Annotated in this window: 50 protein-coding genes, 3 tRNA genes and 2 pseudogenes (1 of these 55 running past the window's edge); 18 read left to right on the top strand and 37 right to left on the bottom strand. The window is 71.0% G+C overall.

What is annotated here, in order from left to right:
• Nucleotides 1-97: 97 nt before the first annotated feature.
• From rpmG to ACGFYY_RS20105, 3 genes are all read right to left on the bottom strand, one after another.
• Entirely contained in the window at nt 98-262 is a 165-nt protein-coding gene (gene rpmG, locus ACGFYY_RS20095) for a 50S ribosomal protein L33 (RefSeq protein ID WP_003956487.1), read from the bottom strand.
• An 88-nt stretch (nt 263-350) separates the two neighbouring features.
• Nucleotides 351-423: transfer RNA gene (locus ACGFYY_RS20100), tRNA-Met, on the bottom strand.
• 48 nt (nt 424-471) lie between these two features.
• Nucleotides 472-544, bottom strand: a tRNA-Thr gene (locus ACGFYY_RS20105).
• A gap of 351 nt (nt 545-895) precedes the next feature.
• Between ACGFYY_RS20105 and ACGFYY_RS20110 the strand changes: the two genes are divergently transcribed.
• Complete coding sequence (locus ACGFYY_RS20110; protein WP_365275820.1) at nt 896-2,164, top strand: amidohydrolase family protein; 1,269 nt, start codon at nt 896-898, stop codon at nt 2,162-2,164.
• A 53-nt stretch (nt 2,165-2,217) separates the two neighbouring features.
• Complete coding sequence (locus ACGFYY_RS20115; RefSeq protein ID WP_365275817.1) at nt 2,218-2,874, top strand: SDR family oxidoreductase; 657 nt, start codon at nt 2,218-2,220, stop codon at nt 2,872-2,874.
• A gap of 59 nt (nt 2,875-2,933) precedes the next feature.
• Here the strand turns inward: ACGFYY_RS20115 and ACGFYY_RS20120 are convergent, their stop codons facing one another.
• Together ACGFYY_RS20120 and ACGFYY_RS20125 are read right to left on the bottom strand one after the other, a co-directional pair.
• Nucleotides 2,934-3,326 carry a DUF3574 domain-containing protein gene (locus ACGFYY_RS20120; protein WP_393710980.1) on the bottom strand — a complete coding sequence of 131 codons (393 nt, stop codon included), beginning with the start codon at nt 3,324-3,326 and terminating at the stop codon, nt 2,934-2,936.
• 143 nt (nt 3,327-3,469) lie between these two features.
• Nucleotides 3,470-3,551, bottom strand: a tRNA-Tyr gene (locus ACGFYY_RS20125).
• Nucleotides 3,552-3,751: 200 nt separating this feature from the next.
• Here ACGFYY_RS20125 and ACGFYY_RS20130 point away from each other — a divergent pair.
• The 3 genes from ACGFYY_RS20130 to ACGFYY_RS20140 all read left to right on the top strand — a co-directional run bounded on the left by ACGFYY_RS20130 (nt 3,752) and on the right by ACGFYY_RS20140 (nt 7,116).
• Entirely contained in the window at nt 3,752-4,240 is a 489-nt protein-coding gene (locus tag ACGFYY_RS20130) for a YajQ family cyclic di-GMP-binding protein (RefSeq protein WP_030009008.1), read from the top strand.
• 194 nt (nt 4,241-4,434) lie between these two features.
• Entirely contained in the window at nt 4,435-5,862 is a 1,428-nt protein-coding gene (locus ACGFYY_RS20135) for a SulP family inorganic anion transporter (protein ID WP_393710982.1), read from the top strand.
• A gap of 18 nt (nt 5,863-5,880) precedes the next feature.
• A complete protein-coding gene (locus tag ACGFYY_RS20140) occupies nt 5,881-7,116 on the top strand; it encodes an APC family permease (protein ID WP_393710984.1) in 1,236 nt (411 codons plus the stop codon).
• Between the two features lie 7 nt (nt 7,117-7,123).
• On the opposite strand, the gene ACGFYY_RS20145 is transcribed toward ACGFYY_RS20140, so the two are convergent.
• From ACGFYY_RS20145 to ACGFYY_RS20205, 13 genes are all read right to left on the bottom strand, one after another.
• Nucleotides 7,124-7,633 (bottom strand): SMI1/KNR4 family protein, encoded by a 510-nt coding sequence (locus tag ACGFYY_RS20145; RefSeq protein ID WP_393710986.1) that lies wholly within the window; start codon nt 7,631-7,633, stop codon nt 7,124-7,126.
• A gap of 165 nt (nt 7,634-7,798) precedes the next feature.
• Nucleotides 7,799-8,191: a YccF domain-containing protein gene (locus tag ACGFYY_RS20150; RefSeq protein WP_365275803.1), complete on the bottom strand. Its 393-nt coding sequence runs from the start codon at nt 8,189-8,191 to the stop codon at nt 7,799-7,801.
• The gene (htpX, locus tag ACGFYY_RS20155; RefSeq protein WP_365275842.1) at nt 8,188-9,051 is read right to left on the bottom strand and encodes a zinc metalloprotease HtpX; all 864 of its coding nucleotides are present in this window, start codon (nt 9,049-9,051) and stop codon (nt 8,188-8,190) included. Before htpX ends, ACGFYY_RS20150 begins: the two co-directional genes overlap by 4 nt.
• A gap of 203 nt (nt 9,052-9,254) precedes the next feature.
• Nucleotides 9,255-10,787: an NADH-quinone oxidoreductase subunit N gene (locus ACGFYY_RS20160; protein WP_393710989.1), complete on the bottom strand. Its 1,533-nt coding sequence runs from the start codon at nt 10,785-10,787 to the stop codon at nt 9,255-9,257.
• The gene (locus tag ACGFYY_RS20165) at nt 10,784-12,337 is read right to left on the bottom strand and encodes a NuoM family protein (protein ID WP_393711189.1); all 1,554 of its coding nucleotides are present in this window, start codon (nt 12,335-12,337) and stop codon (nt 10,784-10,786) included. The genes ACGFYY_RS20160 and ACGFYY_RS20165 overlap by 4 nt, the downstream gene beginning before the upstream one ends.
• A 38-nt stretch (nt 12,338-12,375) precedes the next feature.
• Nucleotides 12,376-14,397, bottom strand: a complete 2,022-nt coding sequence (locus tag ACGFYY_RS20170) for an NADH-quinone oxidoreductase subunit L (RefSeq protein ID WP_393710991.1) — start codon at nt 14,395-14,397, stop codon at nt 12,376-12,378.
• Complete coding sequence (gene nuoK / locus ACGFYY_RS20175) at nt 14,394-14,741, bottom strand: NADH-quinone oxidoreductase subunit NuoK (protein ID WP_030726044.1); 348 nt, start codon at nt 14,739-14,741, stop codon at nt 14,394-14,396. The genes ACGFYY_RS20170 and nuoK (ACGFYY_RS20175) overlap by 4 nt, the downstream gene beginning before the upstream one ends.
• On the bottom strand, nt 14,741-15,355 hold the full coding sequence (locus ACGFYY_RS20180) for an NADH-quinone oxidoreductase subunit J (RefSeq protein WP_393710994.1): 615 nt from the start codon (nt 15,353-15,355) through the stop codon (nt 14,741-14,743). The genes nuoK (ACGFYY_RS20175) and ACGFYY_RS20180 overlap by 1 nt, the downstream gene beginning before the upstream one ends.
• Nucleotides 15,352-15,969 carry a NuoI/complex I 23 kDa subunit family protein gene (locus ACGFYY_RS20185; protein WP_393710996.1) on the bottom strand — a complete coding sequence of 206 codons (618 nt, stop codon included), beginning with the start codon at nt 15,967-15,969 and terminating at the stop codon, nt 15,352-15,354. The genes ACGFYY_RS20180 and ACGFYY_RS20185 overlap by 4 nt, the downstream gene beginning before the upstream one ends.
• Nucleotides 15,969-16,934 carry a complex I subunit 1 family protein gene (locus ACGFYY_RS20190; RefSeq protein WP_365275788.1) on the bottom strand — a complete coding sequence of 322 codons (966 nt, stop codon included), beginning with the start codon at nt 16,932-16,934 and terminating at the stop codon, nt 15,969-15,971. Before ACGFYY_RS20190 ends, ACGFYY_RS20185 begins: the two co-directional genes overlap by 1 nt.
• The gene (locus ACGFYY_RS20195; protein WP_393710998.1) at nt 16,931-18,121 is read right to left on the bottom strand and encodes an NADH-quinone oxidoreductase subunit C; all 1,191 of its coding nucleotides are present in this window, start codon (nt 18,119-18,121) and stop codon (nt 16,931-16,933) included. The genes ACGFYY_RS20190 and ACGFYY_RS20195 overlap by 4 nt, the downstream gene beginning before the upstream one ends.
• Nucleotides 18,118-18,711: an NADH-quinone oxidoreductase subunit B family protein gene (locus ACGFYY_RS20200; RefSeq protein WP_365275780.1), complete on the bottom strand. Its 594-nt coding sequence runs from the start codon at nt 18,709-18,711 to the stop codon at nt 18,118-18,120. Before ACGFYY_RS20200 ends, ACGFYY_RS20195 begins: the two co-directional genes overlap by 4 nt.
• The gene (locus ACGFYY_RS20205; protein ID WP_030012240.1) at nt 18,702-19,109 is read right to left on the bottom strand and encodes an NADH-quinone oxidoreductase subunit A; all 408 of its coding nucleotides are present in this window, start codon (nt 19,107-19,109) and stop codon (nt 18,702-18,704) included. Before ACGFYY_RS20205 ends, ACGFYY_RS20200 begins: the two co-directional genes overlap by 10 nt.
• 147 nt (nt 19,110-19,256) lie before the next feature.
• On the opposite strand from ACGFYY_RS20205, the gene ACGFYY_RS20210 reads away from it, so the two are divergent.
• The 7 genes from ACGFYY_RS20210 to ACGFYY_RS20240 all read left to right on the top strand — a co-directional run bounded on the left by ACGFYY_RS20210 (nt 19,257) and on the right by ACGFYY_RS20240 (nt 28,909).
• Entirely contained in the window at nt 19,257-20,447 is a 1,191-nt protein-coding gene (locus tag ACGFYY_RS20210) for a sensor histidine kinase (RefSeq protein WP_393711001.1), read from the top strand.
• A 368-nt stretch (nt 20,448-20,815) separates the two neighbouring features.
• Nucleotides 20,816-22,117, top strand: a complete 1,302-nt coding sequence (locus ACGFYY_RS20215) for a sensor histidine kinase (protein ID WP_393711003.1) — start codon at nt 20,816-20,818, stop codon at nt 22,115-22,117.
• Between the two features lie 233 nt (nt 22,118-22,350).
• The gene (locus ACGFYY_RS20220; protein ID WP_030653505.1) at nt 22,351-23,010 is read left to right on the top strand and encodes a response regulator transcription factor; all 660 of its coding nucleotides are present in this window, start codon (nt 22,351-22,353) and stop codon (nt 23,008-23,010) included.
• Between the two features lie 150 nt (nt 23,011-23,160).
• Nucleotides 23,161-25,104 carry a 2-oxoacid:acceptor oxidoreductase subunit alpha gene (locus ACGFYY_RS20225; RefSeq protein ID WP_393711005.1) on the top strand — a complete coding sequence of 648 codons (1,944 nt, stop codon included), beginning with the start codon at nt 23,161-23,163 and terminating at the stop codon, nt 25,102-25,104.
• Entirely contained in the window at nt 25,097-26,179 is a 1,083-nt protein-coding gene (locus tag ACGFYY_RS20230; RefSeq protein ID WP_365276597.1) for a 2-oxoacid:ferredoxin oxidoreductase subunit beta, read from the top strand. Before ACGFYY_RS20225 ends, ACGFYY_RS20230 begins: the two co-directional genes overlap by 8 nt.
• A gap of 220 nt (nt 26,180-26,399) precedes the next feature.
• Nucleotides 26,400-27,344: an EamA family transporter RarD gene (rarD, locus tag ACGFYY_RS20235; RefSeq protein WP_365276600.1), complete on the top strand. Its 945-nt coding sequence runs from the start codon at nt 26,400-26,402 to the stop codon at nt 27,342-27,344.
• Between the two features lie 248 nt (nt 27,345-27,592).
• Nucleotides 27,593-28,909, top strand: a complete 1,317-nt coding sequence (locus ACGFYY_RS20240) for a M28 family metallopeptidase (protein WP_365276603.1) — start codon at nt 27,593-27,595, stop codon at nt 28,907-28,909.
• A gap of 66 nt (nt 28,910-28,975) precedes the next feature.
• Here ACGFYY_RS20240 and ACGFYY_RS20245 read toward each other — a convergent pair whose 3' ends face one another.
• The 4 genes from ACGFYY_RS20245 to ACGFYY_RS20260 form a co-directional block, all read right to left on the bottom strand.
• The gene (locus ACGFYY_RS20245) at nt 28,976-29,392 is read right to left on the bottom strand and encodes a hypothetical protein (protein WP_365276605.1); all 417 of its coding nucleotides are present in this window, start codon (nt 29,390-29,392) and stop codon (nt 28,976-28,978) included.
• Complete coding sequence (locus ACGFYY_RS20250) at nt 29,389-29,592, bottom strand: ribbon-helix-helix domain-containing protein (protein WP_234314053.1); 204 nt, start codon at nt 29,590-29,592, stop codon at nt 29,389-29,391. The genes ACGFYY_RS20245 and ACGFYY_RS20250 overlap by 4 nt, the downstream gene beginning before the upstream one ends.
• 106 nt (nt 29,593-29,698) lie before the next feature.
• Nucleotides 29,699-30,907, bottom strand: coding sequence for an outer membrane lipoprotein carrier protein LolA (locus tag ACGFYY_RS20255; RefSeq protein ID WP_393711009.1), 1,209 nt, complete (start codon nt 30,905-30,907; stop codon nt 29,699-29,701).
• Between the two features lie 221 nt (nt 30,908-31,128).
• Complete coding sequence (locus tag ACGFYY_RS20260) at nt 31,129-32,139, bottom strand: polyprenyl synthetase family protein (RefSeq protein WP_202200218.1); 1,011 nt, start codon at nt 32,137-32,139, stop codon at nt 31,129-31,131.
• Between the two features lie 199 nt (nt 32,140-32,338).
• Here ACGFYY_RS20260 and ACGFYY_RS20265 point away from each other — a divergent pair.
• Together ACGFYY_RS20265 and ACGFYY_RS20270 are read left to right on the top strand one after the other, a co-directional pair.
• Nucleotides 32,339-33,767 (top strand): annotated as a pseudogene (locus ACGFYY_RS20265) (peptide MFS transporter).
• Between the two features lie 58 nt (nt 33,768-33,825).
• The gene (locus tag ACGFYY_RS20270) at nt 33,826-35,829 is read left to right on the top strand and encodes a CocE/NonD family hydrolase (protein ID WP_393711012.1); all 2,004 of its coding nucleotides are present in this window, start codon (nt 33,826-33,828) and stop codon (nt 35,827-35,829) included.
• 122 nt (nt 35,830-35,951) lie between these two features.
• Here the strand turns inward: ACGFYY_RS20270 and ACGFYY_RS20275 are convergent, their stop codons facing one another.
• A complete protein-coding gene (locus ACGFYY_RS20275) occupies nt 35,952-36,770 on the bottom strand; it encodes a Cof-type HAD-IIB family hydrolase (RefSeq protein ID WP_393711014.1) in 819 nt (272 codons plus the stop codon).
• Between the two features lie 338 nt (nt 36,771-37,108).
• Between ACGFYY_RS20275 and fahA the strand changes: the two genes are divergently transcribed.
• The 4 genes and pseudogenes from fahA (at nt 37,109) to ACGFYY_RS20295 (ending at nt 40,733) form a co-directional block, all read left to right on the top strand.
• On the top strand, nt 37,109-38,332 hold the full coding sequence (fahA, locus tag ACGFYY_RS20280; RefSeq protein WP_393711016.1) for a fumarylacetoacetase: 1,224 nt from the start codon (nt 37,109-37,111) through the stop codon (nt 38,330-38,332).
• A gap of 151 nt (nt 38,333-38,483) precedes the next feature.
• Nucleotides 38,484-39,266: pseudogene (locus ACGFYY_RS20285) on the top strand (HEAT repeat domain-containing protein); the annotation flags it as partial.
• Between the two features lie 113 nt (nt 39,267-39,379).
• Nucleotides 39,380-39,991, top strand: coding sequence for a hypothetical protein (locus ACGFYY_RS20290; protein ID WP_393711018.1), 612 nt, complete (start codon nt 39,380-39,382; stop codon nt 39,989-39,991).
• A 121-nt stretch (nt 39,992-40,112) separates the two neighbouring features.
• Nucleotides 40,113-40,733 (top strand): Uma2 family endonuclease, encoded by a 621-nt coding sequence (locus ACGFYY_RS20295; protein WP_150262020.1) that lies wholly within the window; start codon nt 40,113-40,115, stop codon nt 40,731-40,733.
• Between the two features lie 65 nt (nt 40,734-40,798).
• Here ACGFYY_RS20295 and nuoN read toward each other — a convergent pair whose 3' ends face one another.
• The 14 genes in view from nuoN to ACGFYY_RS20365 are tightly spaced (at most 15 nt apart) and all read right to left on the bottom strand, a layout consistent with a single transcriptional unit that may run on beyond the window.
• The gene (nuoN, locus tag ACGFYY_RS20300) at nt 40,799-42,454 is read right to left on the bottom strand and encodes an NADH-quinone oxidoreductase subunit NuoN (protein ID WP_393711020.1); all 1,656 of its coding nucleotides are present in this window, start codon (nt 42,452-42,454) and stop codon (nt 40,799-40,801) included.
• The gene (locus ACGFYY_RS20305; RefSeq protein WP_393711022.1) at nt 42,451-44,070 is read right to left on the bottom strand and encodes an NADH-quinone oxidoreductase subunit M; all 1,620 of its coding nucleotides are present in this window, start codon (nt 44,068-44,070) and stop codon (nt 42,451-42,453) included. Before ACGFYY_RS20305 ends, nuoN begins: the two co-directional genes overlap by 4 nt.
• Nucleotide 44,071: 1 nt before the next feature.
• A complete protein-coding gene (gene nuoL / locus ACGFYY_RS20310) occupies nt 44,072-45,967 on the bottom strand; it encodes an NADH-quinone oxidoreductase subunit L (RefSeq protein WP_393711025.1) in 1,896 nt (631 codons plus the stop codon).
• A gap of 9 nt (nt 45,968-45,976) precedes the next feature.
• Nucleotides 45,977-46,276 (bottom strand): NADH-quinone oxidoreductase subunit NuoK, encoded by a 300-nt coding sequence (nuoK, locus tag ACGFYY_RS20315; protein WP_030653455.1) that lies wholly within the window; start codon nt 46,274-46,276, stop codon nt 45,977-45,979.
• Nucleotides 46,273-47,085 (bottom strand): NADH-quinone oxidoreductase subunit J, encoded by an 813-nt coding sequence (locus tag ACGFYY_RS20320; RefSeq protein WP_365276993.1) that lies wholly within the window; start codon nt 47,083-47,085, stop codon nt 46,273-46,275. Before ACGFYY_RS20320 ends, nuoK (ACGFYY_RS20315) begins: the two co-directional genes overlap by 4 nt.
• Before the next feature lie 8 nt (nt 47,086-47,093).
• Nucleotides 47,094-47,690 carry an NADH-quinone oxidoreductase subunit NuoI gene (gene nuoI / locus ACGFYY_RS20325; RefSeq protein WP_365276977.1) on the bottom strand — a complete coding sequence of 199 codons (597 nt, stop codon included), beginning with the start codon at nt 47,688-47,690 and terminating at the stop codon, nt 47,094-47,096.
• Nucleotides 47,691-47,693: 3 nt separating this feature from the next.
• Nucleotides 47,694-49,046, bottom strand: coding sequence for an NADH-quinone oxidoreductase subunit NuoH (gene nuoH / locus ACGFYY_RS20330; protein ID WP_393711028.1), 1,353 nt, complete (start codon nt 49,044-49,046; stop codon nt 47,694-47,696).
• Nucleotides 49,043-51,547: an NADH-quinone oxidoreductase subunit G gene (locus ACGFYY_RS20335; RefSeq protein ID WP_393711030.1), complete on the bottom strand. Its 2,505-nt coding sequence runs from the start codon at nt 51,545-51,547 to the stop codon at nt 49,043-49,045. Before ACGFYY_RS20335 ends, nuoH begins: the two co-directional genes overlap by 4 nt.
• The gene (gene nuoF / locus ACGFYY_RS20340) at nt 51,544-52,929 is read right to left on the bottom strand and encodes an NADH-quinone oxidoreductase subunit NuoF (protein ID WP_393711032.1); all 1,386 of its coding nucleotides are present in this window, start codon (nt 52,927-52,929) and stop codon (nt 51,544-51,546) included. The genes ACGFYY_RS20335 and nuoF overlap by 4 nt, the downstream gene beginning before the upstream one ends.
• On the bottom strand, nt 52,929-53,684 hold the full coding sequence (gene nuoE, locus ACGFYY_RS20345) for an NADH-quinone oxidoreductase subunit NuoE (protein WP_393711035.1): 756 nt from the start codon (nt 53,682-53,684) through the stop codon (nt 52,929-52,931). The genes nuoF and nuoE overlap by 1 nt, the downstream gene beginning before the upstream one ends.
• Nucleotides 53,681-55,009, bottom strand: coding sequence for an NADH-quinone oxidoreductase subunit D (locus ACGFYY_RS20350; protein WP_365276964.1), 1,329 nt, complete (start codon nt 55,007-55,009; stop codon nt 53,681-53,683). The genes nuoE and ACGFYY_RS20350 overlap by 4 nt, the downstream gene beginning before the upstream one ends.
• A complete protein-coding gene (locus ACGFYY_RS20355) occupies nt 55,009-55,737 on the bottom strand; it encodes an NADH-quinone oxidoreductase subunit C (protein ID WP_030758054.1) in 729 nt (242 codons plus the stop codon). Before ACGFYY_RS20355 ends, ACGFYY_RS20350 begins: the two co-directional genes overlap by 1 nt.
• Nucleotides 55,734-56,288, bottom strand: coding sequence for an NADH-quinone oxidoreductase subunit B family protein (locus ACGFYY_RS20360; protein WP_030162005.1), 555 nt, complete (start codon nt 56,286-56,288; stop codon nt 55,734-55,736). Before ACGFYY_RS20360 ends, ACGFYY_RS20355 begins: the two co-directional genes overlap by 4 nt.
• Nucleotides 56,289-56,303: 15 nt before the next feature.
• Nucleotides 56,304-56,569 carry the 3' portion of an NADH-quinone oxidoreductase subunit A gene (locus tag ACGFYY_RS20365; RefSeq protein ID WP_030010013.1) on the bottom strand. The gene runs 94 nt beyond the window's last position, so 266 of the gene's 360 nt are visible here — the last part of the coding sequence; its start codon lies off the right edge, out of view — the gene reads right to left on this strand; the stop codon is at nt 56,304-56,306.

Consider the following 56,569-nt stretch of genomic DNA (forward strand, 5'->3'; position numbering starts at 1 on the left):
GAACAAAGACAGGAACGGGCACGGAAACGACATGAGGCCGCCCCCAATGAAGGGGACGACCTCATGACTGTGCCTGTATTTCGAGACTTCGCTGCGGTCAGCGGGTCTCGCGGTGCGCGGTGTGCGAGTTGCAGCGCGGGCAGTGCTTCTTCATCTCAAGACGGTCCGGGTTGTTACGCCGGTTCTTCTTGGTGATGTAGTTCCGCTCCTTGCACTCCACGCAGGCCAGCGTGATCTTCGGGCGGACGTCGGTGGCAGCCACGTGAGTGCTCCTTGACGGAAATTGGGACGGATGAACGCATACAAGAGTAGCCGACCGGGAGACCGACCCCGCAATCGGCTACTGTGTGTAGCGGCGACCGGACTTGAACCGGTGACACAGCGATTATGAGCCGCTTGCTCTACCGACTGAGCTACGCCGCTTTGATGTGATCAGCTCCCCACCCGAGGGTGGGGAACCTCTCTCACCAGAGCCCCAATGCGGAATCGAACCGCAGACCTTCTCCTTACCATGGAGACGCTCTACCGACTGAGCTATTGGGGCGAGCGATGAAGACATTACACGGTTGCCCGCCGATCGCCCAAATCCTTTGCGGGGACAGGGCTCCGACGGGGTTCGCGAGCCGCTTCCGATCAACCCCCGGATCACCTCCGACCCACTTCTCGGGCAGATTGTGGTCGGGCTCACACCCCAACGGTCGCAGAACGGAGCCTCGGAGCCCGTCGAGGCGCACGTGCGGGCGCTCCGGCGCGTGGCACCACACCGGTACGACTATTGCGCTCTTCCCCGAAGCGGGCTGCGCCGCGCCCTAGGCTCTGAGCACGCTGCGTGATCTTGGGCCGCGGGGCCGCGGGCCACGGCTCCAGGAACCGCCCGAGCCACCGCAGGAGCGCGATGTCCGACAGCCAGCCGCAGCAGCCCTTCCGATCGCCCCACAACGGAAACGGCGACGCGGCCGCAGCCGAGGCCACCACCCTGCTGCTCACCGGGGCGCGCCTCACCGACGGCCGAACCGTCGACGTCCGCCTCGGCGGCGGCCGGATCCAGGCCGTCGGCACCACGGGCAGCCTCCCCTCCCCCGCGCTGTCCCGGGTGGACCTGACCGGCCATCTGCTGCTCCCCGCCCCCGCCGAGCCGCACGCCCACGGGGACACCGCGCTGACCGCCGACGCCGACGGGCCCGTGTCCTACGCCCCCGACGAGGTCCAGCGCCGGGCCACCGAAGCAGCCCTGCTCCAGCTCGGCCACGGCGCCACCGCCGTCCGCTCCCACGTCCGCATCGGCGACGTGCACGGTCTCGGCCCCATGGAAGCCGTGCTCCAGGCCCGCCGCTCCCTGCGCGGGCTCGCCGACCTCACCGCCGTGGCCGTTCCCCGGCTGCTGACCGGGGTGGCCGGCGCGGACGGGCTGGCCATGCTGCGGGACGCGGTCAAGATGGGCGCCTCCGTGATCGGCGGCTGCCCGGACCTGGACCCGGACCCGACGGGCTTCCTCGAAGCCGTCCTGGAACTCGCCGCCGAGCACGGCTGCCCCGTGGACCTGCACACCGACGGTGACGACCCGGGTCGCCTCGCCCGGCTCGCGGCGATGGCCGGCGGGCTGCGCCCCGGGGTGACCATCGGCCCCTGCGGCGGTCTGGCCCGGCTCCCGCTGGACGCGGCCGCCCGCGCCGCCGACCAACTGGCCGCGGCCGGCGTACGGGTCACCTGCCTGCCCCAGGGCGACTGCGCGGCCCTGGAACGCCGCGGCCTGCGCACCGCCCCCGTCCGGCTGTTGCGGGCCGCCGGTGTGCGCGTCGCGGCCGGCAGCGGGGCGCTGCGGGACGCCGGGAACCCCGTCGGCCGCGGGGACCCCCTGGAGGCCGCGTATCTGCTGGCCTCCCAGGGAGGGCTCCGGGCGGCCGAGGCCTACGAGTCCGTCAGCGGCTGCGCCCGTGAGGCCATGGGCCTGCCCGAGGTCCGGGTCGAGGCCGGTTTCCCGGCGGAGCTGCTCGCCGTACGCGGGGACCGGATCGCGGGTGTGCTGTCCCTCGCCTACAGCCGGATCGTGATCCACCGCGGGCGCGTGGTAGCCCGTACGAGTGCCGTACGGGAGTACTGCGACTCCGCGGTCGCGGTGGCCCTGGACCTGCCCCGGCAGGGCCGTACGGAGTCGGGTCCCTGACGTTCGCCGGCCGTTCGCGGGCGTCGGCGCCCGGCTCGTCGTACGGTCGGGTCATGCGCATCGTCATCGCGGGTGGACACGGTCAGATCGCGCTGCGGCTCGAGCGCCTGCTCGCCGCGCGCGGGTACGAGGTCGCGGGCATCGTCCGCGATCCGGCACAGGGCGACGACCTGAGGCAGGCGGGCGCAGAGCCGGTGCTCTGCGATCTGGAATCGGCCTCGGTGGAACATGTGGCGGGGATCCTGCAGGGCGCGGACGTGGCGGTGTTCGCCGCCGGTGCGGGCCCCGGCAGCGGGATCGGGCGGAAGGACACCGTGGACCGGGGCGCGGCGGTGCTGTTCGCCGACGCCGCCGAACGGGCCCGCGTACGGCGCTTCCTGATGGTCTCTTCGATGGGTGCGGACGCGTACCACGGGGGCGACGAGGTCTTCGACGCCTACCTGCGGGCCAAGGGCGAGGCCGACGACCACGTACGGACCCGGCTGGGCCTGGAGTGGACGGTCCTGCGCCCCGGTTCGCTGATCGACGACGCCGGGACGGGCCTGGTCCGTCTGGAGGCGCGGACGGGCCGTGGGGCCGTCCCGCGCGACGACGTGGCGGCGGTGCTGGCCGAGCTGGTCGAGACCCCGGCGACGGCGGGCCTGACCCTGGAACTGATCTCCGGTTCGACGCCGGTACAGGTGGCCGTGAAGGACGTGGCGGGCAACTGAGGCCGAGGCCCCGACGGTCGGTCGATCCGGCGGGGCTGACGGTCCGGCAGTCCGGTGGTTCAGAACCCGGCGCTGATCTTGTCGTCGGACCGGCCGACGGAATCCTGCTGGTACCGGTCCTCGTACGCCTGCCGGATCCGTTCGATGCGCGTGCTGCGCTCGCCGGCCTCCTTCTCCGGGTAGAGCAGGACCACCTCGTACGAGGTCTCGCGAACGATCTTGCCGTCCTGGCCGCGCCACTGGCCGTACCCGTCGTGGAGGGTGAGCCCCTCGGGGAAGGCGGGGGTGATCTCCCGGTCCAGGAACCTCATGAACTCGCGTTCCTCGACCGGGTTGCCGCCGTCGGCCCGCTGGGTGCCGAAATACAGCCGGGTCTCCTGGTAGGGCTGCCCCACGTCCGTGTGGAGGGCCGCGCCCACCAGAGCCGGAATCCCTGCGCCGAGCAGGGCCATGAGAACCCCGCCACCGACCTTCCCGCGCGTGTCAGATGTCCATTTCACCCCCGGTGAACGAACCGGGGCCGCCGACGTTGCGCCAGGAACGAAAGAACCCCCGCTCACTGTGATTCCACAGATGAACGGGGGTTCCACTCGCGTGGCGGCGCCAGGGTTCGAACCTGGGTAGGCTGAGCCGGCAGATTTACAGTCTGCTCCCTTTGGCCACTCGGGCACACCGCCAAGATTTGCTGCCATTTTTTCCGCCTTGCGGCGGCGCTCCCTGGCAACGACGTAAACGATACCCGATGACCGGGGGTGCTTCACCACCGGATTGATCAGCGCCGCGGGTGGGCGCGGTGGCTAGGCTTTGCCGAGCGGTCCGGGCATGTCCGGCCGCGCCCTCCGGGGTGTTCACCACCGACTTCAAGGAGCCACAGCACATGGCCGACTCCAGTTTCGACATCGTCTCGAAGGTCGAGCGGCAGGAGGTCGACAACGCCCTCAACCAGGCCGCCAAGGAGCTCTCGCAGCGCTACGACTTCAAGGGCACCGGCGCCACGATCGCCTGGTCCGGCGAGAAGATCCTCATGGAGGCGAACTCCGAGGAGCGCGTGAAGGCCGTCCTCGACGTCTTCGAGACCAAGCTGGTCAAGCGGGGGATCTCGCTGAAGGCGCTGGACGCCGGGGAGCCGCAGCTGTCCGGCAAGGAGTACAAGATCTTCGCCACGATCGAGGAGGGCATCTCCCAGGAGAACGCCAAGAAGGTCGCGAAGATCATCCGGGACGAGGGTCCCAAGGGCGTCAAGGCCCAGGTCCAGGGCGAGGAGCTGCGTGTCAGCTCCAAGAGCCGTGACGACCTCCAGGAGGTCCAGGCGCTGCTCAAGGGCAAGGACCTGGACTTCGCGATCCAGTTCGTGAACTACCGCTGACCCTGTCGCAAAACCTGCCCCACGCCGGCCCGGCGGTCTTCACCGACCGCCGGGCCGCGGCGGTTGCGAAGGGGGTGTGTGCGGGGCGTGTGCGGCGCACGCGCCACCACGGCCTCCTGTGGTCACTTGGGGCGCGATGAGTGCGCCCACCACGCTGGGTGGCATCACATCACCGCGTGGCAGGGGGATCTCGCATGCCTGGGGCCGGCACGTTTCGCGATGACTTCGGGGCGTCCGTGGTCGTCGCGCTGGTCGCTCTCCCGCTGTGCGTCGGGGTGGCGGTCGCCTCCGGGGTGCCGGCCGAGCTCGGGATCGTCACCGGAGTGGTCGGCGGGTTGGTCACCGGATGGTTCCGCGGGAGCGCCCTCCAGGTGAGCGGGCCCGCGGCCGGTCTCACCGTGCTCGTCTACGAGGCGGTGCAGGCGTACGGTCTTCCCGCGCTCGGGGTGCTGGTGCTGGCCGCCGGGGTGGCACAGCTGGGGATGGGATTGCTGCGGCTCGGGCGGTGGTTCCGGGCGATCTCCGTCGCCGTCGTGCACGGGATGCTGGCCGGGATCGGGCTGGTGCTGATCTCCGGGCAGCTGTACGCGCTGGGCGGCGTGGAGGCTCCGGGGCAGACCCTGGCGAAACTGCGCGGGGTGCACGAGCTCGGGTCGCGGGCCGACTTGGCCGCCGTGCTGCTCGGGGTCGGGACGATCGCCGCCATGGTCGCCTGGCGCCGGATGCCCGCCAGGCTGCGGATCGTGCCCGGAGCGCTCGTCGGGGTGGCCGCCGCCACCGCAGCGGCCGTCCTGCTGCGGCTGCCCGTCGAGAAGGTGCGGGTGACGGGCGTGCCGGCAGCCGTGTCCCCGCCCGGCTGGGGCGACTTCGAGGTGCTGGCCTCGGTCGGCGCGGCAGGCACCGTGGTCGCGCTGGCGCTGATCGCCTCCGCGGAGACGCTGTTCAGCGCCGCGGCCGTGGACCGCATGCACGACGGGCCGAAGACCGAGTACGACAAGGAACTCATCGCCCAGGGCGTGGGCAACAGCGTGTGCGGGCTGCTCGGCGCGCTGCCGATGACCGCCGTCATCGTGCGCAGCGCCGCCAATGTGGAGGCCGGGGCACGGACCCGCGCGGCCAGGGTGCTGCACGGCGGCTGGCTGCTGCTCTTCGCCGTGGCGTTCCCGCAGCTTCTGGAGATCGTGCCGCTGGCCGCGCTGGCCGGGGTGCTGCTGCACGCGGGCTGGAAGCTGCTGCCGGCCAAGGCGGTGGCCGCGCTGTGGCGCACGCACCGGGGCGAGGCGGTGGTGCTGGTGGTCACGGCCTCGGCGATCGTGGTCACCAATCTCTTCGAGGGGGTGCTGATCGGGCTCGGGCTCGCCGTCGCCAAGGCGGCCTGGGAGACCTCCCACGTGCACATCGAGGAGGTGTGGGAGGACGAGGGGCTCTGCGTACAGGTCCTGGGAAACGCCAGTTTCCTGCGGCTGCCCAAGCTGCTCGACGCCCTGGACGCCCTGCCGCACGGGCACCCGGTGCGGCTGGATCTGAGCGGGCTGCGCCACCTGGACCATGCCTGCCTGACCGCCCTGGAGGGTTGGGAGCGCGCGCGGGCGCCATTGCCCGGCCGTGAGGGCGTCATCTAGCGGGGTTACCCTCCGCCGGTGGAACACGAGTTGAAGCGCACCTTGGGGGTGTCCGACGCCGTCGTCGTCGGGCTCGGCGCGATGGTGGGCGCCGGCATCTTCGCCGCCCTGGCTCCCGCGGCGGGGGCGGCGGGCGGTGGCCTGCTCGCCGCTCTGGCCGTGGCCGGTGTCGTGGCCTACTGCAACGCGCACTCCTCGGCGCGACTGGCCGCCCGGTATCCGGCCTCCGGCGGCACGTACGTCTACGGGCGCGAGCGGCTCGGGCCCTTCTGGGGGTATCTGGCCGGCTGGGGTTTCGTGATCGGCAAGACCGCGTCCTGTGCGGCGATGGCCCTCACGGTGGGGGCCTATCTGTGGCCCGGGCAGCAGCACGCCGTGGCCGTCGCGGCGGTGGTGGCGCTGACCGCCGCGAGCTACGGGGGCGTGCAGAAGTCGGCCCGTGCCGCCCGGGTGATCGTGGTGGTGGTGCTGGCGGTGCTCGCCGGGGTGGTCGTGGTGTGCCTGTCCTCCGGGGCGGCCGAGCTGGGGCGGCCGAGCGGATCCCCCGAGGGGATCTTCGGGCTGTTGCAGGGCGCGGGCCTGCTGTTCTTCGCCTTCGCGGGCTATGCGCGGATCACCACCCTGGGCGAGGAGGTGCGCGATCCGGAACGGACCATCCCGCGGGCGGTGCCGATCGCGCTGGGGATCGCGCTGCTGGTGTACGCCGCGGTGGCGGTGGCGGCGTTGTCGGTGCTCGGTGCGGAGGGGCTGGCGCAGTCGTCGGCCCCGCCGGCCGACGCCGTGCGGGCGGCCGGGCGGCCCGGACTGGCCCCGGTGGTCCGGGTGGGCGCGGCCCTGGCCGCGCTGGGCTCGCTGCTGGCGCTCGTGCTCGGGGTCTCGCGGACCGTCCTGGCGATGGCCCGCGACGGCCATCTGCCGCGTGCGCTGGCGACCGTACATCCCCGGCATCAGGTGCCGCACCATGCGGAGCTCGCGGTGGGTGCGGTCGTGGCGGTGCTGGCGGCCACCGCCGATCTGCGGGGCGCGATCGGTTTCTCCTCCTTCGGAGTGCTCGCCTACTACGCGATCGCGAACGTCTCCGCGTGGACTCTCGATTCAGCTGTCAAGGGTCGGGCCGTGGCAGCGGTCGGACTGTCCGGCTGTGTGGTGCTGGCGTGTGCGCTGCCTCTCGCGTCGGCGGTCGCGGGGGCGGCGGTGCTGGCGGTGGGCGTACTGGTCTACGGGGTGCGGGGGCGGCTCAGATCCGGGATCTGAACTCGGCTCAAGGCGCCAGTTCCAGGTCGCACTCCTCCCCCAGTTCGGACTCCTCGCAGAACCATGCGGTGCCGTCGAGCCAGCCGTGCAGCCAGCCGGCCAGGCTCGGCGCGTCGATGGACCAGGCCAGGTCCGGCTCCCCCGGATTCGGGTCGAACAGCAGGACCTGGCCGGTGTCGGACCAGCAGTCGACGCAGGCGTCCATCGCGCAGCCGAAGTCGGCCACGGGCAGGACCCCCTCGGGCCAGCGCCACCCGGAGGACCGTCGTTCCTCGTACGCGAGCACGGCCTGACGCAGCGACAGGAATCCCTGCCCGGGGCCGAATCGTCCGTCGCCGACGCGTGTGTAGAGCGAGGCGAGCAGGGGTGGCAGGGCGAAGCCGAGTATGGCTTCGGCTCGGGTGATCTCCCCGGTGTCCACCGGGCCGGGCAGGGTCCTTCCCCGCCGCTCGTACCGGCGTGCGGAGTTGCGCACGTGGTCGGTGACTTGCTCCAGCAACCGCTCGGTCTCGTTCATGCGTTCATGGTGACGCACACCACCGACAACCCGCTCGGCCTGTGGACAACTCGGTCGAGGACCGCGGTCGGACCCTTTTCCCGCAGGTGGGCGAGGATCTCGCCCCGCCCGACGCCTACAGCGCCTGCAACGCCCACAGCGGCTCGTCGTCGTGGACGGGCCGGGTCACCGAGCGGCGAACGGCGCGTCCGTGGGGACGATCTCGCGGCCCAGCGGCAGCAGGGAGAGCGGGACCATCTTGAAGTTGGCGATGCCGAACGGGATGCCGATGATCGTGACGCAGAGCGCGATGCCGGTGACGATGTGGCCGAGGGCCAGCCACCAGCCCGCCAGGACCAGCCACAGGACGTTGCCGATGCAGGACCCGGCGCCCGCGTCGTGGCGCTCGACCGTGGTGTAGCCGAAGGGCCAGAGGGCGTAGACGGCGATGCGGAAGGCGGCGATGCCGAACGGGATACCGATGATCGTGACGCAGAGCAGCACGCCCGCGAGGACGTATCCCAGGAACAGCCAGATGCCGCTGAGGATGAGCCAAATGATGTTGAGGATTGTCTTCACTGGCGGCGGCCTGCCATCTGTTCGAGCCGGGCGATGCGCTCGGCCATCGGAGGGTGTGTGGAAAACATCTTAGAAAGGCCCTGGCCTGGGCGGAACGGGTTGGCGATCATCATGTGGCTCGCCGCCTCCAGTCGGGGTTCGGGGGGCAGTGGGAGCTGCTTGGTGCCCGCGTCGAGCTTGCGCAGGGCGCTCGCGAGGGCCAGCGGGTCCCCGGTGAGCTGGGCACCGGAGGCGTCGGCCTCGTACTCGCGGGAGCGGCTGATGGCCAGCTGGATCACGGAGGCGGCCAGCGGGCCCAGGATCATGATCAGCAGCATGCCCAGGAGGCCCGGGCCCTCGTCGTCGTTCGACCGACCGACCGGGATCAGCCAGGCGAAGTTGACCAGGAACATGATCACCGAGGCGAGTGCGCCGGCGACCGATGAGATCAGGATGTCGCGGTTGTAGACGTGGCTGAGCTCGTGGCCGATGACCCCGCGCAGCTCGCGCTCGTCGAGGATCCGCATGATGCCCTCGGTGCAGCAGACGGCGGCGTTGCGCGGATTGCGGCCGGTGGCGAAGGCATTGGGCGCCTCGGTGGGCGAGATGTACAGGCGTGGCATGGGCTGGCGCGCGGAGGTGGAGAGCTCGCGCACCATGCGGTACAGCTGTGGAGCCTCGAACTCGCTCACAGGGCGGGCGCGCATCGCGCGTAGAGCCAGCTTGTCGCTGTTCCAGTACGCGTAGGCGTTCGTCCCGAGGGCGACGAGGACGGCGATGATCAGGCCGCCCCGTCCGAAGAAGCTGCCGATGAGGATGATGAGTGCGGACAGCCCGCCGAGGAGTACGGCGGTCTTGAGCCCGTTGTGCCGGCGGTGCACGGTACGCCCTCCAAGTGGTGCGGCAGGGGAGCCCGTCATGGATGTGAGGGTCTACGGTCCAGTGGACCCTCCCTTCCTGGTCAACGCGAGGTGAGGGCGTCTGGTTCCCAGGGCACGGCGAGGCGGCCGCCCGGCCCGGCCCCTTCCCTGGGGAGGGGCGGGGCCGCGTCCGGGGCTGCTCCGTACGGGTTACACGCGCCGGCTCACTGCGCGAAGAGGCTGCCCGAGGTGACGCGCAGGATGATCTCCGGGGCACCCGAGAGGACGACCGCCGTGATCGCGGTGACGACGATGGCCGCTGCCACCGGCCAGGGGGCGCGCGTACGGGTCTGCGCGCCCTCGGGGGTGCGGAAGAGCAGGGCCGTCCAGCGCAGGTAGTAGTACAGGGCGATGACGACGTTGACCGCCATGACCACGGCCAGCCAGCCCAGGCCCGCGTCGACCGCGGAGCGGAAGACGGTGACCTTGGCGAAGAGGCCGATGATGCCCGGCGGCAGGCCCGCCAGGCAGAGGAGGAAGAAGCCCAGCGAGAGGGCGGCCAGGGGACGCTCGGCGTACAGCCCGCGGTAGTCGCTGATCCGGTGGAGCGGCTTGGTGCGGGCGACGAGGGCGGCCACGGCGAAGGCGCCGAGGTTCACGGCGGCGTACATGAGCGCGTAGGCGACGGTGGAGCCGATCTGGTCGCGCCCGGAGTACGCGGCCGCGGCGATCGGGACCAGGAGGTAGCCGGCCTGGCCGACCGAGGACCAGGCGAGCAGTCGTACGGCGCTGTTCGGGCGGTCCGGGGACTGGCGCAGCGCGGCGGCGTTGCCCAGGGTCATGGTGAGAGCGGCGAGGACGGCCAGGGCGGGGCCCCAGATGTCGGAGTACGCCGGGAAGGCGATCACCGTGACGAGGATGAGTCCGGTGAAGCCGACGGCCTTGCCGATCACCGACAGGTAGCCGGCGATGGGCAGGGGGGCGCCGACGTAGGTGTCGGGGACCCAGAAGTGGAAGGGGACGGCCGCGGTCTTGAAGGCGAAGCCGACGAGGGTGAGCGCGACACCGGCCATGGCGAGGGTGTCGAGCTGCCCGGGAACGTCTTCGAGGCGGTCGGCGACCTGGGTGAGGTGCAGGGAGCCGGTGGCGGCGTAGACGAAGCTGACGCCCATCAGCGACACGGCGGTGGCGGTGACGGAGGACAGGAAGAACTTCAGGGCGGCCTCGGAGGAGAGCCGGTCGCCGCGGCGCATGCCGACGAGGGCGAAGGCGGGCAGCGAGGCGACTTCGAGCGCGACGATCAGGGTGGCGAGGTCGCGGGAGGCGGGCAGCAGGGCCGCGCCGGCGGCGGAGGAGAGCAGCAGGAACCAGTACTCGCCGGCCGGCATGCGGGTGTCTCGGACGGCGGTGACCGACACCAGGGCGGTGACCAGGGCGCCGGCCAGCACCAGGAACTGGATGACGAGCGTGAAGTGGTCGGCGACGTAGCTGCACGCCTCGGGGTCGCCGGTGAGGCAGAAGGTGGTCCGGTCACCGGCGCGCAGGGGCACCAGGGTGGCGGTCGCGGCGGCCAGGCCGGCGACCGAGATCCAGCCCAGGACGGGCTTGTGGCGCTCGGCGAGGAACAGGTCGGCGACCAGGACGACCAGGCCGACGGCGGCGGTGATCACCACGGGTGCGACAGCGAGCCAGTCGACGGACTGGACCAGGCTCGGGGCCTCGGCGGAGAGGACCGTCAGGGTCGTCGTGGCCGTCATGAGTTGCCTCCTGCGAGGAGCTTCTGGACGGCCGGATCGGTGAGGCCGAGGAGGACCGCGGGCCACAGGCCGGCGAGGACGGTGAGGGCGACGAGCGGGGTCCAGGCGGCGAACTCGTAGCGCTGGATGTCCGCGACGGCGAGCTCGGGACCGGCTTTCGGGTCTCCCATGCAGACGCGCCGTACGACGATCAGGAGGTACGCGGCGGTGAGCAGGGTGCCGAACGCCCCGACGGCCATGTAGGTGAGGAAGGCGGGGCGGGAGAGGCCCTCGGCAGGGTCGAAGGCGCCGAAGAGGGCCAGCATCTCGCCCCAGAAACCGGCCAGGCCCGGCAGGCCGAGGGAGGCGACGGCGGCGAAGGCCAGGAAGGCGCCCATGCGGGGGGCGCGGCCGTAGAGGGCGGCGCCGGTGGCCCCGGCGAGGGTGTCGAGGTCGGCGGTGCCGTAGCGGTCCTTGAGGGCGCCGACCAGGAAGAAGAGGAGGCCGGTGATCAGGCCGTGGGCGATGTTGGCGAAGAGCGCGCCGTTGACGCCGGTGGGGGTCATGCTCGCGATGCCGAGGAGGACGAAGCCCATGTGGCCGACGGAGGAGTAGGCGATGAGGCGCTTGAGGTCGCCCTTGTTCCCCTTGCGGGCCAGCGCGAGGCAGGCGAGCGATCCGTAGACGATGCCGACGGCGGCGAAGGCGCCCAGGTAGGGGGCGAAGGTGGCCATGCCGTCGGGGGTGATGGGCAGCAGGATGCGGACGAACCCGTACGTACCCATCTTGAGCAGGACGCCGGCCAGCAGGACGGATCCGACGGTGGGCGCGGCGGTGTGGGCGTCCGGCAGCCAGCTGTGCAGGGGCCACATCGGGGTCTTCACGGCGAGGCCGATCCCGATGGCGAGAACGGCCAGGATCTGGGTGGTGTGGGACAGTTCGCGGCCATTGTCAGAGGCCAGTGTCACCATGTCGAAAGTGCCGCTGCTCAGTCCGATCAGGAGCAGACCGAGCAGCATGACGACGGAGCCGAGGAGGGTGTAGAGGATGAACTTCCAGGCGGCGGCCTGCCGCTGAGCACCGCCCCAGCGGGCGATGAGGAAGTACATCGGGATGAGGACCATCTCGAAGGCGAGGAAGAAGAGCAGCAGGTCGAGGACGGCGAAGGTCGCGAGGGTGCCGGACTCGAGGACGAGGAGCAGCGCGACGAAGGCCTTCGGGGAGGGGCCCGCAGGGAGCTTGAAGTAGCTGTAGAGCGCGCAGAGGAAGAACAGCAGCGCGGTCATCAGGAGGAGGGGGAGCGAGATGCCGTCGACGCCGAGGTGGATCCGGACGTTCAGCGCCTGGATCCAACTGATGTCCGTCGTCGCCTGGATGCGGGACGGGGTGTCGTGGTCGAAGCCCAGGGTGAGGGCGACGGCCGCGGCGAGGATCACGCCGGTCACGGTCACGCCGTGGCGGAGCACGGCCTGTTCGGGGCTCTTGCCCTTGAGGCCGGGCGGGGCCGGCAGGAGCGCCGCGGCGGCGCCGAGGAGCGGTGCGGCCACGATGAACGCCAGAAGGAACTGCATCACGGACGGGCTGATATCAATCACGGCTGACTCACGGCTCACGATCCGGCGTTGACGTTGGCGAGGACGGCGGTGGCGATCGCCAGGACCACGGCACCGGCGAGCAGGGCGCTCAGGTAGCTCTGCACGTTGCCGGTCTGGGCACGGCGCACGAGGCTGCCGAGCAGCTGGGTGCCGGTGCCCGCGCCGCGGACGTACGTGTCGACGACCTCGCGGTCGAGGAAGCGGACGAGGCTCGCCGCGGCCTGGACGGGCCGGACGAACAGCCGGTCGTAGACGGCGTCGAGGTGGAAGCCGGCGGCCGCGTGGCGGTGCAGCGGGCCGAGGAACGCCTTGCCGGGGTCGGCGGCGGGGCCGGCCGGGACGACGGGGTGATCGTGGGTCACCTCGGCCACCTCGGGGGTTTCAGCGGCGGATTCGGCGGCGGCGACCGCGGCGGGCGTCCCGGTAGGGGCCGCGGCCGGGGTGCCGGCGGCGGCCGCGAGGGCGGCCTTCGCCGAGGCGCGCTGCCAGAGGGCGTAGGTGAGCATCGCGCCGATGGCCGCCGCGCCCGTGCCGAGGACCGAGGTGACCAGGGTGGGGGTGAGTTCCCCGCTGTCGAACCAGTCGGAGACGGTCCCGGCCGCGAGGCCGAAGCCGACGGACGGGATCGCCAGCAGCCACAGCACGCCGGTCATGGCGAGGGGCTCCTTGCCGTGGTCGGGGGCGGCGGCGCCCCGGCCGCGGAAGGCCATCAGCCACAGCCGGGTGGCGTAGGCCGCGGTGAGCAGAGCGGTCAGCAGACCGGCGACGAGCACCAGCCAGCCGGCGGCGCTGGGGGCGAAGTCGGAGTGCCCGGTCGCGGTGTGCTCGGCGGCGACGAGGACGGCTTCCTTGGAGAAGAAGCCGGCGAAGGGCGGGACGGCGGCGAGCGCGAGGAGCGCGATCGTCATCGTCCAGAAGGCGTCGGGGATGCGCTTGGCGAGGCCGTCCATGCGGGACATGACGCCGAGGGAGTTCGTACCGGCGGCGTGGATGATCACGCCGGCGCCGAGGAAGAGGAGCGCCTTGAAGGCGCCGTGGGACAGGAGGTGGAAGACGGCGGCGCCGCGGTCGCCGACGGCCAGGGCGCCGACCATGTAGCCGAGCTGGCCGATCGTGGAGTAGGCGAGCACCCGCTTGATGTCGTCCTGGGCGATGGCGGCCAGGCCGGAGCCGACCATCGTGACGGCCGCCATCACGGCCATGACCACCAGCGCGGCCTGGGAGGCCGCGAAGACGGGCAGGAGGCGGGCGATGAAGTAGACACCGGCGGCGACCATCGTCGCGGCGTGGATCAGCGCCGAGACCGGGGTGGGGCCCGCCATGGCGTCGGGGAGCCAGGTGTGCAGGGGGAACTGTGCGGACTTGCCCGCGACTCCGGCGAGCAGGAGCAGCGCGATCAACGTCGGGTGGTCGAGTCCGCCCGCGGCGACGGTCTCCAGGATCTTCGGGATCTCGAAGGAGTCGGCGTCGGCGGCGAGCGCGAACAGGCCGATCAGGAAGGGGACGTCGCCGAGCTTGGTGACGAGGAAGGCCTTCAGGGAGGCGGAGCGGGCCGCTTCGGTCTCCCAGTAGTGGCCGACCAGGAAGTACGAGCAGATGCCCATGATCTCCCAGCCGACCAGCAGCACCATCAGGTCGCCGGAGTACACGACGAGCAGCATGGCGGAGGTGAACAGTGAGACGAGAGCGGCATAGGACGGGTAGCGCGGGTCCTCACGCAGGTACGCCGTCGAGTAGAACTGTACGCAGGTGGCGACGACCCCGACCAGGACGGCGACCAGCGCGGCGAAGCCGTCCAGGTAGAGCGAGAGATCGATCGGCACCGAGCCGGTCGGGGTCAGCTCGGTCGAGGCGCTGATCGTCTCGTCGCCGCCCTGGCGGACGGCGACGAGTACGGCCAGTACGGCCGCGGCGAGCGTCGGCAGGATCGCGAGCGGCCGGACGAACCCGGGGGCGTTGCGGCCGAGCAGCAGTCCCGCCACCGCGCCGAGGAAGGGGAGCAGCGGGACGAGGACGGCGAGGGTCGTGGTGCTCACGCGGTGACCTCGCTCTGGTTGTTCGCGGCGGGCTCGTGGCCCTCGGCGGTGTCGCGCAGCCGGTCGACGTCGGAGGTGCCCCGGTTGCGGTACACCATCAGCACGATCGCGAGGCCGATGCCGATCTCGGCGGCGGCGATCGCGATGGTGAAGAGGGTGAGGGCCTGGCCGGCGTGCAGGGCGTCGCGCAGCCAGACGTCGAAGGCCACCAGGTTGAGGTTGACGGCGTTGAGCATCAGCTCGACGGACATCAGGACCAGGATGGCGTTGCGGCGGGCGAGTACTCCGTACAGGCCCGTGCAGAAGAGGAGCGCCGCGAGGACGGCGGGGTAGGCGAGGTGCATCAGCGCCGGCCCTTCTTCTCGCCGGGGCCGGCCGGGGTGCCGGCGTCGGCGGGGTCGGCGGGGTCGTTCCTGCGGGAGAGCACGATCGCCCCGATCAGGGCTGCGAGGAGGAGGACGGAGAGCGCCTCGAACGGCAGCACCCAGTGCTGGAAGAGGATCTCGCCGGAGACCTTGGTGGAGCCCTGGACCGGTCCGTCGAGGTCGATCCAGGTGGTGCGGAAGGCGTCGACCACCACCCAGACCAGTGACACGGCCGCGACGCCGGCGACGCCGAGCGCGAGCAGGCGGTTGCCGGAGTCCGCGTCCGGGGAGCGGCCGATGGGGGCCTTGGTGAGCATCAGTCCGAAGAGGAGGAGGACGATCACGGAACCGAGGTAGATGAGGACCTGGACCCAGGCGATGAACTCGGCGGTCAGCAGCAGGTACTCGACGGCGATGCCGCCGAGCGCGACGACCAGCCACAGGGCGGCGTGCACCAGCTGCTTGGTGGTGACCGTGACGAGGGCCGCGCCGAGGGTGGCGAGTCCGACGAGGACGAAGGCGATCTCGACGCCGGTCGGGGAGAGGAAGCCGGGCCCGGTGGCGGTGGCGGCCAGGGTGGCGGCGGGGCTCACGCGTCTCCCTCCGGGGTCGGGTCGGTCGGCTCTTCGGTCGCGGTCGCGGCCGCCTGGGCGGCGGCTTCGGCTGCGGCCGCCGCGGCGGCCGCGGCCGCGGCTTCGGCCTTCTCCACCGCCTTGCGGGCGGCGGCGATCTCCTTGGGCTCCTCGGCGGCCGCGTCCAGAGCGGGCGGCGCCGGGACGGTCCACATCCACTCGCGGAGCTTGTCGCGCTCGTGGGTCAGCTCGTGGATGTCGGTCTCCGCGTATTCGAACTCCGGCGACCAGAAGAGGGCGTCGAAGGGGCACACCTCGATGCAGATACCGCAGTACATGCAGAGGGAGAAGTCGATGGCGAAGCGGTCGAGGACGTTGCGGCTGCGCTCGCGACCACCCGGGGTGGACGCCGGGACCGTCTCCTTGTGGGAGTCGATGTAGATGCACCAGTCGGGGCACTCACGGGCGCAGAGCATGCAGACGGTGCAGTTCTCCTCGAACAGACCGATGACTCCGCGGGAGCGGGGCGGCAGTTCGGGCTGGACCTCGGGGTACTGGGCCGTGTGCGAGCGCTTCGTCATCGTGCGCAGCGTCACGGCCAAGCCCTTGGCCAGGCCGGATCCGGGGATGGGCATTACTGGATCGCCACCTTCACGATGCCGGTGAGCGCGATCTGGGCGAGCGCGAGCGGGATGAGTGTGGTCCAGGCGAGCTTCTGGAGCTGGTCCTCGCGCAGCCGCGGGTAGCTCACGCGGAGCCAGATCACGACGAAGGCGAGGATCGCGATCTTGAGCAGGGTCCAGACCCAGCCGAGGTCGTCGCCGAAGGGGCCGTGCCAGCCGCCCAGGAAGAGGACGGTGGTGAGGGCGCAGAGGACGACGATGCCGGCGTATTCGGCGAGGAGGAACAGCGCGAAGCGCAGGCCGGTGTACTCGGTGTACGCACCGAAGATGATCTCGGAGTCGGCGACGGGCATGTCGAAGGGGGGCCGCTGCAGTTCGGCGAGGCCGGCGACGAAGAAGACGAGCGCGCCGACGATCTGCCAGGGCAGCCACCACCACTCGAAGGCCTCGACGATGCCCGGGAGGGAGACCGTACCGGCGGCCATGGCGACGGAGGCGGCGGCGAGCAGCATCGGGAGCTCGTAGGCGAGCAGCTGGGCCGCGGTGCGCAGGCCGCCGAGCAAGGAGAACTTGTTCGCGGAGGCCCAGCCGGCCATCAGGGAGCCGAGGACTCCGACGCCCATGACGGCGAGCGCGAAGAACAGGCCCGCGTCGACGACCTGTCCGACGGCGCCTTCGCCCGGGCCGATCGGGATGACCAGCAGGACGAGGAGGTAGGGCAGCAGGGCGACGGCGGGGGCGAGCTGGAAGATCCGACGGTCGGCGCCCGCCGGAACGATGTCTTCCTTCTGCGCGAACTTCACGCCGTCGGCGACGAGCTGGGCCCAGCCGTGGAAGCCGCCGGCGTACATCGGGCCGAGGCGGCCCTGCATGTGGGCCATCACCTTGTGCTCGGTCTGCCCGACGACGAGCGGAAGCACGAGGAAGACGGCGAAGACGACGATCAGCCGCAGGGCGACGTCGAGGACGTCGTTCACGCCGTGCCTCCGGTGTCAGTGGTGGGGTCGGTCTCGGGGTCGGTCCCGGAGGCCTCGGGTTCCGGTGCGTCGGGCTCGGCCGCGGGTCCGGCCGCGGGTCCGGCGGGTCCGGCTCCCGGCTCGGCCTTCGGCCCGGTCGGGGAGGACTCGTCGTGCTCGGGCTTCGGAGCCGGTTCGCGGGCGGGCTCCTCGAAGGCGGGCTTCGGGTCGTGCCAGGGGGCGTCGGAGCTGCGGGGCTCGGGGCGGCGCGGCGCGGTCGCCTCGCCGCCGGCCTGGCTCGCGGAGCCGTCGGCGGCCGAGCGGGTGCGGCGCGGCGGACGGGGCGCGGCCTCCGTGCCCGGCGCGACAGCGTCCGGGGCGGCGGCCTCCGGGGCGGCGGCCTCCGGGGCCTGGCTCGCCGAGCCGTCCGCGACCGAGCGGGTACGGCGCGGCGGGCGCGGCGGAGCCTCCGCCGCGCCGGTGGCCGCGTCGGCCGGTGGCTGGGTGGCCGAGCCCTCGGTCACCGAGCGGGTACGACGGACGGGGGCGCCCTCGCGCGGGGTGCGCGCGGCGGCGCCCGCCGCGCCGGCCGCACGCGCGGTGCGGGCCGGACGGGCCGGGGCCGGCGGGAGCTGGCCCTTCATCGGGCCCCAGTCGTTGGGGTCCGGTACGCCCGGCGGGAGCATCTGGCGGCGCTTGGGCGCGTCCGGGTCGTGGGCCTCACCCGGCTCCTTGGCACCGGGCCAGGCCTTGGCGACGCGCGCGGCCAGGACGAAGTCCTTGCGCAGCGGGTGTCCCTCGAAGTTCTCGGGGAGGAGCAGCGGGACGAGGTGCGGGTGGTCGGTGAAGGTCACCCCGAACATCTCGAAGGTCTCGCGCTCGTGCCATTCCGCCCCGGCGTAGACGGCGACCGCCGACGGCAGGGAGGCGGCGCTGTGCGGAACCGTCGTGCGCAGCAGCAGCCGGCGCACCCGGTGGTTCTCCAGCGACGCGACGTGCGCGCAGATCCGGAAGCCGGTGCCGGGCTCGTCGACCGCGCTCAGCCAGTCGAAGTACGTGCAGCCCAGCTTGTCCCGGGCGATCTCCAGGGCGGAGATCCAGCTGCCGACGGGCACGTCCACCGTGAGGACGTCGTACGAGAACTCGGCGACGGCCTCGGCTCCGAAGACCGTCGGCGCCGCGTCGGGAAGGGAGTCGTAGAGGTTCACGCGCCCTCCCCCCGCACGGGCGCCGGCGGGGGCGTGACGAGACCGCTGGTCAGCTGGGCCACGGACGGCCCGGCGGCGTAGCGCTCGGCCAGCGACTCGCGGGCGATCTTCTCCTGGAGCTTGAGGATGCCTTGGAGGAGGGCTTCGGGACGCGGCGGGCAGCCGGGCACGTAGACGTCGACCGGGATGATCTGGTCGACGCCCTTGGTCACGGAGTACGAGTCCCAGTACGGCCCGCCGCAGTTGGAGCAGGCGCCGAAGGAGATGACGTACTTCGGCTCCGGCATCTGCTCGTAGAGCCGCTTGACCGCCGGGGCCATCTTGTCCGTGACCGTGCCCGAGACGATCATCAGGTCTGCCTGACGGGGGCCCGGCGCGAAGGGGATCACACCGAGCCGGATGAAGTCGTGCCGGGCCATGGACGCGGCGATGAACTCGATCGCGCAGCAGGCCAGGCCGAAGTTGAAGACCCACAGGCTGTACCGGCGGCCCCAGTTCAGGACCACCTTCATCGGTTCCGGGGCCAGGCGGGAGAGGACTCCGAGGCGCTTGGGCTCCGGGAGCAGCTCCGGCTGAGGTGTCACGTCCATTCGAGGACGCCCTTCTTGTACGCATAGAGCAGGCCGACGGCCAGGAAGCCCAGGAAGATGAACATCTCCACGAGCGTCGTGGCGCCGTAACCGGCGGCGGCGAACACCGTCGCCCACGGGAACAGGAAGATCGAGTCGACGGCGAAGATGACGTAGAGGAACGCGTAGACGTAGTAGCGGACCTGGGTGTGCGCCCAGCCCTCGCCGACCGGGTCCACACCGCATTCGTAGGTCAGCAGCTTCTCGGGGGTCGGGACGACGGGCCGCAGGAGGCGGCCCGCGCCGAAGGCGACGGCCACGAAAAGCACACCGAGGGCGGCCAGGAGACCGACGACCGAATAACTCCGGAAGTAGTCCGCCGCGAGCACGGTTACGGTCGATACCGTTGGTTCAGGCACGTCCGTTCCTCGCTCCTCGGTCACTGTCGACGATCTGGTACGGACGGGAGTCTAGGGCCTGCCTCACACAGGGTGGGGTTATCCCCCGTTCACAGCACCCCGGCCACCCCATGGCATCAGCGGGTCGCACTTGACAGGGTGTGGCGCATGACCATGAGCCATGCCGTACCCGACAACGACCGACCTCCCCCCGTACGCGCCGTCTTCAGCGCCGTGACGTGGAAGGAGATCGTCTATCTCGTGAGCAACCTGCCGCTGGCGATCGTCGGATTCGTTTACGCGGTTGTCATGGTTTCCACCGCCGGCGGTCTTTCCGTGACCGCGGTCGGAATTCCCCTGCTCGCGTGCGGTCTGTATCTGTCTCGGCAATTGGGACGGCTGGACCGGGCGCGCGCCCGCGGGCTGCTGGGCGTACGGGTGGACGAGCCGACCCCGATCCCCGGGCCGAAGCGGTCCGGCGGATTCTTCCCCTGGCTGTGGACGAGCATCAAGGACCCGGTCGGCTGGCGGACGGTGCTGTACCAGCTGATCCGGTTGCCGTGGGGAGTACTCACCTTCACGGTAGCGCTGACCGGCCTGTTCGTGCTGTGGCCGGTGCTGCCTTATCTGGTGCGGCTGATGGCGAACGTGGACCGGGCGATGGTACGGGGGCTGCTGTCGCCCTCCGACGACCTTGAGCGGCGGATCGCGGAGCTGGAATCCGACCGGGGGGTCGTGGTCGACACGGCGGCGGCCGACCTGCGGCGCATCGAGCGGGACCTGCACGACGGGGCGCAGGCCCGGCTGGTGGCGCTGGCGATGGGGTTGGGCCTGGCGAAGGAGAAGCTGTTGGAGGACCCGGAGGGCGCGGCGGCGATGGTCGACGAGGCGCACGGAGAGGTGAAGCTGGCGCTGCAGGAGCTGCGGGACCTCGCACGGGGGATCCACCCGGCGGTGCTGACGGACCGGGGGCTGGACGCGGCGCTGTCGTCGGTGGCGGCGCGGTGCGTGGTGCCGGTGAAGGTGGCGGTGGATCTGCCGGGGGACGTGCCGTCGGCGCGGCCGGCGGAGGCGATCGAGGGGATCGCGTACTTCGTGGTGTCCGAGCTGCTGCAGAACGTGAGCAAGCACGCGGGGCCGGGGGCGCGGGGCGCGACGGTCGAGGTGTGGCGGGCGGGGGCACGGCTGATGATCCGGGTGTCGGACGACGGGCGGGGCGGGGCGAGTCCCTCCGGGGGGAGTGGGCTGGCGGGGCTCGCGGAGCGGTTGGGCGCGGTGGACGGGGTGCTGGTGGTGGACTCGCCGGAGGGGGTCGGCACCGTGGTCACGGCCGAGCTGCCGTGGCGGGACCGGGGGTAGGCCCTGGGCCGGGGCGGCCCTCCTTGTCGTCGTGTCGGTGCTGGTGAGCGGGGGTCCCGTCCGGGTGGGCGGGGGTCCCGCTCGTGCGTGCGCCTCGCCGGCGGGGCTGCCGGGTCCCGTGCGTGTGTCCGGCTCGCCGCCGTGTCCCAGGGCTCCGCCCCGGACCCCACGCCTCACACGCCGGCGAGGCTGGATTGAGCCGCGCCGCCTCGCACGCCGGCGAGGCTGGATTGGGCCGCGCCGCCTCGCACGCCGGCGGGGGTGGGGTTAACCCCCCGGTGGAGATGCCGACCCGCCGGATGGTTGTGGGGGGACCGGGGGCGGCAGGGTGAGGGGGTATCGGAGGACCGGAAGGGCGGGTCGGGATCATGGACAACGGCAGAGGCGCGGGCGGCGGGATCGGCGCGGTGCTGCGGGCTCCGGTCGAGGGGCGAACCTGGCGGGAGCTCGGGTACCTGCTGATCGGGCTGCCACTGAGCACGCTGTACTTCTCGCTCGCCATCGCCGGCGTGAGCCTCGGCGCCGGACTGCTCGTCACCTTCCTCGGCGTGCCGGTCCTCGCCGGTGTGCTCGCCATGTGCCGGGGCTTCGGGCAACTGGAGCGGGCCCGGGCGCGGGCGCTGCTGGGGGCGGACATCGCCGCCCCCGCGCCGATCCGGGCGAAGAAGGCCGGGCCGCTCGCCGCCATGGGTGCGCTCCTCAAGAGCGGGAGCGCCTGGCGGCACGTGCTGTACTCGATCGTCCACTTCCCGTGGGCGGTGTTCTCCTTCTGCCTGTCCCTGGTGCTCTGGGCGTGCGGGTGGGCGTACCTGCTGTACCCGCTGTGGTTCTGGGTCTTCCCGGCCTTCACCGACCAGCCCGGTCTGCAGCTCTTCCAGAACGACGACTACACCTTCTACCTCGACTCGCCCACCACGATCGCCCTCACCAGCCTGATCGGGCTGGCGCTCACCCTCACCACCCCCTGGGTGATCCGGGCCCTGACCACCGTCGACCGCGTGATGGTCGGCGGGTTGCTCGGGGCGTCGAGCCTGGCCAGCCGCGTCAGCGAGCTGGAGTCCGACCGCGGGGTGGTCGTGGACACCGCCGCCGCCGACCTGCGGCGCATCGAGCGGGATCTGCACGACGGGGCGCAGGCCCGGCTGGTGGCGCTCGCGATGGATCTGGGGCTGGCGAAGGAGAAGCTGACCGAGGATCCGCAGGCCGCCGCCCGGATGGTGGACGAGGCGCACGGCGAGGTGAAGATCGCCCTTCAGGAGCTGCGGGACCTGGCCCGCGGGATCCACCCGGCGGTGCTGACGGACCGGGGGCTGGACGCGGCGCTGTCCTCGGTGGCCTCGCGGTGCGCGGTGCCGGTGCGGGTGGCGGTGGATCTGCCGGCCCGGCCCGCGGCGGCGATCGAGGGGATCGCGTACTTCACGGTCTCCGAGCTGCTGCAGAACGTCAGCAAGCACGCGCTGGCCCGGTCGGCCTCGGTGGACGTGTGGAAGTCCGGGGAGCGGTTGTTGATCCAGGTCGCGGACGACGGCCGGGGCGGGGCCGGGGCCCGCGAGGGGACGGGGCTGGCGGGGCTGACCGAGCGGCTGGACGCCGTGGACGGGGTGCTGGTCGTCGACTCCCCCGCCGGGGGCGGGACGACGGTCACGGCCGAGCTGCCCTGGCGTCCGTAGGCCGGGGAGAACCGTCGACGAAGGGCCGGGCCGGCGGGCCCGGCCCTTCGTAACTCCCGCCGTGTGTGGCGCCCGTTTGCGGTAGGCGACCTTCCGGTACTCGAAAACTCCCCCCGTACGGCGACGTGTTGTCGCGGCTCTGCCTTCACCGGGACTCAAGGCTGGGATGCTTGGCTGAGTCAGGTAGTGCGTGAACGAGTGGACGCGGGAGCTGCTGAGTCGTGGAAGACAGGGTGCGGGTGGTCATCGCCGAGGATTCAGTGCTGCTGCGTGAGGGCCTGACCCGGTTGCTGACCGACCGGGGGCATGACGTCGTGGCAGGCGTCGGGGACGCTGAGGCCCTGATCAAGACGGTGGCGGACCTGGCGGCGGAGGACGCGCTGCCCGATGTGGTGGTGGCGGACGTACGGATGCCGCCGACCCACACGGACGAGGGCGTACGGGCGGCGGTGCGGCTACGCCGCGACCACCCCGGGATAGGTGTGCTCGTGCTGTCCCAGTACGTGGAGGAGCAGTACGCCACGGAGCTGCTGGCCGGTTCGAGCACCGGGGTGGGGTATCTGCTGAAGGACCGGGTGGCCGAGGTTCGGGAGTTCCTGGACGCGGTGGTGCGGGTGGCCCGGGGCGGTACGGCCCTGGACCCCGAGGTCGTGGCCCAGCTGCTCGGTCGTAGCCGGAAGCAGGACGTGCTGGCGGGTCTGACCCCGCGCGAGCGCGAGGTGCTCGGGCTGATGGCCGAGGGCCGGACGAATTCCGCCGTGGCGAAGCAGTTGGTCGTGAGCGACGGAGCCGTGGAAAAGCACGTCAGCAACATCTTCATGAAGTTGGGCCTCTCGCCGAGTGACGGGGATCACCGGCGAGTACTGGCCGTTCTCACCTACCTGAAATCTTGATCGACTGACACTCTGTCAGATACGGCATACCGGCAGGGCCGTCTCGAGGGGCGGTCCTACGGTCCAGAATGTGACCGCTCCTGGGGGCCTTGATCCCTACCGTCGTAGGGTGGGTCCCGGGGGGTCACGCCTCGAAGGAGGTCCAGTTCAGTGACCAGCCAGGTCAGCAGCCCAGCCGAGCAGGCCGACGGGGCCGGGGGTGCGGTTGTCGGTGGACAGCGCACCCCGGAGAGTCCGGGCGGCAAGGAAGTGCGCCGCCTCGATCGTGTGATCATCCGATTCGCGGGTGACTCCGGTGACGGTATGCAGCTCACCGGTGACCGCTTCACCTCGGAAACGGCGTCCTTCGGGAACGACCTGTCGACGCTGCCGAACTTCCCCGCCGAGATCCGCGCCCCCGCCGGAACCCTTCCGGGCGTCTCCTCCTTCCAGCTCCACTTCGCCGACCACGACATCCTCACGCCGGGCGACGCCCCGAACGTGCTGGTGGCGATGAACCCGGCGGCCCTGAAGGCGAACATCGCGGACCTGCCGCGCGGCGCGGAGATCATCATCAACACGGATGAGTTCACCAAGCGCCCCATGGCCAAGGTCGGCTACGCCACCTCGCCGCTGGAGGACGGCTCCCTCGACGCCTACAGCCTGCATCCGGTGCCGCTGACCACCCTGACGGTCGAGGCCCTGAAGGATTTCGGCCTCTCCCGCAAGGAGGCCGAGCGCAGCAAGAACATGTTCGCGCTGGGCCTGCTGTCGTGGATGTACCACCGGCCCACCGAGGGCACCGAGACCTTCCTGCGGCAGAAGTTCGCGAAGAAGCCCGAGATCGCCGAGGCGAACGTCGTCGCCTTCCGGGCGGGCTGGAACTTCGGGGAGACCACGGAGGACTTCGCGGTCTCCTACGAGGTCGCCCCCGCCACCCGCGCCTTCCCCACCGGCACCTACCGCAACATCTCCGGGAACCTGGCGCTCTCCTACGGTCTCGTCGCCGCGAGCCAGCAGGCCGACCTGCCCCTCTACCTGGGCTCCTACCCGATCACCCCGGCCTCGGACATCCTGCACGAGCTGTCGAAGCACAAGAACTTCGGCGTGCGGACCTTCCAGGCCGAGGACGAGATCGCAGGCATCGGCGCGGCGCTCGGCGCGGCCTTCGGCGGCGCGCTCGGGGTGACCACCACCTCCGGGCCCGGTGTGGCGCTCAAGTCGGAGGCGATCGGCCTCGCGGTGTCGCTGGAGCTCCCGCTGCTGATCGTGGACATCCAGCGCGGTGGCCCCTCCACCGGCCTGCCGACCAAGACGGAGCAGGCGGACCTGCTCCAGGCCATGTACGGCCGCAACGGCGAGGCCCCCGTCCCGATCGTGGCGCCGCGGACCCCCGCGGACTGCTTCGACGCCGCCCTGGACGCGGCCCGTATCGCGCTCACCTACCGGACCCCGGTCTTCCTGCTCTCCGACGGCTACCTCGCCAACGGCTCCGAGCCCTGGCGGATCCCGGAGGTCGCCGACCTGCCCGACCTGAAGGTCAAGTTCGCCACCGGCGCGAACCACACCCTCTCCGACGGCACCGAGGTGTTCTGGCCGTACAAACGCGACCCGGAAACCCTCGCCAGGCCCTGGGCCATCCCCGGTACCCCCGGCCTCGAACACCGCATCGGCGGTATCGAGAAGCAGGACGGCACCGGCAACATCTCCTACGACCCGGCCAACCACGACCTCATGGTCCGCACCCGGCAGGCCAAGGTCGACGGCATCCGGGTCCCCGACGTCGACGTCGACGACCCGGACGGCGCCACCACCCTGGTCCTGGGCTGGGGATCCACCTACGGCCCCATCACCGCGGCCGTCCGCCGGCTGCGCAGCGCCGGACTCCCCATCGCCCAGGCCCACCTGCGGCACATCAACCCCTTCCCCAGGAATCTCGGCGAGGTCCTGGAGCGTTACGAGAAGGTAGTGGTGCCGGAGATGAACCTCGGGCAGCTCGCCACCCTGATCCGGGCGAAATACCTGGTCGACGCACGGTCGTACAACCAGGTCAACGGAATGCCGTTCAAGGCGGAGCAGCTCGCCACGGTTCTCAAGGAGGCCATCGATGACTGAGGTGACGGAGGCCGCGGCCGACGGGGCGCGGACCCTGCTCTCGCTCGTACCCAAGGCCGAGAGCAAGCAGTCGATGAAGGACTTCAAGTCGGACCAGGAGGTCCGCTGGTGCCCCGGTTGCGGTGACTACGCCGTGCTGGCCGCGGTTCAGGGCTTCATGCCAGAACTGGGCCTCGCGAAGGAGAACATCGTCTTCGTCTCGGGCATCGGCTGCTCCTCCCGCTTCCCGTACTACATGAACACGTACGGGATGCACTCCATCCACGGCCGCGCCCCGGCCATCGCCACCGGTCTGGCGACCTCCCGCCGCGACCTGTCCGTCTGGGTGGTCACGGGCGACGGCGACGCGCTGTCGATCGGCGGCAACCACCTGATCCACGCCCTGCGCCGCAACGTCAACCTGAAGATCCTCCTGTTCAACAACCGGATCTACGGACTGACCAAGGGCCAGTACTCCCCCACGTCCGAGGTCGGCAAGATCACCAAGTCGACGCCGATGGGCTCGCTCGACGCGCCCTTCAACCCGGTGTCGCTGGCGATCGGAGCCGAGGCCTCCTTCGTCGCCCGGACCGTCGACTCCGACCGCAAGCACCTCACCGAGGTCCTGCGCCAGGCGGCCGACCACCAGGGCACGGCGCTCGTGGAGATCTACCAGAACTGCAACATCTTCAACGACGGTGCCTTCGAGGTCCTCAAGGACAAGGACCAGGCCCAGGAAGCCGTGATCCGGCTGGAGGACGGGCAGCCGATCCGCTTCGGCACGGACAACGCGAAGGGGGTCGTACGCGATCCGGCCACCGGGGAGCTGGAGGTCGTCGAGGTCACCGCCGCCAACGAGGCACGGATCCTGGTGCACGACGCGCGGAACGCCGGCGCCACCACCGCCTTCGCGCTCTCCCGGCTCGCCGACCCCGACACGCTGCACCACACCCCGATCGGGGTGTTCCGCAGCGTGGAGCGGCCCGTCTACGACACCCTCATGGCCGACCAGCTCGACGCGGCCATCGACCGCGGCGGCAAGGGCGACCTCGGGGCGCTGCTGACCGGCAACGACACCTGGACCGTCGTCGGGTAGCGCGCGCACGGCACACACGCGACGGAGCCCGGATCCCGCTCCAGGATCCGGGCTCCGTCGCGTCCGGCCGTGCGCACGACCCCGCCCAGCACGACCCCGCCCGGCCCGGTGCCTCCCGGGTCCCGAAAGATGTCATGAGTATCTCGTGATTACGGGCATGACATCTGGGCCGGACGGCGATACCGTCGTGAAGTTGGCTGGAAGTCGCACAGGAGGCCCCGTGAAGGCACAGAACGAGCAGCGCACGGGCTTGCTCTACGGATTCGGCGCATACGGGATGTGGGGGCTGGTGCCCCTTTTCTGGCCGCTGCTCAAGCCTTCCGGGGCGGTCGAGATCCTCGCCCACCGCATGGTGTGGTCCCTGGCCGTGGTCGGTCTCGCGCTGCTCGCGCTGCGCCGCTGGGGCTGGATACGGGAGCTGCTCGGCCGGCCCCGCAAGCTCGGCCTGACCGCGCTGGCCGCCTCGGTGATCAGCGTGAACTGGGGCCTGTACATCTGGGCCGTCAACAACGAACACGTCGTCGAGGCCAGCCTCGGCTACTTCATCAATCCCCTGGTCAGCATCGCCATCGGCGTGCTGGTGCTCGGTGAGCGGCTGCGCCGCGCCCAGTGGGTGGCGGTCGGCCTCAGCTTCGCCGCCGTGCTGGTGCTCGCCATCGGCTACGGGCGGCCGCCGTGGATCTCGCTGATCCTCGCCTTCTCCTTCGCCACGTACGGGCTGATCAAGAAGAAGCTCAACATGGGCGGCCTGGAGTCGCTGGCCGCCGAGACGGCCGTGCTGTTCCTGCCCGCCCTCGGATACGTCCTGTGGCTCGGCGCGCAGGGGCAGTCCACCTTCGCGGCGCACGGTGTCGCCCACGCGCTCCTGCTGGCCGCGACCGGCCTGGTCACGGCGATCCCGCTGGTGTTCTTCGGGATGGCCGCGATCCGGGTCCCGCTGTCCACCCTGGGGCTGCTCCAGTACATGGCCCCGGTCTTCCAGTTCGGGCTCGGCGTCCTGTACTTCCACGAGGCGATGCCGCCCGAGCGCTGGGCGGGCTTCTCGCTGGTGTGGGCCGCGCTCGTGCTTCTGACCTGGGACGCGCTGCGTACGGCGCGGCGGTCCCGGATCAGGCTGGAGGCGGCGCCGTCCGTCCTGGCGACACCGGCCCGCGAGCCCGCGTAGCGCCGCCCGGCGGGCGCGTGGCGCGGCGCCCCGCGGGGCTCGCGCCGACACACCCTCCGCATCCTCGATCCCCGGTACGGGCCACCCGTACCGGGGATCGTCCGTTTTCCGAACCGCCCTGACCGAATTGTGGTCTTGACGGACAGTCATACTCTCGCTGAACATCAGGCTCGCACTGACGCACTAACGCTCACCTGCTCTATCCCCACCCGTTCCGTCATATCCCCGCGGAATCCCGGAGCCCCCACATGAGCCTGTCCGTCTCTCGGCGCCTTGCTGCCGTGACCGCGTTCGCGGTCGCCGGCCTGTTCGCCTCCGCCGTCCCCGCCGCACTGGCCGCCCCCACGGCGGTCGCCGCGGCACCGACACCGCCCGACATACCGCTGGCCAACGTCAAGGCCCACCTGTCGCAGCTCTCGACCATCGCCGCCAACAACGGCGGCAACCGCGCCCATGGCCGGGCCGGCTACAAGGCCTCGATCGACTACGTGAAGGGCAAGCTCGACGCGGCCGGCTTCACGACCACCCTGCAGACCTTCACCTCCAGCGGCGCCACCGGCTACAACCTGATCGCCGACTGGCCGGGCGGCGACCCGAACTCCGTCCTGATGGCCGGTTCGCACCTGGACTCGGTGACCTCGGGTGCGGGCATCAACGACAACGGCTCCGGCAGCGCGGCCGTCCTGGAGACGGCCCTCGCCGTCTCCCGGGCCGGCCTGCAGCCCACCAAGCACCTGCGTTTCGGCTGGTGGGGCGCGGAGGAGCTGGGCCTGATCGGCTCGAAGTACTACGTCAACAACCTGCCGGCGGCCGAGAAGGCGAAGCTCTCCGGCTACCTGAACTTCGACATGATCGGTTCGCCGAACCCGGGCTACTTCGTCTACGACGACGACCCGACCATCGAGCAGACCTTCAAGAACTACTACGCGGGCCTCGGCGTCCCGACCGAGATCGAGACCGAGGGCGACGGCCGCTCCGACCACGCCCCCTTCAAGAACGCGGGCATCCCGGTCGGCGGCCTGTTCTCCGGCGCCGACTACACCAAGACGGCGGCGCAGGCGCAGAAGTGGGGCGGCACCTCCGGTCAGGCCTTCGACCGGTGCTACCACTCCTCCTGCGACAGCCTGACGAACATCAACGACACCGCCCTGGACCGCAACTCCGACGCCGTCGCCTACGCGATCTGGACGCTCGGGGCAGGCACTCCGGTCCCGCCGGGCCGGTCCTTCGAGAACACGGCGGACGTGAACATCCCGGACTCCCCCGCGGCGGCGGTGTCCTCGCCGATCACGGTCTCCGGTGTGACGGGCAACGCGCCGGCCACCACCAAGGTCGACGTGAACATCGTCCACACCTACCGCGGTGACCTGGTGGTCGACCTGGTCGCCCCCGACGGCTCCGTCTACAACCTGCACAACCGCAGTGGCGGCAGCGCCGACAACCTGGTGCAGACGTACACCGTCAACGCCTCCTCCGAGGTCGCCAACGGCGTCTGGAACCTCCGGGTGAAGGACTCGGCGGCGCAGGACGTCGGCTACATCAACAGCTGGAAGATCACCTTCTAGTCTTCCGGGACCTTCCGGCCCGACGGCCCACGGCTCCGGCACGATCCCCTCGGATCGGGCCGGAGCTCAGGCGTCCTCGGCGCGCGCCCGCGAGGACGCCTGGAGCGGCCCCTCGATGCGGGCGCGCAGCTCCTCGGCCACGGCCGCGATGTCCGCGCGACCCAGTTTCGCCGCCTCCACCAGGTCGCCGAGCTCCTCGGGCGAGGGCAGCTGCTTCGCCCCGGCCACCCGTAGGTACGAGCGGGTCGCGGCGGCCGCGTAGAACTCGTTCATCGGCGATTCCAGCGCCGGGCACACGGCGAGGGTGTGCAAAAACGCGGCGGCCCGCCACGCGGTGTCCGGGGCGGGCTGTTCGGGCACGAGGACGAGGTCGTTCTGGTGCCGGGCGACCGCGGCGGCCACCCCGGAGGGATCCCACACGGCGGGATCGGACGGGAGGTGGTGGGCCAGAGCCGTCCAGGCCCACTCCATGGTGATCTTCAATTGCCGAACCGTTGCTGGAAGTAGCTCCAGTGATCGGCGAACTCCTCTATGCCGGAGAGGAAGTTCTTCCGGTCTTCGTCGAGTTCGCGTTCCGTGACCTCGGTGATCAGCGCGGTGACCGTCGTCCCCAGTGCCGCCGCACGTGCCTTCAGGCGTTCGTGGAACTCTTCGTCCAGGCGGATGGTGACGTGTCTCGACATGTCCAACACCGTACAGCGGGTGTGCTGTACGGGGAGCCGGAATGCCGCAAGGGTGGGCAGGGACACAGTCCCCGCCCACCCTCGTGGTGGTCGGTCCGGCCGGCGACTACTTGTTGGCGTCGGCCGCCTTCACCAGCGCGTCCTTGGTGACCGCGCCGACGTAGACCTTGCCGTCGTCCGTGATCAGGGCGTTGACCAGGCGGGTCGACAGGACACGACCCTCACCGAACTTCCCGGTGACCTTGTCCCCGAGGGAGTCGAGGAACTGCTGGGCCTGCTTCGGGGCGTTCTTGTCGTTCTCCAGGTCCTTGAGGCTCCGGCCGGCGCCCGAGTCGATCCGGGCGACGGTGGACCAGCCCTCGCCGAGGACCTTCACGTCGCCCTTGCCGTTCGCGCCGCCGGTCAGACCACCGAGGCCCGGGAAGGACTCCAGCGCCTTCCAGTGCTCGTCCGCGCCGCCCTTGCCCGCCTCGTCCACGCCCTCGGTCACCTTGGCGCCCTTGGGCAGGGTGAAGGCGAAGGTGTCCGCGGCCGGCTTGGCGAAGTCCACCTTCGTGAAGCCGGCGTCCACGATGGGCTTGCCACCCTGGGCGGACAGCAGCTGCACGCGCAGCGGTACGCCGTTCTTGGCGTCCACCGCGATCTGGACGGAGCCGACCGTGGAGCCGCTCTGCTTCGGCTTCAGCACCAGCTGGTACGCGTCACGCCCGGCCACCTGCGCGGTGTCGCCGACGCTGACGTCCGTGGTGGGGCCGGCGGCCTTCAGGATCTCCTCGGCCAGCTTCTGCGGCGAGGCGGCGAGCCGCTCGCCGGTCTTGTGCTCCTTGCCGCCGTCCTTGCCCTTGCCGGCCTCGGCGTTCTTCTCGTGGAAGGCCTCGTTCGACTTGGAGTCGTAGCCCCACACGTCGTCACCGTTGTGGATGAGGCTGTACTCGTCCTTGCCGTCGAGGAAGGTCAGCCGCTGGCGGTCCGGGCCGTCGGCCGCGACGCGCAGGGTGTGGCTGCCGTTCGCCAGCTGGGCGACCTTGTCCTCCGGGTTGGCGGAGCCGCCCGCGATGCCCCCGCCGCCGAGCAGGCCGCTCGCGATCTTCGGCAGCCCCAGGTCGGTGGTGATCCGGGCGGTGCCGGACAGCTGCTGCACGTCCGAGGCCGCGACCTTCTCGATGAGCTGCTGCGCCGTCACCTTCGGCAGGTCGGGCCCGCCGGCGTTGGCGAAGGCCGGGACCATCGCAACGGTCGCCGCGGCCACGCCCGCCACCGCTACCGGTACGGCGTACCGGGCGGCCTTGCGGGAAGTCTTGGTGTTCGTTGCCATGTCAGTGCCCTGCCCTCTGTGTCGACTGCGGCGACCACCGTGTCGCCGCGCTCACCCGATCCGGTGGGGTTTGATGACTCCATCTGACCAAATCGGCGGCCCTGGGGCGTCAGTCCCCGGACGCAACTCGGCGTACGCCCGTGGGATGACATGGAAAGGGCCCTCCTCCCCCGACCCGTAGGGGTCGCCGGGGCGGAAGGGCCCGTTCCGAGTCGTGGCCGCTACCCGGCGCGGTGCACCACCGCGTCGCAGAGCTCTTCGAGTGCCGACTTGGCGAAGCACTCCGGGAGCGGGGCCAGCATGGCCCGCGCGTCCTCGGCGTACTGGATGGTGTCGCGGCGGGCCCGCTCCAGGGCCGGGTGCGCCCGCAGCCGGGTGAGCACCTCGGCGTGGCGCGCGTCGTCCGTCAGGTCGCCGTCCAGGAGTTCCACGAGCTCCAGGTCCGCCGGGTCGCCGCCCTGGGCCGCCATCTCGCGCAGCCGCAGCACGGGCAGGGTCGGGATGCCCTCGCGCAGGTCGGTGCCCGGGGTCTTGCCGGACTCGTGCGCGTCGGAGGCGATGTCCAGGACGTCGTCGGCGAGCTGGAAGGCGGTGCCGAGCCGCTCGCCGTACTGGGTCAGGATGTCGACGACGGACTCGTCGGCGCCGGACATGAGCGCGCCGAAACGGCCTGAGACCGCGATCAGCGAGCCGGTCTTGCCGGCGATGACGTCGAGGTAGTGGGCGACGGGGTCGCGGCCGTCGCGCGGTCCGGCCGTCTCCAGGATCTGGCCGGTCACCAGCCGCTCGAAGGCCTCGGCCTGGATGCGTACGGCCTCCGGCCCGAGGTCGGCCAGGATGTGCGAGGCGCGGGCGAACAGGAAGTCACCCGTGAGGACGGCCACCGAGTTGCCCCAACGGGCGTTGGCGCTCTCCACCCCGCGGCGGACGTCCGCCTCGTCCATGACGTCGTCGTGGTAGAGCGTCGCGAGGTGCGTGAGCTCGACCACGACGGCGGACGGCACGATGCCGGGCGCGTAGGGATCACCGAAACGGGACGCGAGCATCACCAGCAGCGGCCGGAACCGCTTGCCTCCGGCCCGGACCAGGTGCTGTGCGGCCTCGGTGATGAAGGGGACTTCGCTCTTGGTGGCTTCCAGCAGACCCGCCTCGACGGCGGCCAGTCCGGCCTGGACATCGGTCTCAAGAGCCTGGTCCCGCACGCTCAGTCCGAACGGCCCGACGACGGTCACGAGGGGTACTCCTGTCTGCTGACGATCACATGGATTGTCGATGTGTCGCTGCCATCACTCAAGCCAGCGTATCGGGTCTGTTTTCGATCACCGAGAGCGCCTTCCCGGCCACCTCCCGCGCACTGCCCGATACACGCCGGTATGTTCTGGAGAAGCCGAAACAACCGGAGAATACGCTTTGCCCAGAACTGCGACCGATATGGACGAACCCGCGGATCCGGAGGCCGACCGGCCACCGTCCCGGGACGACCATGCCTTCCTCGGCCACCCCCGGGGCCTCGCCACGCTCTCCGGACTGGAGGTCTGGGAGCGTTTTTCGTTCCTGGGCATGCAGGCCATCCTCATCGGCGGCCTACGGGACCATGGTCTACCTCGTCTCCGTCGCCGGCGGATGGCTCGCCGACCGCATCCTCGGTTCCTACCGGGCCGTGCTCTGGGGCGGCATCCTGATCGCCTGCGGCCACTACGCCATGGCCGTGCCGACGGCCACCATGACCTGGGTCGGCCTCGGCCTGATCAGCGCCGGCACCGGACTGCTCAAGCCGAACGTGGCCACCATGGTCGGCAAGCTCTACCGGACGGACGACGACCGGCGCGACGCGGGTTTCGCCCTCTACTACATGGCCATCAACATCGGCGCCTTCGCCGGACCGCTGGTCACCGGCTGGCTCGGGGAGCACCAGGGCTGGCACTGGGGCTTCTCCGCCGCCGCCGTCGGGATGACCGCGGGCCTGATCCAGTACGTCCTGGGCCGTCGCCATCTGGCCGGACGCAAGCACTCCGCCGAGTACGCCCTCGCCCCCGACGCGATGCGCCGCGCCGTGTGGTGGATCGTCGGCGGCGCGCTCGCCTGCGCCGCGCTCGCCACCGTTACGGCCCTCGTCGGGTGGCTGACCATGGACCGCTTCGTCGACCTGCTCACCCTCGTCTCGGTGATCGCCCCGATCGCCTACTTCGTGGTGATGTTCGGCAGTCCGCGGGTGACGCGGGAGGAGCGCGGACGACTGCGCCCGTACGTGGTCCTCTTCCTGGCCTCGGTCGCCTTCAACTTCATCCTCTTCCAGGCCTACTCGACGATGATGCTGCTGGCCTCCACCAACGCCGAGAGTACGATCCTCGGCTTCGACTTCCCGTCGAGCTGGTACGCCTCCGCGCTCGGCGCGTTCGAGGTGGCACTGGCCCCGGTCGTCGCCGCGCTGTGGACCCGGATGGGCCACCGCCAGCCCCACGCCTCCAACAAGATCGCCATCGGGGTGATCCTGGGTGGCCTGTCCTTCCTGCTGATGGTGATCCCGACCTCGGGGCACGACGGGGACGCGTACCGGATGGCCGCCTGGTGGATCGTCGGCTCGTACCTGTTGCTCGGCCTCGGCGACGTCCTGCTGGAGACCTCGGGCATGTCGGCCACCAGCAAGCTTGCCCCGCGGGCCTTCGGCAGCCAGACGATGGCGCTCTGGTTCCTCTCCCTCGCGCTGGCCAACGGCATCCAGGCGCAGGTGGTCAAGGTCTACGGCCAGGTGTCGAACCCGGTCTACTTCGGCCTCAACGGCGCCGTCGCGGTGGCGGCGGGTGTGGTCGTGATGGCGATGGCGCCGTGGCTGCGGCGCACCATGCACCCCGTCCGCTGATGCGGCCGGGGGCGGGGATCCGAGATACACGTCCGAGGCGATTGGCGGCTGAGACCAGATGATCATCCGTACCGACTTCCCGTACGGGACCACCCACGAGGATGTCCGGATCCCGCTGCCCGACGGCGTCGAGCTGTACGCGCGGATCTGGCGCCCGGTGACGGACGAGCCGGTCCCGGCCCTGCTGGAGTACCTCCCCTACCGGCTGACCGACTGGACCGCCGCGCGCGACGCGCAGCGCCACCCCTGGTACGCGGGCCACGGCTACGCCTCCGTACGGGTGGACGTGCGCGGGCACGGCTGCAGCGGCGGCCGGCCGGGCGACGAGTACGACGCCCGTGAGCTGGCTGACGGGGTCGCGGTGGTGGAGTGGCTGGCGGCGCAGCCGTGGTGCACGGGGTCGGTGGGGATGTTCGGCATCTCGTGGGGCGGATTCAACTCCCTCCAGATCGCCGCGATGGCCCCCGCGCCGCTGAAGGCGGTCGTCACCGTCTGCTCGACGGACGACCGGTACGACAACGACGTGCACTACATGGGCGGCTCGGTGCTCGCCGTGGACATGCACGCGTGGGCGGCGACCATGCTGGCCTTCGCCTCCCGGCCGCCGGACCCGGAGTTCGTCGGAGACGACTGGCGCCGGCAGTGGCTGGACCGGCTGGAGGCGCTGGAACCCCTCGTCCACACCTGGCTCTCCCACCAGACGCGCGATGCCTACTGGCGCCACGGCAGCGTCTGCGAGGACTACGCGGCCGTCCGCGCGGCCGTGCTCGCGGTCGGCGGCTGGCACGACCCGTACCGGGACACCGTGCTGCGGCTGACCGAACACCTGCCGGCCGCCCGCGTACGGGGCCTGATCGGGCCCTGGCCGCACCAGTACCCGGACCGCGGCCTGCCGCCGGGACCGGCGATCGGCTTCCTCCAGGAGACCCTGCGCTGGTGGGACCACTGGCTGAAGGGGGTGGACAACGGGGTGATGGACGAGCCGCTGCTGCGCGCCTGGATCAGCGACTCGCACCCGCCGGCGACGGTGTACGACGAGCTCCCGGGCCGCTGGGTCGGCGAGAGGTCCTGGCCCTCGGCGTCCGTCATCCCCGTCCCGTACGTGTTCCAGGGCGCGCCGGTGGCGGTGGCCTCCCCGCAGCACACCGGGCTGGACGCGGGCCGTTTCTTCCCCTTCGGCAACGAGGCCGATCTGCCGCCGGACCAGCGGGAGGAGGACGCGAAGTCGGCCTGCTTCGAGTTCCCGGTGGGGCGCGAGGAGCCGGTGGAGATCCTGGGGCGGCCGTCGGTGACCCTGCGGCTGCGGCTGGACGTGCCGTACGGGCAGGTGATCGCCCGGCTCTGCGACGTCGCCCCGGACGGCTCCTCGACGCTGGTCACGCGGGGCGCGCTGAACCTGTCCGCGCGCCGGGGCCGGGACCGGGCGCTGCCCTGGCCGGTGGGCTCGTACGAGGAGGTCACCTTCGAGCTGAACGGCATCGGCCACGCCTTCGCGCCGGGGCACCGGATCCGGCTCGCCGTGTCCTCCGCGTACTGGCCGTGGATCTGGCCGCGGGCCGGTTCCGAGGCCGGGTGGACCCTGGATCCGGCGGGCAGCGCGCTGACCCTGCCGGTGCGGGCCGGCTCGGCGGCGGACGGCGGGATCGTCTTCGAGGCCCCGGAGCAGGCGGAGCCGCTGGGGGTGGTCCTCCCGGCGACGCTGGACGAACCGCGCCCGGAACGGCTGGTCGTACGGGACGTGGCGCGCGGAAGGTGGCGGCTGGAGGTGGACCCGCGGTACGGGGGCACGCGGGTGTTCCCGGACGGGCTGGAGTACTTCGAGGACGCGGAGGAGGTGTACGAGATCCAGGAGGCGGACGCGCTGTCGGCGCGCACGTTCTCGCGGTGGCGCATCCGGCTGCACCGGCCGGAACTGGGCTGGGACGCGCGGGTGGAGACCCGGTCGGAGATCGTCTGCGACGAGGGCGGCTTCCTGACGTCGAACGAGGTGGTGTGCCGGGAGGGGGACGAGGTGGTCTTCCACCGGACGTGGGAGCGGAGGCTGCCGCGGGCGGCGGGCTGAGCGGAACCGCCCCGGCGGGCGGCCCCGGGCTCCGCCCCGGACCCCGCGCCTCGAACGCCGGCGGGGCTGAAATGCGCGGCCCCGCCCGAGAACGACCCCCGGCATGATCCGAAGGACAGGTCCTAGCCGAACAACCGCTCCAGGACCACCGCGATGCCGTCGGCCTCGTTCGAGAGGGTGATCTCGTCGGCCACCGCCACCAATTCGTGGTGGGAGTTGGCCATGGCCACCCCGTGCGCGGCCCACGCGAACATCGGGATGTCGTTCGGCATGTCCCCGAAGGCGATCGTCGCGGACGGGGAGACGCCGAGGATGTCCGCCGCCCGGGCGAGCCCGCTGGCCTTGTCGATGCCCGGCGGCTGGAGCTCCACCGTGTGCTCGCCCGCCATCGTGACGTTCACCAGGTGGCCGACGACCGAGCGCGCGACCCGGGTCAGCTCGTCGTCGTCCAGCTCCGGGTGCTGGAGCAGCACCTTGTTGATCGGCGCCGACCACAGGTCGCAGCGCCGCGGGACGCGGACCGTCGGCAGGTGGGGGTGCCACATGCGGTAGCCCGGCCCTATCAGCATCTCGGCGTCCAGGCCCTCCTGGTTGACCGCCGCGTAGACCTCACCGATCTCCGCCTCGATCTTGCCGAGGGCCACCTCGGCCAGCTCCCGGTCCATGGAGACGGCGTGCAGCAGGCGCCCGCGCGCCGCGTCGTACACCTGCGCGCCCTGGCCGCACACCGCGAGCCCCGTGTAGCCGAGCCGGTCCAGGACGTGTCGGACCTGGGGGACGGGGCGTCCGGTGACGATGATGTGTCGGGCGCCGGCCGCGCGGGCCGCCGCGAGCGCCTCGTACGAGCGGGCGGAGACGGTGTCCCCGGCTTGCAGCAGAGTCCCGTCCAGATCCGTGGCGATCAAGGCATAGGGAAGGGCCGGAGGCGGAGCGAAAGTCACGGCGCCTAGGATACGGACCCCTTTGGACAAGTCCTACAAATTGAGCCCGAATCCGGCCTCCCGCACGCCCCACCCGTCACTCGGCGCGCTCCAGCGTCGAGCGGGACAGGGGCGGGGCAGGGAAGTGCACAACCCCGACCGTAAGGCCCTCGATCGACAGCACGCACCAAAAGCTCAGATATGACCGGAACTGTGGATACCTGACCATGGGCGTCGACCTGGGGTGTGTTTCATCTCCGCACGGGTACCCGCGCTTTCCTGCGGGATCCTGAGTAGCGTGTCCCGCACCGTGTCTACCGGGACACCCCCGGACCGCGTCGAAAGCGAGGCAGTACCCCATGCCCCAGCAGAGCCCCCTCGATGTCCCCGAGGGCGACCCGTTCGGGCCGCACAACCTCCCCTACGGCGTCTTCTCGACGGCCGCGGAAGGGCGCCGCCGGATCGGTGTGCGTATCGGCGGACACGTGTTCGACGCGGGGGCGGCCGCGGCCGCACTCGGTTCCCCGTACGCCGGACTGCTCGGGCAGGCCTCCCTCAACCCGCTGCTGGCCGCCGGGCGCACCGCCTGGCGCGACGTCCGCCGCGCGCTGACCGCCTGGGTGACCGACCCCGGCCACCGCCCCACCGTCGAACCGCACCTGCTGCCGCTCGACGAGGTCACCCTGCACCTGCCGTACGAGGTCGCCGACTACGTCGACTTCTACGCGAGCGAGCACCACGCCACCAACGTCGGCAAGATGTTCCGCCCGGACGGCGACGCGCTGACCCCCAACTGGAAGCACCTGCCGATCGGTTACCACGGCCGCTCCGGCACCCTCGTGGTCTCCGGCACCGATGTCGTGCGCCCCTCCGGTCAGCGCAAGGCGCCCACCGACCCGGCGCCCGTCTTCGGCCCCTCCGTCAAGCTCGACATCGAGGCCGAGGTCGGCTTCGTCGTCGGCGCCCCCTCCGAGCTGGGCACCCCGGTGCCGCTGGGCGCGTTCGAGGACCACGTCTTCGGGCTGTTCCTGCTCAACGACTGGTCGGCGCGGGACATCCAGGCCTGGGAGTACGTGCCGCTCGGCCCGTTCCTCGGCAAGTCCTTCGCCACCTCCGTCTCCGCCTGGGTCACCCCGCTGGAGGCCCTGGACGCCGCCCGCGTGGCGCCGCCCGCCCGCGACTTCCCGCTCCTGCCGTACCTGGACGACGCCGCCCTCGACCGCCCCGGCGGCTTCGACCTGCGCATCACCGTCTCCATCAACGGGCAGGAGGTGGCACAGCCGCCGTTCGCCACCATGTACTGGACGGCCGCCCAGCAACTCGCCCACATGACCGTCAACGGCGCCTCCCTGCGCACCGGCGACGTCTTCGGCTCCGGCACCGTCAGCGGTCCCGAGGTCGACCAGCGCGGCTCGCTGCTGGAGCTGACCTGGAACGGCCGCGACGCCATCGAGCTCACCGACGGCAAGCGCACCTTCCTGGAGGACGGGGACACCGTCACCCTCACCGCCTGGGCCCCAGGCCCGGACGGCACCCGCGTCGGCCTCGGCGAGGTCGTCGGCCGCATCGTGGGATCGCGCTAGTCCGGCGCCGGCGGCAAACGCGGTCGGCGGGGTGGCGGATCTTCCCGCCGCCCCGCCGAAACCGCAGGTCATAGCCCTGCGCGAGCGCCTCTGAGTGGCGCGACACTGTGGCAACACCACCGGCGCCGGGCCGCCGGTACGTTCTCGGACTGCCGGCCGGGCCGCGGCCGTGGCGGCGCTCGGCGAGACGGTACCGGCCGGCGCGGGACCCGCGCCGGCCGCGCGGCTCGCGGACGCGGATCCCGCCGTGCGGGCGGCCGCCGCGGCCGCGCTCCGCGAGCTCCTGGAGGTCCTGCCGGGCGGGCCGGAGCTGGGCGCGGGACTGCGCGCCGCCCTCGCCGTGCCCGACGCCGCGGTGCGCTCCGCCGCGCTGGAGGCTCTGCGGGCGCTACGGCTCGGCGAGGCGGAGCTGTACGCCGCCTCGATGGCCGACGCCGACCCGGAGGTCCGCATCCACGCGGTGCGGGGGCTGGTCGCGGTGGACGCCGCCCGGGAGCTGGCCGCGGCCGCCGCCGACCCGGCCCGCGAGGTCCGGTTGGCGGTGGCCAAGGGGCCGGCCTCGGTGCACACCCCGGTACCGGCCCCGTTGGACCCGTTGCCGGCCGACCCGGACCCGCTCGTGCGGGGCGCGGCGCTGGCGGCCCTGGCCCGGACCGGCTGCCCGGACGCGTACGCCCGTACCGCGGTGGCGGCTCTGGCCGATGCCGCCTGGCAGGTCCGGGCGGGCGCGGCGACCGGGCTGTCGGCGGCCGGCGCGGAGGCGGCCGTACCGGCCCTGGCCGAAACCCTGGCCGATGCCAACGCCGACGTCCGCAAGGCCGCGGTACTGGCCCTGCCGGCCCACCGGGACACCGAGCAGGCCCGGGCGGCCCTCGCCACGGCGGTCTCGGACCCGGACGCGGACGTCCGCGCGTACGCCGGGCGTGCGGCCTGACCCTCACACGGCGTCAGGCGGCGGCCCGGGCCCCCCGTTCGGGGGCCCGCGGCGTGCAGGGCCCGCGGGGCGCGGGGATGGTGGACGAAAGCCCGTCGACGGCAGGAGTCCCCATGTCCCCCCATGTCCGCAAGGCCGCCCTCGTGATCACCGCCGCCGTGTCGCTGGGCCTGTCCGCCGTGGTCCCGGCGCACGGCGTGGAGGGGCCCGCGCCCGACCCGCGCGACGCGAAGGCCATGCGGGACATGGCGACGGCGATCGCGGTGACGGCCAAGTACGCGGACGAGCGCGCGGCCATCAAGGACGGGTACGTCCCGAAGGGGGAGGAGTGCATGACCAACCCGTTCGGGGTGGGCGCCATGAACTACCACTACGTCAAGCAGGCCAACTGGGGCTCGATGGACCCGGCCAGGCCGACCGCACTCCTCTACAGCAAGGACAAGGACCGCAACGGCCGCCGCAAGCTGGAGACGGTGGAGTGGATGTCCACCGACCGGGACCAGGACCTGAAGACCAGCGACGACCGGCCGAGCATGTTCGGGCTGCCCTTCGACGGGCCGATGCCGGGCCACTGGGCGGGCATGCCCAAGCACTACGACCTGCACATGTGGGCCTACAAGGAGAACCCGGCGGGCCGCTTCCACAACTGGAACCCGGCGCTGACCTGCCCGAAGAAGGCCCCCACCCCGGGCAAGCCGGCCGCGGCCCACGGGCACGGCCACTAGTCCGCGCGGCCCGTGTGGTCAAGTGACCCGAGCATATGACTCACCCAAAAGGACGGCTTCTACGGGAACCCCGGGCGATACGCTGGTCGGACTCGCGAGACTCCGCCCCATGGGAGCACTGATGAGCGTCGAACCCGCAGCACCGCCGCCTGCGCCGGAGCCGGGACCCCGCTGGCCCATCCCGCCCGCGGGCGGCTGGACGGCGGACGACCTGGACACGCTTCCGAATCTGCCTCCGCACACGGAGCTGATCGACGGGAGCCTGATCTTCGTGAGTCCGCAGAGCATCTTCCACGAGCGAGCGATCGACTTGTTCAAGTGGCAGTTGCGGTCGGCGGCCCCCGCCGACTTCGAGATCTTTCGCGAGTTCACGATCGACATCGACAAACGGAATCGGCCCGAGCCGGACGTGGTGGTCGTACGCACCGACGTCGTGGACGATCTGGAACAGACCCGGTTCCCTGCCGAGGCAGTGGTGCTGGCCATCGAGGTGGTCTCCCCCGACTCTGTCGGACGTGACCGCGAGACCAAGCCGTTGAAGTACGCCAGGGCCGGGATCGTCCACTTCTGGCGGGTCGAGAACAAGGACGGCCACGCTGTGGTCTACGTCTACGAGTTGGATCCCGCCACAGGCGCCTACGTCGCGACGGGGATCTTCCACGACCGGCTGAAGGTCTCTGTGCCTTTCACCATCGATATCGACCTCACGGCGATCACACCCCGGCACCGTCCGGCGAAGTAACCCGCACACGGCCAAGGGCCCGGCCCCCTGCAGGGGGCCGGGCCCTTCGCCGTGGCGCGGACCGGTCAGCGGACGAAGGTGCTCGCCTGCCCCGCCAGGTCCAGGAAGTACTGCGGGGCCAGGCCCAGGACCAGGGTGACCGCGACGCCCACCGCGATCGTGGTCATCGTCAGCGGCGAGGGAACCGCCACCGTCGGGCCGTCGGCCTTCGGCTCGCTGAAGAACATCAGGACGATCACCCGGATGTAGAAGAACGCGGCGATCGCGGACGACAGGACACCGATCACGACCAGCACCCCGGCGCCGCTCTCCGCCGCCGCCTTGAACACCGCGAACTTGCCGGTGAAGCCGGAGGTCAGCGGAATACCCGCGAAGGCGAGCAGGAACACCGCGAAGACGGCCGCCGTCAGCGGTGAACGCCGGCCGAGACCGGCCCACTTGGACAGGTGCGTGGCCTCGCCGCCCGCGTCACGCACCAGCGTGACCACCGCGAAGGCGCCGATCGTCACGAAGGAGTACGCCCCCAGGTAGAAGAGGACGGACTGGACGCCCTGCGCCGAGGTCGCGATCACACCGGCCAGGATGAAGCCGGCGTGCGCGATCGAGGAGTAGGCCAGCAGCCGCTTGACGTCCGTCTGGGTCACGGCGATCACCGCGCCCGCCAGCATCGTGACGATGGCGACCGCCCACATCACCGGACGCCAGTCCCAACGCAGCCCCGGCAGGACCACGTACAGCAGGCGCAGGAGGGCGCCGAAGGCGGCCACCTTGGTCGCCGCCGCCATGAAACCGGTGACCGGGGTCGGGGCGCCCTGGTAGACGTCCGGGGTCCACATGTGGAAGGGGACCGCGCCGACCTTGAAGAGCAGGCCCATCAGGATCAGCGCGCCACCGATCAGCAGCAGCGCGTCGTTGCCCATGGTGGAGGCCAGCGCCGGATCGATCTTCGCGACCGTGCCGTCGACGACATCGGCGATCACCGCGTACGAGACCGAGCCCGCGTACCCGTAGAGCAGTGCGATGCCGAAGAGGAGGAAAGCGGAGGAGAAGGCACCCAGGAGGAAGTACTTCACCGCGGCCTCCTGCGACATCAGCCGCTGGCGGCGGGCGAGGGCGCAGAGCAGGTACAGCGGGAGGGAGAACACCTCGAGGGCGATGAACAGCGTCAGCAGGTCGTTCGCCGCCGGGAAGATCAGCATGCCGGCGATCGCGAACAGGGCCAGCGGGAAGACCTCGGTGGTGGTGAAGCCCGCCTTGACGGCCGCCTTCTCGCTGTCGCTCCCCGGTACGGACGCCGCCTGGGCGGCGAAGGAGTCCACCCGGTTGCCGTGCGCCGCGGGGTCCAGGCGCCGTTCGGCGAAGGTGAAGACCGCGACGATCGAGGCCAGCAGGATGGTGCCCTGCAGGAAGAGCGCCGGGCCGTCCACGGCGATGGCGCCCATCGCGGCGATGTGCGCCTTGCCCGAGCCGTACCCGCCGGCCGCGAGGCCGACGACCGCGGCGAAGGCCGAGGCCAGCGCGGCGACGGCGAGGAACACCTGGACGTAGTAGCGGGCCTTGCGAGGCACGAAGGCCTCGACGAGGATCCCGAGCACCGCCGCACCCACCACGATCAGCGTGGGCGCGAGCTGTGCGTACTCGATGGTCGGTGCCGGGATCCGGTCGGCCGGTGTCTCGGCCGCCAGTGTCCACAGGCTGTGGGCGGAAGCCAGCGTGCTCACTTCGCCACCTCCCCGTTCTTCGCTTCGACGTCGACCTCGGGCTGCGGGTCCGTCTGCTTCACGTCCGACATGGTGTGCTCCACCGCCGGGTTGACGATGTCGGTGAGCACCTTCGGGTAGACGCCCAGCCCGATCAGCAGGGCGATCAGCGGGGCGACCACCAGTACCTCCCGCAGGCGCAGGTCCGGCATGGTGCGGACCTCCTCCTTCACGGGGCCGGTCATGGTGCGCTGGTAGAGCACCAGCGTGTAGAGGGCGGCGAGCACGATGCCGGTGGTGGCGATGATGCCGACGACCGGGTACCGGGCGAACGTGCCGACCAGGACCAGGAATTCACTGACGAAGGGCGCGAGGCCCGGCAGCGAGAGGGTGGCGAGGCCACCGATCAGGAAGGTGCCGGCGAGGACCGGGGCCACCTTCTGCACACCGCCGTAGTCGGCGATGAGCCGCGAGCCGCGCCGCGAGATCAGGAACCCGGCCACCAGCATCAGCGCCGCCGTCGACAGGCCGTGGTTGACCATGTAGAGGGTGGCGCCGGACTGACCCTGGGAGGTCATCGCGAAGATGCCCAGGATGATGAAGCCGAAGTGCGAGATCGAGGCGTAGGCGACCAGCCGCTTGATGTCCCGCTGGCCGACCGCGACCAGCGCGCCGTAGACGATGCTGATCAGGGCCAGGACGAGGATCACCGGCGTGGCCCACTTGCTGGCGTCGGGGAAGAGCCCGAGGCAGAAGCGGAGCATCGCGAAGGTGCCGACCTTGTCGACGACCGCCGTGATCAATACGGCGACCGGGGCGGTGGACTCGCCCATCGCGTTCGGCAGCCAGGTGTGCAGCGGCCAGAGCGGGGCCTTCACCGCGAAGGCGAAGAAGAAGCCCAGGAACAGCAGCCGTTCGGTGTTGGTCGACATGTCGAGCGTGCCCGCGGCCCGGGCGGCGGTGATCTCCTGGAGGGAGAAGTTCCCGGCGACCACGTAGAGGCCGATGACGGCCGCCAGCATGATCAGGCCGCCGACCAGGTTGTAGAGGAGGAACTTGACCGCCGCGTACGAGCGCTGCGTGGCCGCGTTCTCCTCGGAGCCGTCCGCCGCGGCAGCGGCTGATCGGGAGGAAGTGGCCCCGTCCCCGAAGCCGCCGATGAGGAAGTACATCGGGATGAGCATGGCTTCGAAGAAGATGTAGAAGAGGAAGACGTCGGTGGCCTCGAAAGAGATGATCACCATCGCCTCGACCATAAGGATCAGGGCGAAGAATCCCTGGGTCGGCCGCCAGCGCCGGCTCTTCGTCTCCAACGGGTCGGCGTCATGCCAGCCTGCAAGGATGATGAACGGCATCAGGAGCGCGGTGAGCCCGATGAGCACCACCCCGATCCCGTCCACGCCCAGCTCGTAGCGGACGCCGAAGTCGGCGATCCAGGGCCGGGATTCGGTGAGCTGGTAGCGGTCACCGGTCGGGTCGAACCGGATCGCGACGAGCACGGCCAGGGCCAGTGTCGCCAGCGAGAAGAGCAGCGCGAGCCACTTGGCGGCGGTCCTACGGGCGGCCGGGACGGCCGCCGTCAGGATCGCACCGACCGCGGGGACCGCGGCCGTCACCGTCAGAAGCGGGAAACTCATTTCACACCGCCCTCATCAGCAGGGTCGCGGCGATGAGAACCACCGTGCCCCCGAACATCGAGACCGCGTAGCTGCGGGCGTAGCCGTTCTGCAGCTTGCGCAGGCGGCCCGAGAGCCCGCCGACCGAGGCGGCCGTCCCGTTGACCACCCCGTCGACCACGCTGTGGTCGAGGTACACGAGCGAGCGGGTCAGGTGTTCCCCGCCGCGCACCAGCACGACGTGGTTGAAGTCGTCCTGGTAGAGGTCCTTGCGGGCCGCCCGGGTGAGGAGCGAGCCGCGCGGGGCGACGACCGGGACGGGCCTGCGGCCGTACATGGCCCAGGCGATGCCGACGCCGACGAGGAGCATCACCATGGTGGCGGCGGTCACGGTCATGGCACTGACCGGCGGGTTGCCGTGCGAGTACCCCGTGACGGGCTCCAGCCACTTCAGGAAGCGCTCGCCGATCTCGAAGAAGGCGCCGGCGAAGACCGAGCCGAAGGCCAGGATGACCATGGGGACGGTCATGGACTTCGGGGACTCGTGCGGGTGCGGCGGATGCCCTTCGTCATCCGGCTGCCAGCGCTTTTCGCCGAAGAAGGTGAGGAGCATGACGCGGGTCATGTAGAAGGCGGTGATGCCCGCGCCCAGCAGGGTCACGCCGCCGAGGATCCAGCCCTCGGTGCCGCCCTTCGCGAAGGCCGCCTCGATGATCATGTCCTTGGAGAAGAAGCCCGACAGACCCGGGAAGCCGATGATGGCCAGGTACCCGAGGCCGAAGGTCACGAAGGTGACCGGCATGTACGTGCGCAGACCGCCGTACTTGCGCATGTCGACCTCGTCGTTCATCCCGTGCATCACGGAACCCGCGCCGAGGAAGAGGCCGGCCTTGAAGAAGCCGTGCGTCACCAGGTGCATGATCGCGAAGACGTAGCCGATGGGGCCGAGGCCGGCGGCGAGGATCATGTAGCCGATCTGCGACATCGTCGAGCCCGCCAGGGCCTTCTTGATGTCGTCCTTCGCGCAACCGACGATCGCACCGAAGAGCAGCGTGACCGCGCCCACGACGGTGACCACCAACTGGGCGTCCGGCGCCCCGTTGAAGACGGTGGCCGAGCGGACGATCAGGTACACGCCCGCGGTCACCATGGTGGCCGCGTGGATCAGGGCCGAGACCGGGGTCGGGCCCTCCATCGCGTCCCCGAGCCAGGACTGCAGCGGGACCTGCGCCGACTTGCCACAGGCGGCCAGCAGCAGCATCAGCCCGATGGCGGTGAGCTTGCCCTCCGAGGCCTCCCCCACCGCGCCGAACACCGGCCCGAAGGCGAAGGTCCCGAAGGTGGTGAACATCAGCATGATCGCGATCGACAGCCCGATGTCGCCGACGCGGTTGACCAGGAAGGCCTTCTTCGCGGCGGTGGCCGCGCTGGGCTTGTGCTGCCAGAAACCGATCAGGAGGTAGGAAGCGAGGCCCACGCCCTCCCAGCCGAAGTACAGCAGCAGGTAGTTGTCGGCGAGGACCAGCAACAGCATGGCCGCGACGAACAGGTTGAGGTAGCCGAAGAAGCGACGGCGGCGCTCGTCGTGCTCCATGTACCCGATCGAGTACACGTGGATGAGCGTGCCCACGCCGGAGATCAGCAGGACGAAGGTCATCGACAGCTGGTCCAGCTGGAAGGCCATGTCCGCCTGGAATCCCTCGACGGGGATCCAGGTGTACAGCTTCTGGGTCAGGGTACGGTCCTCGGCCGTGCGCCCCAGCATGTCGGCGAACAGGGCGACGCCGATCCCGAAGGAGACGGCCGCGAGCAGGGTGCCGATCCAGTGACCGACCTTGTCGAGGCGCCGGCCGCCGCAGAGCAGCACCACCGCTCCGAGCAGGGGCGCCGCGATCAGCAGCGCAATCAGGTTCTCCACAGCGACCCCTTACAGCTTCATCAGGCTGGCGTCGTCGACCGAGGCCGAGTGGCGGGTACGGAACAGCGACACGATGATCGCCAGGCCGACCACGACCTCCGCGGCGGCGACGACCATCGTGAAGAACGCGATGATCTGGCCGTCGAGATTGCCGTGCATCCGGGAGAACGCGACGAAGGCGAGGTTGCAGGCGTTGAGCATCAGCTCGACGCACATGAACAGCACGATCGCGTTCTTGCGGATCAGGACCCCGGTGGCACCGATGGTGAACAGCAGGGCGGCCAGGTACAGGTAGTTGACCGGATTCACTTCGAGGCCTCCTCACGGCCGAGGCGCTCCGAGGAGGCCTGCTCCAGTGCCTTGAGGTCGTCGAGCGCCTGGCCGGCGACGTCCCGGATCTGGCCCCGGGCGCGCAGCGTGCGGTTGACGGTGAGCTCGGACGGGGTGCCGTCCGGCAGCAGACCGGCGACGTCCACCGCGTTGTGCCGGGCGTAGACGCCGGGCGCGGGCAGCGGCGGGAGCTGGACGCCCTCGCGGACCCGCTTCTCGGCGAGTTCGCGCTGGGTGGCGGCCCGTTCGGTGCGCTCGCGGTGGGTGAGCACCATCGCGCCGACGGCCGCGGTGATCAGCAGCGCGCCGGTGATCTCGAAGGCGAAGACGTACTTGGTGAAGATCAGCTGCGCCAGGCCCTCGATGTGCCCGCCGGAGTTGACCCGGCCGAGCCCGTTGAAGTGGGTGAGCCCGGCGTTGGCGATGCCGGCGATCAGCAGGATGCCGAAGCCGAGGGCGCACAGGGCGGCCATCCAGCGCTGCCCCTTGATGGTCTCCTTCAGGGAGTCGGCGGCGGTGACGCCGACGAGCATGACCACGAAGAGGAAGAGCATCATGATCGCGCCGGTGTAGACGATGACCTGGACGACGCCCAGGAAGTACGCCCCGTTGGCGAGGTAGAAGACGGCCAGGATGATCATCGTCCCGGCCAGGCTGAGGGCGCTGTGCACGGCCTTCTTCATCAGGATCGTGGCCAGTGCGCCGATGACGGCGACCGTGCCGAGGATCCAGAACTGGATCGCCTCGCCCGTGGAGGTCATGGTCGCGGAGGCGGCGAGGGCGCTCATCCCGGCGCTCATGCGTCGACCCCCTCGGACGGCCCGTTCTCCGGGGCGACCTCGCCCTTGGACACGGCGACCTGCCGGACGGTGCCCGGGGCGGCCCCGGTCACCAGTCCGCGGTAGTAGTCGGTGTCGTCCGTGCCGGGGAAGATCGAGTGCGGTGCCTCGACCATGCCCTCGGTCAGACCGGAGAGCAGCTGCTCCTTGGTGTAGATGAGCGATTCGCGGCTGCTGTCGGCCAGTTCGAACTCGTTCGTCATGGTCAGTGCCCTCGTCGGGCACGCCTCGACGCACAGCCCGCACAGGATGCAGCGGGCGTAGTTGATCTGGTAGACGCGGCCGTACCGCTCACCCGGGGAGTAGCGCTCCTCCTCGGTGTTGTCCGCGCCCTCCACATAGATGGCGTCGGCGGGACAGGCCCAGGCACACAGCTCGCAGCCGATGCACTTCTCCAGACCGTCGGGGTGCCGGTTGAGCTGATGCCGTCCGTGGAAGCGCGGTGCGGTCGTCTTCTGCTGTTCCGGGTACTGCTCGGTGAGGCGCTTCTTGAACATGGCCTTGAAGGTCACGCCGAAGCCCGCCACCGGGTTCTGCCACTTCTCGTCGGACATCTCTCAAGCCTCCTCTCGGTCACTGTCAGTATTCGTCCCGCCACTGACAATCAGCTCCCGCTCGGTGCGGGACCGTCGGCGCGGTACGGGTGCCAGGTGCTGGCCGGGCTTGGGCGGTACGGGGAATCCGCCCGCCAGCGGGTCGAAGGGCTCGGCGTCGTGCGCCGCCTCGGCGGCCGCCGTCTTCTCCCGCTTGTCGCGGAAGAGGTCCGCGACGAAGGAGAGGAGCAGGATCGCCACGACGCCGCCGCCGACGTACAGGACGATCTCGCCGAAGTCGTACGCCTCGTTGCGCAGCGCCCGGACGGTGGCCACCAGCATCAGCCAGACCACCGAGACGGGGATCAGGACCTTCCAGCCGAGCTTCATCAGCTGGTCGTAGCGCACGCGGGGCAGCGTGCCGCGCAGCCAGATGAAGAAGAACAGCAACAGCTGCACCTTGAGGACGAACCAGAGCATCGGCCACCAGCCGTGGTTCGCGCCCTCCCAGAAGGAGCTGATCGGGTACGGGGCCCGCCAGCCGCCCAGGAAGAGGGTGACCGAGACCGCCGAGACGGTGACCATGTTGACGTACTCGGCCAGCATGAACAGCGCGAACTTGATGGACGAGTACTCGGTGTTGAAGCCGCCGACCAGGTCGCCCTCGGACTCCGGCATGTCGAAGGGGGCGCGGTTGGTCTCGCCGACCATCGTGACGACGTAGATGATGAAGGACACCGGCAGCAGGATGATGAACCAGCGGTCGGCTTGTGCCTCGACGATCGCCGAGGTCGACATCGACCCGGAGTAGAGGAAGACCGAGGCGAAGGCCGCGCCCATCGCGATCTCGTAGGAGATCATCTGGGCGCAGGAGCGCAGGCCGCCGAGGAGCGGGTAGGTCGAGCCGGAGGACCAGCCCGCCAGCACGATGCCGTAGATGCCGACCGAGGCCACCGCGAGGATGTAGAGCATCGCGATGGGCAGGTCGGTCAGCTGCATCGAGGTGCGCTGGCCGAAGATGGAGACCTGGTCGTCGGCGGGCCCGAAGGGGATCACCGCGATGGCCATGAAGGCCGGGATCGCCGCGATGATCGGGGCCAGGACGTAGATGACCTTGTCGGCCCGCTTGACGATCAGGTCTTCCTTGAGCATCAGCTTCACGCCGTCGGCGAGCGACTGGAGCATGCCCCAGGGGCCGTGCCGGTTCGGGCCGATGCGCAGCTGCATCCAGGCGACGACCTTGCGCTCCCACACGATGGAGAAGAGCACCGTCACCATCAGGAAGGCGAAGCAGAACACCGCCTTGAGGAGGACGAGCCACCAGACGTCATTGCCGAACACGGACAGGTCCTCGGCAGCGAGTTGAACGGTGTTCACGCGCCCACCTCCGCAGTGGTGTCGCCTGCGCCGGCCGGGGTCGCCGGGCCGATGCGTACGAGGGTGCCCGGGCGGGCGCCGGCATCGGCGAGGACGCCGGAGCCGGTGGAGTTCAGCGGGAGCCAGACCACGCGGTCGGGCATCTCGGTGATCCGGAGCGGCAGTTCCACGGAGCCGGCCGGGCCGGTGACCGCGAGGACGTCACCGTCCTTGACGCCGGTCTCGGCGGCCGTGGCGGCCGACAGTCGGGCGCTCGCCTCGTGCCGCGTGCCGGCCAGGGCGTCGTCGCCCTCCTGCAGCCGGCCGAGGTCCAGCAGCAGCCGGTGGCCCGCGAGGACCGCCTCGCCGATGCCGGGGCGGGGCTGGGGCACGGTGTCCGCGCTCTGGGCGGCGGCCCGCTCCCCGGCCCACGGGCCGAGCCGGTCGATCTCCCGGCGTACGGCGTGCACGTCGGGCAGTGCGATCGGCCGGTCGGCGGCGTCGGCCAGCATGTGCAGCACGCGGGCGTCGGCCGGGGCGAGCCGGCGGGTCATCTGGTCGGGCTTGAGAGCGGCCTCGAACGGCCTGACGCGGCCCTCCCAGTTGATGAACGCGCCGGCCTTCTCGGCCACCGCGGCGACCGGGAGGACCACGTCCGCGTGGTCGGTGACCTCGCTGGGCCGCAGCTCCAGGGAGACCACGAAGGCCTCCTGGAGGGCGGTCCGGGCGCGGGCCGGGTCCGGCAGGTCGGTGACCTCGACGCCCGCGATCAGCAGGGCCGAGAGTTCCCGGGTCGCCGCGGCCTCGACGATCTGGCCGGTGTCGCGGCCGTAGCGGTGTGGGAGTTCGTCCAGGCCCCAGGCGGTGGCGACCTCGTCGCGGGCCCGCGGGTCGGTGGCGGGGCGGCCGCCCGGCAGCAGGGACGGCAGCGCGCCCGCCTCGACGGCGGCCCGCTCACCGGCCCGGCGCGGGATCCACACCAGGGTGGCCCCGGTGACGCCGGCGGCCCGTACGGCCGCGGTCAGCGCGCCCGGCACCCCGGCGAGGCGCTCCCCGACGAGGATGACCGCGCCGGGCAGGCGCAGGGCCTCGGCCGCTTCGGCACCCCCGGTCTCCAGGCCGGTCCGGGAGGCCAGGGCGTCGAGCCACTCGGGCTCGGTGCCGGGGGCGGCGGCCAGCAGGGTGCCGCCGGCCTTGTCCAGGCCGCGGGTGGCGAAGGGGGCGACGGAGAAGGTCCGCTGCTTGTGCTTGCGGTGGGCCTTGCGCAGCCGCAGGAAGACCCCCGGGGCCTCCTCCTCGGCCTCGATGCCGACGAGCAGCACCGCCGGGGCCGCCTCCAGGGCGGTGTACGAGAGCCACCGGCCGCCGAGGTCGACCCCGTACCCGGCGACCTCCGAGGCCAGGAACTCGGCCTCCTCGGCGCTGTGCACGCGGGCCCGGAAGTCGATGTCGTTGGTGTCGAGCACCACCCGCGCGAACTTGGCGTACGCGTAGGCGTCCTCGACGGGGAGCCGGCCGCCGGTCAGCACCCCGGCCCGGCCGCGCGCGGCGGCCAGTCCGTTCGCCGCGGCCTCCAGGGCCTCGGGCCAGCTCGCCGGGGCGAGGACCCCGTCGGAGCCGCGCACCAGCGGGGTGGTCAGCCGGTCCGGGCGCTGCGCGTAGCGGAACCCGAAGCGGCCCTTGTCGCAGAGCCACTCCTCGTTGACCTCGGGGTCCTCGGCGGCGAGCCGGCGCAGCACCTTGCCGCGGCGGTGGTCGGTGCGGGTCGCGCAGCCGCCCGCGCAGTGCTCGCACACGCTCGGGGAGGAGACGAGGTCGAAGGGGCGGGAGCGGAACCGGTAGGCGGCCGAGGTGAGGGCGCCGACCGGGCAGATCTGGATGGTGTTGCCGGAGAAGTACGACTCGAAGGGGTCGCCCTCACCGGTGCCGACCTGCTGGAGCGCGCCGCGTTCCAGCAGCTCGATCATCGGGTCGCCGGCGATCTCGTTGGAGAAGCGGGTGCAGCGCGCGCACAGCACGCACCGCTCGCGGTCCAGCAGCACCTGGGTGGAGATCGGGACGGGCTTCTCGTAGGTGCGCTTCTTGCCCTCGAACCGCGATTCGGCGTTGCCGTGCGACATCGCCTGGTTCTGCAGCGGGCACTCGCCGCCCTTGTCGCAGACCGGGCAGTCCAGCGGGTGGTTGATGAGCAGCAGCTCCATCACCCCGCGCTGGGACTTGTCGGCGACCTCGGAGGTCAGCTGGGTCTTGACGACCATGCCGTCGGTGCAGGTGATCGTGCAGGAGGCCATCGGCTTGCGCTGGCCCTCGACCTCCACGATGCACTGGCGGCAGGCGCCGGCCGGGGAGAGGAGGGGGTGGTCGCAGAACCGGGGGATCTCGATGCCGAGCTGCTCGGCGGCCCGGATGACGAGGGTGCCCTTGGGCACGGACAGTTCGACCCCGTCGATGGTCAGCGAGACGGTGTTCTCGGGTGGAACCGCCGCTCCGCCCCCGGAGGCCGCTGGAGTGGTGACGGTCATGCGTTCACCTCCGTGTCGGCCCAGAGGGTCGACTTCCTGGGGTCGAAGGGGCAGCCCTTGCCCGTGATGTGCTGCTCGTACTCCTCGCGGAAGTACTTGAGCGAGGAGAAGATCGGGCTGGCCGCGCCGTCGCCGAGCGCGCAGAAGGACTTGCCGTTGATGTTGTCGGCGATGTCGTTCAGCTTGTCGAGGTCGGACATGACGCCCAGGCCGGCCTCGATGTCGCGGAGCAGTTGGACCAGCCAGTAGGTGCCTTCGCGGCACGGGGTGCACTTGCCGCAGGACTCGTGGGCGTAGAACTCGGTCCACCGGGTCACGGCTCGCACCACGCACGTCGTCTCGTCGAAGCACTGGAGGGCCTTGGTGCCGAGCATCGAGCCGGCGGCGCCCACGCCCTCGTAGTCGAGCGGGACGTCGAGATGCTCGTCGGTGAACATCGGGGTGGAGGAGCCGCCCGGGGTCCAGAACTTCAGCCGGTGCCCGGGGCGCATGCCGCCGCTCATGTCGAGGAGCTGGCGCAGGGTGATGCCGAGCGGGGCCTCGTACTGACCGGGGCCGACGACGTGCCCGGAGAGCGAGTACAGCGTGAAGCCGGGGGACTTCTCGGTCCCCATGGACTTGAACCAGTCCTTGCCCTTGTTCAGGATCGCGGGAACCGAGGCGATCGACTCCACGTTGTTCACGACAGTGGGGCACGCGTAGAGCCCCTCGACCGCCGGGAAGGGGGGACGCAGCCGGGGCTGGCCGCGCCGTCCTTCGAGGGAGTCGAGCAGCGCCGTCTCCTCGCCGCAGATGTAGGCGCCCGCGCCCGCGTGCACCGTGATGTCGAGGTTGCGCCCGGTGCCGTCGATGTCCTTGCCGAGGTATCCGGCCGCGTACGCCTCGCGCACGGCTTCGTGCAGGCGCCGCAGGACGGGCACCGTCTCGCCGCGCAGGTAGATGAAGGCGTGCTCCGAGCGGATCGCGTAGCAGGCGATGATCATTCCCTCGATGAGGGAGTGCGGGTTGGCGAAGAGGAGGGGGATGTCCTTGCAGGTTCCCGGTTCCGACTCGTCCGCGTTGACCACGAGGTAGTGCGGCTTACCGTCGCCCTGCGGGATGAACTGCCACTTCATCCCGGTGGGGAAGCCCGCGCCGCCGCGGCCGCGCAGGCCCGAGTCCTTCACGTAGGCGATGAGGTCGTCCGGGGTCATCGCGAGGGCCTTGCGCAGGCCCTCGTACCCTTCGTGGCGCCGGTAGGTCTCCAGCGTCCACGACCGCGGCTCGTCCCAGAAGGCGGACAGCACGGGGGCGAGGAGCTTCTCCGGGCTGGTCCCTCCCCCGGTCTCCGGGTGGGAGGTGCCCCCATTGCCGCCGTTGCTCAGTTCGGAAGACACCGACATCACTCCCCTCCCTCGGTGGTGGCCTCGCCGCGCGGGTGGACGATCGGGGTGTGCGCGGACTCGCCGCGCGCGATGCGCAGCCCGATCAGGGAGGCGGGGCCGGCGCCGCCGGTCGCCTCGACCGCGCCCTCGCGCTCGTCCGGGAAGCCGGCCAGGATCCGGGCGGTCTCCTTGTACGTGCACAGCGGCGCGCCCCGGGTCGGCGAGACCTCGCGGCCGGCCAGCAGGTCGTCGACCATGGCCTTGGCGGACTGGGGGGTCTGGTTGTCGAAGAACTCCCAGTTGACCATCACCACGGGGGCGAAGTCGCAGGCCGCGTTGCACTCGATGTGTTCGAGGGTGATCTTGCCGTCGGGGGTGGTCTCGTTGTTGCCGACGCCGAGGTGCTCCTTGAGCTCCTCGAAGATGGCGTCGCCGCCCATCACCGCGCACAGGGTGTTCGTGCAGACGCCGACCTGGTAGTCGCCGGAGGGCCTCCGCCGGTACATCGTGTAGAAGGTCGCCACGGCCGTGACCTCGGCGGTGGTCAGGCCCAGCACCTCGGCGCAGAAGCGGATGCCGGTGCGCGAGACGTGGCCCTCGACGGACTGGGTCAGGTGCAGCAGCGGCAGCAGCGCGGAGCGGCTGTCGGGGTAGCGCGCGATGACTTCCTTGGCGTCGGCTTCGAGGCGTTCGCGTACCTCCGCCGGAAAGTCGGGGGCGGGCAGCTGGGGCATGCCCAGCGAGACCCCTTGGTTCGAAGGACTGGCGGTCATCGGTCGACGCCTCCCATCACGGGGTCGATGGAGGCGACGGCGACGATGACGTCGGCGACCTGGCCGCCCTCGCACATCGCGGCCATGGCCTGCAGGTTGGTGAAGGACGGGTCGCGGAAGTGGACCCGGTAGGGACGGGTGCCACCGTCGGAGACGACGTGCACGCCGAGCTCGCCCTTGGGGGACTCGACGGCCGCGTACGCCTGGCCGGCCGGCACCCGGAAGCCCTCGGTCACCAGCTTGAAGTGGTGGATGAGGGCCTCCATGGAGGTGCCCATGATGTTCCGGATGTGGTCGAGCGAGTTGCCGAGACCGTCCGGGCCCATCGCGAGCTGCGCCGGCCAGGCGATCTTCTTGTCGGCGACCATCACCGGTCCCGGCTCCAGGCGCTCCAGGCACTGCTCGACGATCCGCAGCGACTGGCGCATCTCCTCCAGTCGGATCAGGAACCGCCCGTACGAGTCGCAGCTCTCGGTGGTCGGCACGTCGAACTCGTAGTTCTCGTAGCCGCAGTACGGGTCCGACTTGCGCAGGTCGTGCGGTAGGCCGGCGGAGCGCAGGATCGGGCCGGTGGCGCCGAGCGCCATGCAGCCGGTGAGGTCGAGGTGGCCGACGTCCTGCATGCGGGCCTTGAAGATGGGGTTGCCGGTGGCGAGCTTGTCGTACTCCGGCAGGTTCTTCTTCATGGTCTTGACGAACTCGCGCAGCTGGTCGACGGCGCCCGGGGGCAGGTCCTGCGCGAGGCCGCCGGGGCGGACGAACGCGTGGTTCATGCGCAGTCCGGTGATCAGCTCGAAGATGTCGAGGATCAGCTCGCGGTCGCGGAAGCCGTAGATCATGATCGTGGTCGCGCCCAGCTCCATACCGCCGGTGGCGATGCACACCAGGTGGGAGGAGAGCCGGTTCAGTTCCATCAGCAGGACGCGGACGACGGTGGCGCGGTCCGGGATCTGGTCGGTGATGCCGAGGAGCTTCTCGACGCCGAGGCAGTACGCCGTCTCGTTGAAGAACGGCGTCAGGTAGTCCATGCGCGTCACGAAGGTGGTGCCCTGCGTCCAGTTCCGGAATTCGAGGTTCTTCTCGATGCCGGTGTGCAGGTAGCCGATGCCGCAGCGGGCCTCGGTGACCGTCTCCCCGTCGATCTCCAGGATCAGGCGCAGCACTCCGTGGGTCGACGGGTGCTGGGGACCCATGTTGACGACGATCCGCTCGTCGTCGGCCTTGGCGGCGGACTGGACGATCTCGTCCCAGTCGCCTCCGGTGACGGTGTAGACGGTGCCCTCGGTCGTCTCGCGGGAGGACGCGTGGTTCGAGGTGTTGGACATCAGCTGTACGACCTCCGCTGGTCGGGAGCCGGAATCTGGGCGCCCTTGTACTCGACGGGGATGCCGCCGAGCGGGTAGTCCTTGCGCTGCGGGAAGCCCTGCCAGTCGTCCGGCATCATGATCCGGGTGAGGGCCGGGTGCCCGTCGAAGATCAGGCCGAAGAAGTCGTACGTCTCGCGCTCGTGCCAGTCGTTGGTCGGGTAGACGGCGACGAGCGAGGGGACGTGCGGGTCGCTGTCCGGGACGGACACCTCCAGCCGCAGGATCCGCCCGTGCGTGAGCGAGCGCAGGTGGTAGACGGCGTGCAGCTCGCGGCCCTTGTCCCCGGGGAAGTGCACGCCGGAGACGCCGGTGCAGAGCTCGAAGCGCAGGGCCGGATCGTCGCGCAGGGTCCGGGCGACCCGGACGAGGTGCTCGCGGGCGATGTGGAAGGTGAGCTCGCCCCGGTCGACCACCGTCTTCTCGATGGCGTTCCCGGGGACCAGGTCCTGCTCCTCCAGGGCGCCTTCGAGCTCGTCGGCCACCTCGTCGAAGTAGGAGCCGTAGGGCCTGCTCGTCGCGCCGGGCAGGGCCACGGTCCGCACCAGGCCGCCGTAGCCGCTGGTGTCCCCGCCGCCCGCGGCACCGAACATGCCCTTGCGGACACCGATGACCTCGGGGCCCTGGTCGCGCGGCGCAGGGACGTTGCTGCCGTTGCTGCCGTTCTCCGGCTCTTGGGTCTCGCTCACCGGAGCAGCCCCTTCATCTCGATGGTGGGGAGGGCCTTGAGGGCCGCCTCCTCCGCCTCACGGGCCGCTTCTTCCCGGTTCACGCCGAGCTTTCCGCCCTGGATCTTCTGGTGGAGCTTGAGGATCGCGTCCATCAGCATCTCGGGGCGGGGCGGGCAGCCGGGCAGGTAGATGTCCACCGGGACGATGTGGTCGACGCCCTGGACGATCGCGTAGTTGTTGAACATTCCGCCCGAAGACGCACAAACCCCCATGGAGATGACCCATTTGGGAGCGGGCATCTGGTCGTACACCTGCCGCAGCACCGGCGCCATCTTCTGGCTGACCCGCCCGGCCACGATCATCAGATCGGCCTGGCGCGGGGAGCCGCGGAAGACCTCCATGCCGAAGCGGGCCAGGTCGTACCGGCCCGCTCCGGTGGTCATCATCTCGATGGCGCAGCAGGCCAGACCGAAGGTGGCCGGGAAGACGGACGACTTGCGCACCCATCCCGCGGCCTGTTCGACGGTGGTCAGCAGAAAGCCGCTCGGCAGCTTCTCTTCCAGTCCCATGGAAAATTCAGCCCCTCAGTCCCATTCCAGGCCGCCGCGGCGCCACACGTAGGCGTAGGCGACGAAGACGGTGAGCACGAAGAGCAGCATCTCGACGAGCCCGAAGATCCCCAGGGAGTCGAAGGTGACGGCCCAGGGGTAGAGGAAGACAACCTCGATGTCGAAGACGATGAAGAGCATCGCCGTCAGGTAGTACTTGATGGGGAAGCGGCCACCACCGGCCGGCATCGGCGTCGGCTCGATGCCGCACTCGTAGGCTTCCAGCTTCGCCCGGTTGTACC

The organism is Streptomyces sp. NPDC048331 (assembly GCF_043201215.1).
In the GTDB taxonomy this organism is placed as follows: Bacteria; Actinomycetota; Actinomycetes; order Streptomycetales; family Streptomycetaceae; genus Streptomyces.

What these genes read in the sequence shown, in the direction of transcription:
- ACGFYY_RS20110 (WP_365275820.1), top strand. Translation starts at nt 896, where the DNA reads ATGTCCGACAGCCAGCCGCAGCAGCCCTTCCGATCGCCCCACAACGGA.
- ACGFYY_RS20115 (WP_365275817.1), top strand. Translation starts at nt 2,218, where the DNA reads ATGCGCATCGTCATCGCGGGTGGACACGGTCAGATCGCGCTGCGGCTC.
- ACGFYY_RS20120 (WP_393710980.1), bottom strand. Translation starts at nt 3,326, where the DNA reads ATGGCCCTGCTCGGCGCAGGGATTCCGGCTCTGGTGGGCGCGGCCCTC.
- ACGFYY_RS20130 (WP_030009008.1), top strand. Translation starts at nt 3,752, where the DNA reads ATGGCCGACTCCAGTTTCGACATCGTCTCGAAGGTCGAGCGGCAGGAG.
- ACGFYY_RS20135 (WP_393710982.1), top strand. Translation starts at nt 4,435, where the DNA reads ATGCCTGGGGCCGGCACGTTTCGCGATGACTTCGGGGCGTCCGTGGTC.
- ACGFYY_RS20145 (WP_393710986.1), bottom strand. Translation starts at nt 7,633, where the DNA reads ATGAACGAGACCGAGCGGTTGCTGGAGCAAGTCACCGACCACGTGCGC.
- ACGFYY_RS20160 (WP_393710989.1), bottom strand. Translation starts at nt 10,787, where the DNA reads ATGACGGCCACGACGACCCTGACGGTCCTCTCCGCCGAGGCCCCGAGC.
- ACGFYY_RS20165 (WP_393711189.1), bottom strand. Translation starts at nt 12,337, where the DNA reads ATGCAGTTCCTTCTGGCGTTCATCGTGGCCGCACCGCTCCTCGGCGCC.
- nuoK (WP_030726044.1), bottom strand. Translation starts at nt 14,741, where the DNA reads ATGCACCTCGCCTACCCCGCCGTCCTCGCGGCGCTCCTCTTCTGCACG.
- ACGFYY_RS20185 (WP_393710996.1), bottom strand. Translation starts at nt 15,969, where the DNA reads ATGCCCATCCCCGGATCCGGCCTGGCCAAGGGCTTGGCCGTGACGCTG.
- ACGFYY_RS20200 (WP_365275780.1), bottom strand. Translation starts at nt 18,711, where the DNA reads ATGGACGTGACACCTCAGCCGGAGCTGCTCCCGGAGCCCAAGCGCCTC.
- ACGFYY_RS20210 (WP_393711001.1), top strand. Translation starts at nt 19,257, where the DNA reads ATGACCATGAGCCATGCCGTACCCGACAACGACCGACCTCCCCCCGTA.
- ACGFYY_RS20215 (WP_393711003.1), top strand. Translation starts at nt 20,816, where the DNA reads ATGGACAACGGCAGAGGCGCGGGCGGCGGGATCGGCGCGGTGCTGCGG.
- ACGFYY_RS20230 (WP_365276597.1), top strand. Translation starts at nt 25,097, where the DNA reads ATGACTGAGGTGACGGAGGCCGCGGCCGACGGGGCGCGGACCCTGCTC.
- ACGFYY_RS20240 (WP_365276603.1), top strand. Translation starts at nt 27,593, where the DNA reads ATGAGCCTGTCCGTCTCTCGGCGCCTTGCTGCCGTGACCGCGTTCGCG.
- ACGFYY_RS20250 (WP_234314053.1), bottom strand. Translation starts at nt 29,592, where the DNA reads ATGTCGAGACACGTCACCATCCGCCTGGACGAAGAGTTCCACGAACGC.
- ACGFYY_RS20255 (WP_393711009.1), bottom strand. Translation starts at nt 30,907, where the DNA reads ATGGCAACGAACACCAAGACTTCCCGCAAGGCCGCCCGGTACGCCGTA.
- ACGFYY_RS20270 (WP_393711012.1), top strand. Translation starts at nt 33,826, where the DNA reads ATGATCATCCGTACCGACTTCCCGTACGGGACCACCCACGAGGATGTC.
- fahA (WP_393711016.1), top strand. Translation starts at nt 37,109, where the DNA reads ATGCCCCAGCAGAGCCCCCTCGATGTCCCCGAGGGCGACCCGTTCGGG.
- ACGFYY_RS20290 (WP_393711018.1), top strand. Translation starts at nt 39,380, where the DNA reads ATGTCCCCCCATGTCCGCAAGGCCGCCCTCGTGATCACCGCCGCCGTG.
- ACGFYY_RS20295 (WP_150262020.1), top strand. Translation starts at nt 40,113, where the DNA reads ATGAGCGTCGAACCCGCAGCACCGCCGCCTGCGCCGGAGCCGGGACCC.
- ACGFYY_RS20305 (WP_393711022.1), bottom strand. Translation starts at nt 44,070, where the DNA reads ATGAGTTTCCCGCTTCTGACGGTGACGGCCGCGGTCCCCGCGGTCGGT.
- ACGFYY_RS20320 (WP_365276993.1), bottom strand. Translation starts at nt 47,085, where the DNA reads ATGAGCGCCCTCGCCGCCTCCGCGACCATGACCTCCACGGGCGAGGCG.
- nuoI (WP_365276977.1), bottom strand. Translation starts at nt 47,690, where the DNA reads ATGTCCGACGAGAAGTGGCAGAACCCGGTGGCGGGCTTCGGCGTGACC.
- ACGFYY_RS20335 (WP_393711030.1), bottom strand. Translation starts at nt 51,547, where the DNA reads ATGACCGTCACCACTCCAGCGGCCTCCGGGGGCGGAGCGGCGGTTCCA.
- nuoF (WP_393711032.1), bottom strand. Translation starts at nt 52,929, where the DNA reads ATGTCGGTGTCTTCCGAACTGAGCAACGGCGGCAATGGGGGCACCTCC.
- nuoE (WP_393711035.1), bottom strand. Translation starts at nt 53,684, where the DNA reads ATGACCGCCAGTCCTTCGAACCAAGGGGTCTCGCTGGGCATGCCCCAG.
- ACGFYY_RS20350 (WP_365276964.1), bottom strand. Translation starts at nt 55,009, where the DNA reads ATGTCCAACACCTCGAACCACGCGTCCTCCCGCGAGACGACCGAGGGC.
- ACGFYY_RS20360 (WP_030162005.1), bottom strand. Translation starts at nt 56,288, where the DNA reads ATGGGACTGGAAGAGAAGCTGCCGAGCGGCTTTCTGCTGACCACCGTC.